The organism is Roseateles asaccharophilus, from assembly GCF_031458115.1.
GTDB classification, from domain to species: domain Bacteria; phylum Pseudomonadota; class Gammaproteobacteria; order Burkholderiales; family Burkholderiaceae_C; genus Pelomonas; species Pelomonas asaccharophilus_A.
In genome coordinates, this window is record NZ_JAVDXV010000011.1 from 164,943 (window position 1) to 209,031 (window position 44,089).

Sequence of the window (44,089 nt, forward strand, 5' to 3'; positions counted from 1 at the left end):
AGGGGCGGGGCGGCCGGGGGCGGTTTCTTTGCTTACTTTCTTGGGCGTCCAAGAAAGTGAGTCGCCCGCCGGGGAGAACTCCCGGCTGGGCCTTGCCACAAACACAAATCAACGAGAGGCCTGCCAATGACCGACCTCGTCAAAGTCCAATTCCACGTCAACGGACGACCCGTCGATACCAAGGTTCCTACCGACCTCCCCCTCGTCGACTTCCTCCGCGAGGAGCTGGGCCTCAGCGGCACGCGCCTGTGCTGCGGCATCGGCGTCTGCAAGGCCTGCACCGTGGCTGCCCGCCGCGCCCCAAGCAGCCAGGCCCAGCCCATGCTGGCTTGCTCCACGCCCGTGGCGCTGTTGCAAGGCCAATCCATCACGACGGTGGAGGGCACGGGCAGCATGGAGAAGCCGAGCGCCGTGCAGCAGGCCTTCCTGGATCACTTCGCGTTCCAGTGCGGCTATTGCACGCCGGGCTTCGTCATGGCCACCGAGATGCTGCTGGGCCGCTTGCGCGCGCAGCCCATCCGGCGCGACCAGCTCGACGCGGCCATCGAGGACGCCGTGGGCCAGCACATCTGCCGCTGCACCGGTTACGCCCGCTATCACCAGGCGATACGGGCCGTCGTGCTGGCGGAGAAAGGGCTGGTGACCGCATGAGAGCGTTCGTGCTGCTCCTGCTGCTGGCCGGCACCGCCCGGGCCGAGACGCTGTTCGAGTACGGCCGCCAGTGCGCCGCCCAGATCAGCGAGATCCCGGCCTTCAGCTGCATGGCCGGCGAGGAGATTCCCATCACCGTGGACGGCGGCAAGCCCGTGCCCGCCGAGCACGCGCCCGCGCGCTGCGACCGGCCATCGCTGCTGCCGCAGCACGACGAAGGCAGCCAGGGTCAGTGCGTGCCCGGCAGCCGGGCCCTCGTGCTGCGCGACGACAAGACCGCGCAGATCAGCGCCATCTGCCGCAAGCAGGTGGCGCGGGCCCAGGGCAGCCATCTGTTCGACGAGATCAACGTCATCTCGCACAGCCTGAAGGACGGCAAGACCTGCTGGTTCACCGCCAAGGCCAAGGCACCTCTGAGCAAGGACAAAGGCATCGATGGCCGCTGGGTGCCGTCGCCCAGCACGCTGACGCGCAAGCCCCAGCCGCCCAGCCCCGAGGGCGTGGCCGCGCTGCCGGCCGACAAGGTCTGGCAGACGCCGCACCAGGTCGCGTGGACGCAGCCCGCCTGCATCAATTGCCACGACAGCGGGCCGTTCATGTACTCGCCCTACATCGCGCAGACGACGCAGCTGCCGGGCGACCCGTTCGGCTTCTACCAGCCCAAGGCGATTGGCGAGGACTTCAAGAAGGCCTGGGCGCGCTTGAACGCCTTCGGCATCACGACGCGTGGCAATACCTGCACGGCCTGCCACCGCATGGGCAACATGAACTCCTGCAAAGTCGCGATGGACCAATCCACAGGGAGCGGCCATCAGCAGGGCGGGAATGAATGGTCCAAGAAGTTCCCGCAGTCGCACTGGATGAGCCCCGGCAACCTGCACAGTCAGGCGCAGTGGAACGAGCAGTTCGCCGACAGCCTGAAGAAGTTGGCGGCGTGCTGCGAGGATCCGAAAGGGCCGGGGTGTCGGGTGGTGGAGTACGGGCCCAAGCCTGCAAAGCGGTAAGCCATGCGAGCGTCCGGCATCCTGCGGTCCTGGAATGAAGAGCGAGGCTTCGGCTTCGTTGCGCCGGAGCGCGGCGGCCCGGCGCTGTTCGTGCACATCAGCGCGTTCCCCCGCGATGGCTCCAAGCCTGTGGTGGGCGAGACGGTCAGCTTCGAGCTGGGCCGTGGCCCCGATGGGCGCATGCAGGCGGTTAAGGTCGCGCGCAGTATGGTGGGCGGTGATGCAACCCCTCGTCGTTTGGCGTCGTCAGCGCCACGGCGAAGCGGATCCAGCTTGCTCGGAACGGTCGTGCTGATGTTGGCTGTGCTGGTGGCTGGCGGCTGGGGGTACAGGCACTACAAGGACAGCAACCGGCAGCAGCGGGCAGACGTGCCGGTCGCACCGCGGGAGCAGTCCGCAGCGCCCATCCAGAGCTTCCGGTGCGACGGTCGCGCGCACTGTTCGCAGATGACGTCCTGCGCCGAGGCGACCTGGTTCATCAACAACTGTCCGAACACCCAGATGGACGGAAACGGTGACGGCGTGCCCTGTGAACAGCAGTGGTGCATGGCACCCGGGGCACGCTGAGTCAACTCAACAAGTCGTACTTCCCACCCCGCTCCAGCGCTTGCTTGTACGCCGGCCGTGCATGAATTCGGTCAAGGAACGCCTTCAGCTTCGGATAGGCGCTCATGTCGGCCCCGCGTGACGCGGCAGCCTCGATGGGAAAGCTCATCTGTACGTCCGCCGCCGAGAACTCGGCGCCGGCAAACCAGGGCCGTGCGGCCAGCTCGCCTTCCAGGAATTTCAGCTGCCGATCAATGTTGGGCTGCACGAAGGTGCTGAGCACCTTGCCGGCAATGCTCTTCGCAATGGGCTTGATGAAGAACGGTGCGGGCGCGCGCTTGACCTTGTTGAACACCAGCTTCATGACCAGCGGCGGCATGGCCGAGCCTTCGGCGAAGTGCATGAAGTAGCGGTAGTGCAGCAGCGCCTGTTCGTCCGTGGGCTTGAGCCGGCCCTGGCCGTACTTGTCCACCAGGTACTCCAGGATGGCGCCGCTCTCGGCCACCGTCAGCGCGCCGTCGGTGATGACGGGGCTCTTGCCCAGCGGATGGACCTGCTTCAGCTCCGGCGGCGCCAGCGAGGTCTTGGCATCACGCTGGTAGTGCTTGATGTCGTAGGGCAGGCCCAGCTCTTCGAGCAGCCACAGCACGCGCTGCGAGCGGGAGTTGTTGAGGTGGTGGACGGTGATCATGCGAGCCAGTTTAGGCAGTGACGCTCGCGCTGTGCGTCACTGCGTTGACAGCTCGCTCAAGCCGCCTTGGCGGCCACGGCCTCGTCGTCCGGCGCCAGCAGCCGCCCGAACGCCAGCTTCACCATCAGCAGCCCCACGCCCGCGGCGGCCACCAGCGCGGCGTGCAGCAGCCAGAAGTTGGAGCCCTGCATCACCTCCAGCAGCCCGGCCAGCCAGCCGACGAAGATGTTGCCGATGAACAGGTGCAGGTAGTAGATGCCCAACATCACGCCCTGGTAGCCGCGCGGCGCCACGCGCGAGTACAGCGCCAGGCCCACCGGCATGATGTTGGCGAAGCCGATGTTGTTGACCGTCGAGTACGCGAACGACCACAGGATGCTGATGCGCCCGCTGCCTTCCTGCAGCGCCAGCGCCGGGATCATCAGCAGCGCCGGTGCGCAGGCGGCGACGAAGCAGCCCAGCGCCATCTTCGTGATCTCGTCGGGCTCGCGGCGGCCTGAGCTGGGTGTGGCCCACCAGCGCCAGAACCACAGAGATGCCAGCATGGTGCCCGTGCTGGTCAGCGCGTCCACGGCCTGCAGCCAGGTCACGGGCACCGTGAAGCCGGCCACCACCATGTCCATGTGCTGCTGCGACCACAGCGGAAAACCGTTGTGGTACTGCTGGTTGCCGACGATGGACAGCATCAGGATGGGCAGGATGGCCACCAGCAGCGCCACCTGCAGCAGGCCGCGCCTGCCGATGGGCGGGTGCTCCTCAGCCTGTGCCTTCGCGTTGCCGCGCGGTGCCTCGGGCGGCAGCCAGCGCCGGCCCGCCAGGTAGACGAACAGCCCGATCAGCATGCCCACGCCGGCGGAGCCGAAGCCCCAGTGCCAGCCCACCTTCTCGCCCAGCGTGCCGCAGACGATGGGGGCGGCGATGACGGCGATCTGCACCGCCAGCATGAAGATCTGGAAGGCGCTGGCGCGGCGCTTGTCGCCCGGCGCGTAGAGGTCGCCCACCTGCGCGGCGATGTTGCCCTTGAACGCGCCCACGCCCAGCAGCAGGCAGCCCAGCGCCGGCAGCAGCAGCATCTCGAACGCCATCAGGAAATGGCCGGCGGCCATCAGCAGCGCGCCGAGCACGACGGTCTTGGTGCGGCCCAGCCAGCGGTCGGCGATCAGCCCGCCGAAGATGGGCGTCAGGTAGACGAGGCCCACGTACAGCCCGAACACGGCCGACGCCAGCTGCTGCGGCGAACGCGGGCCGGTGACGTTCTCGATGGCGGCGCGCAAAGCATCCATGCCGGCCACGTTGCCGATGTTCTCGGGCATGAACAGGTAGTTGCTGAGGTACAGCACCAGCAGCGCCTGCATGCCGTAGTAGCTGAAGCGCTCCCACAGTTCGCAGAAGGACAGCCAGCCCAGGCCGGCGGGGTGGCCCAGGAAGGCGCGGTCGTGGCGGGCGCGCAGGTCGCTGGTGGCGGCCATGTCGCTCGCGGAAGAGGTGACGGTGGTCAAGACAGGTTCCAGGTCTTTTCAGGAAGCCGTGACTGTCCCTGCCCGCGCGCTTGCTGGCAATGCGCAATCGCCCCGGGTGGCGGCAGTCACGGGCGACGCGGGGTTCTGGTGCAATGCGGCGCTGAACAGGGGGATCGCATGGACATCGACGTCAACAGCAGCAACACCTCCGGCCAGGGCCTGGCCAGCCAGGTGCCGCCGGAGATCCGCCGCTGGAACTGGGGTGCCTTCCTCCTCAACTGGATCTGGGGCATAGGCAACAACGTGCTGCTGGCGCTGCTCGTGTTCGTGCCCTTCTTCGGCTTCATCTGGATGTTCGTCGTCGGCGCGCGTGGCAATGAATGGGCCTGGCGCAACAAGCGCTGGGACAGCGTGGCGCATTTCCAGGCCACGCAGCGCCGCTGGGCTCGCTGGGGTGTGGTCGTCTGCGTCGCGTTCATCGCGCTGGCCTGCCTGGGTGTGCTGGGCATCGGCCGGCTGCTGAAGGATTCCGAGGCCTACAAGCTTGCACAGCTGCGGCTGGACGCCGACACGCGCATCGCCGAGATCATCGGCCAGCCCATCTCCACCGGCTTCCCCATGGGCCAGATCCACATCTCCGGCCCGCGCGGCACGGCCAGCCTGTCGTTCAGCGCCGAAGGCCCCAAGGGCAGCGGTACGGTCTTCGTCGAGGCGACCAAGGACCTGGGCGTGTGGAAGATCAACCGCATGGCGTTCGAGGAAGACAGCACGGGGCGGCGCATCGACCTGTCGCCGGAGCCCTCCGACGATCGTGAGGACGGCACCGTATGAGCACGCGCATCCTCGTCACCGGCGGCACCGGCTACATCGCCGGCGTGCTGATCCGGCAGCTGCTGGCCAGCGGCTGGACGGTGCACACCACGATGCGCGACCGCAAGCGTGAGCCCGCACTGCGGCAGCTGCTGGGCTTGAAGGCGGGTGACGAGCGGCTGCGCTGCTTTGCGGCCGACCTGCTGCGCGACGCCGGCTGGGCCGAGGCAGCTACCGGCTGCAGCCACATGGCCCATGTCGCGTCGCCGCTGCCGGTGGGCGTGCCGCGCGATGCCAACGAGCTCATTGTTCCGGCCCGCGATGGCGCGCTGCGGGCGCTGAAGGCCGCGCGCGATGCGGGCGTGCAGCGGGTCGTGATGACCTCCTCCGTGGCCGCCATTGCCTACGGCCACGGCCCGGGCGAGCACCGCTTCACCGAGCGCGACTGGACGCGGCTGGAGACGCCCGGCATCCCGGCCTATGTGCAGTCCAAGACGATTGCCGAGCGTGCCGCGCGCGACTGGGTGGCGCGCGAGGGCGGCGGGCTGGAGTTCTGCACCGTGAACCCGTCCGTCGTGCTGGGGCCGGTGGCCAGCGCCGACTACTCGGCCAGTGTGGTCATCGTGCAGAGCCTGCTGCAAGGCAGGGTGCCCGCGCTGCCGCGCATCGGCTTCGGCATCGTCGACGTGCGCGACGTGGCCGAGCTGCACTGGCGCGCGCTGACCGCGCCGGGCATGGCGGGCGAGCGCTTCATCGCCTGCGGCGGCTTCACGTGGCTGCGCGACATCGCGGCCGTGTTGCGCGAGGAACTGGGCGCGGACGCGCGGCGCGTGCCCACGCTGCAGTTGCCGGACTGGAGCGTGCGGCTGCTGGCCAAGCTCAGCCCCACGGTGCGCGCTGCGGCAAGTGAGCTGGGCACGGTGCGGCACCAGGATTCAAGCCATGCGCGGGAGGTGCTGGGCTGGGTGCCGAGGACGCCGAGGGAGGGGATCCTCGCGACCGCGAAGGATTTGATCGCGCTGGGTGTCGTGGCGCGCTGAGCCGCCATTCGGGCCTCATTCGCAGCGCAGCTTTCGATACGCCGCACGCAGATCAAGCAGGCGCTGTTGCGCCGCTGCCAGCTCGGAATCGGCCTTGGCCGTGCTCTCCGCTGCCTCAGCCGCAGGAAGCTGTTGATCCAGGATTCGGCATTGCCTTTGTGCATCTGGGCTCAAGCGTTGTCGCCGTCCGGCCTGGTCGAGCTGCTTCGCATCCATGCCGGTCACGGGTTTGACCATCTCGGCAAAGCCCTCGCGCAGATGCTCTCTGCGCACGTCCTGCCCTTGCAACTGCTTCCCGGTGGACTTGTTCATTCCACGGGTTGGTTCGACCTCCAGCTTCTTCGCTCCCAGACAGGGCGAGTCGGAGTAGTTGACCTTGCCGCCATCCTCGCACCGGTAGACCGTGCGGCTGGGCGGTGGCAAGGTCTGCGCAACGACGGCCGAGCAGCCCAGCAACGCGAGGAAAGGCAGAAGTTTCATGGTCGACCCGAAGCAGCGACCGCGCAATGCTAGCCGGCGCTAACGACCCCGCCGCTGCCACAAAGGCCGCTTGCCCTTCAACTGCCGCTCGATGCCGTCGTTGAGCCGCCCGCGCAGGTCGATGACCGCCTCCACGTGGCCGTAAACGCCCGGGAAGCGCAGGTCCAGCCACAGCCACAGCGTGCAGATGCGCAGCGCCTGCTCCATGCGGTCCAGCCGGCCGTGCTGGTCGTACTCGTCGAGGAAGTGCGGGTCGCCGGCCTGGCCGGTGCGCGCATGGTTCGTCGCCCACCCGGCGAACTGGTCCACCAGCATGGGCAGGCGCGAGTCCACCGGCGCCTGTGCGTACTTGAAGCGCTCGTTCAGCGGCAGCGCGCTGGCGTTGCGGTCCAGCATCTCGGCCAGCTCCAGCATCTGCTCCAGCTCGGCGACGGCGAAGTGCGCGTCGTCCAGGCGCAGCTGCTGCATGAAGATGCTCAGCACCGCGTACAACTTGTTGACGCCCATGCGCTGCGAGATGGTCTGCACATGGCGCCAGTTGGGCGCCACCGGCGCCTTGAAGTCGCGCGGCGCGCGCGGCTCCTTGGGCAGCTGCTGGCGCAGGATCTTCATTGCCTCGGCCTCGGCCTCCTTCAGCACGCTGACGAAGCCCTCGTCGTGCATGCCGTAGCGGCCCGCGCGGCCGGCGATCTGGTGTACCTCGCTGACGCTGAGCTCGCGGTCGCCCACGCCATCGAACTTGGTCAGCGTGGAGAACAGCACGCGGCGGATGGGCAGGTTCAGGCCCATGCCGATGGCGTCGGTGGCCACCAGCACGTCGCTGGCGCCCACGGCAAAGCGCTCGGCCTCGCGGCGGCGCACCTCGGGCGGCAGCGCGCCGTAGATGACGCTGACGTTGTGCCCGCCCTGCGCGATCTGGTCGCGCAGCATCAGCACGTCGCGGCGGCTGAAGGCCACCACGGCGTCGCCTGCATGCAGGTGCGTCATCGGCACCGGCGCCGGCATCAGCTGCACCTGCTGCTTGCGCTCGAACACGCGGCGCTCGGGCTTCTCGCCGCACAGCTGCAGCAGCCGCTCGATGGCCGGCGCGGCATAGGCCGACGCGATGATGATGACCTCGCGCGCCGGCACGCCGACGATGGCCTGGGTCCATGCCCAGCCGCGCGAGTCGTCGAAGATCATCTGCGCCTCGTCGATGACGGCCACGTCGATGACATCGCGCGTGTTGACCATCTCGATGGTGCTGCTGACGACGCGGGCGTTTTCCGCCGGCACGCTCTCCTCGCCGGTCAGCAGCGAGCAGGGCACGCCGCGGCCTACCAGGCGGTCGCGGCCCTCCAGCGCCAGCAGCCGCAGCGGTGCGAGGTAGGCGCCGTCCAGCGCCTGCGCCAGCCGCTCGAAGGCCGAATAGGTCTTGCCGCTGTTGGGCGGGCCCAGGTACAGCGTCACCTTGCGGCCCAGCTTGCGGGCGGCGTCGAAGCTGTCCGGGTAGCCCTGAAAGGCCAGCTCGCGGCCCAGGCTGGCCAGCGTCGATTGCTCCTCGACCTGCTGCTCCCAGCGGTCCTGGGCGCGCGTCAACGCGGCCTTCAGGTCGGCGTACGGCATGGGCACGCCGCATTCGGCCTGCAGTCGCGGCAGCAGCGATGCGAGCTGGGCCGAGTCGCCCATGGCCTCGCTGCGCGCGACCAGGTGGTTCAGGTGCAGCGTCAGCTCGGCCTGGTACGAATACTCGGGTGCCTGGCCCAGCGCATGCCGCAGCGCGGCCGTATCGCCGTCGCGGAAGAAGGCCCACACGGGCTCCTCCGGCACCGGCACGCGGTGCGACAGGTCGATGCGCCAGCCCTCATGCGTCAGAGTGATCGGGTGGATGCACAGCCGCGTGAACACCAAACATTCGCGGCGCAGGCCCAGGCTTTCCAGCTGGTGCAGGCGCTGCTGCAGCTGCGAGCGCAGCATGTTGGCCAGCGGTGTGGCGGCCAGCTGGGCCAGCGCCACGGGGATGTGCGCCGGCAGGATCCAGCGGCTGGGCCGCGCGCCACCTGCGGCCTTGGACACCTGGATCGCGCCCAGGCGCTCCAGCGCGTCATCGGTGCCGTCGTCCAGGTCCGACGGCGTCAGCACCTGCGGCAGCGCATAGGCGGCCTGGCGGATGCGCGCCCAGTCTTCAGGCGCGAGGTCGGCCGGCAGTCGGCTGGCGTGGCGGGGCTGGGGGAGGGGAAAGGCCGGCGCGGGCGGCTTGGCGGGCTTGTTCTGAGGGACTTCTGCGTTCACGGGGGAAGTGGAACACAGCGGGCGCCTCTAGTAGCCCTTGGCCTTGAGCCGGAACGCCTTGCCGCCCACGTCGGGGTCGTCGCCGAACGAAGCGTCCACCCAGGCGCCGCGGTCGGGCGGGCCGACGTTGAAGGAGAACACGCCTTGCTGCAGCCTCAGGTCTGGTGCCAGGCGGGTTTGCGGAGAGAAGCACATCAGGGCGGACTTGACGGTCACGCCGGTGAACTCCGTGCTTCCGTGCTTCACCAGATAGCCGCACAGCCTCACGGACGGCTCGTCGTCGGGGTGGTGGCAGCGTTTCTCGAACAACTGCTCGGGCGAGTCGTTGAAGCCCCGCCCCCACGCCGTGCGGAAGACGATTTCCTTGACTTCGCCGGGCCGCACCGAGGTCACGAAGCTATGCAGCACGCGGCAGAAAGCCGGGTCGGTGGTTGTCTGCGCTGAAGCCGCCGACGCAGCAAGCATGGCCAGCACGGCCGCAAGCCAACGCCCGAACATGACCAGCCCGCTCGGGAGCCGTCAGGCTGCCTTGCGGTCTGTGCTGCGGCTCAGCAAGGCCTTCAGATGCCGGCAGACGTTCTCGCCCGTCGTCGTCAGGCGCAGCGAGCCACCGTGCCATTCCATCCAGTGCAGGGCGATGTAGTCGTCGACAAAGCCCTCCGCGATCTCGGCCGCGCGTCGCTGCTTGAGCAGGCTGACGGTGGCGAGCAATTCATCGCGAAGCACGTCGCGTCGCGTTGCTGCGGGGAGCGAAGCAGATAGAGCCATCGAGATCTCCGGAAGAAACCGTCATGCACAGACTTCGGGGCGAAGTGGAACACAGGCTGAGGGCATCCGCGTGTCAGCAGCGCGAAATCGTGCGGGCGCAGGCGCGTGGTTTGCCGGTCTTCACTTGCCCATGACAAGCTCCATCGCTTCGGAGGTCCGCATGCCACGAGACATCAAGGTCGTCAGCGAAACCGTCGTCGCCCCGGCACAGACGGTCTACGAGTTCGCCCGCCAGCGAGAGAACCTGCACCGCTGGGCGTCGGGCCTGGCGTCGGCCCACATCGAGCAGGCCGGCGACCACTGGGTGGCCGATTCGCCGATGGGCCGCATCCAGATCCGCATGGCACCGCGCAACGATTACGGCGTGCTGGACCACGACGTGACGACGCCGGACGGCACGACGACGCACAACGCGTTCCGCGTCACGCCGGTGGATGAGGGGTGTGCGTTGACGTTCGTGGTGTTGCGGGCGGCTGGGGCGGATGACGAGGCGTTCGAGCGGGACGCCGCGCAGGTGCTGACGGACCTGCGCGCCTTGAAAGCCTTGGTGGAGTGAGGCGCGCATGGCGCTGCTGACATCGGTTGTCCGCAGCCACCCACAGAATCCATCCCCCGAGTTCCGCCCCGCTCCACTCAATGCGCCTGCAAGCTCTGACCGTCGCCCTGATCCTGGGGTGCTTCTCCTTCGCTGAGACGCATGCCGCCACGCCCACCGAGCGCCTGGCCGACCTCGCCACCCGCTACTACGACGCCCGTGCCGGCTTCGAGCCGCTGGGGGCCACCGAGAACGGTGACAACCGCTTCGACGACCAGCTGGCCATCGACATCGCGCCGGCCGAGCGGGCCAAGCGCTTCGCCGCATGGCGTGGCTTTCTGAAGGAGTTGCAGGCGCTGCCCGCGGCCAGCCTGCCGCCGGAGCAGCGGCTCAACCGCGAGCTGCTGGAGCAGCAGCTGCTCGACCGGCTGGCCTTCGAGCGCTTTCCCGATCACCTGCTGCCGCTGCACCACATGGGCGCCACGCCGCTGCAGCTGGCCTTCTACGGCGGCGGCGAGGCCGGCCAGCCTTTGAAGACGGCCGCCCAGCTGGACGCCTATCTGAAGCGCGTGGCCCGGCTGCCGGCCTGGTGCGACCAGGCCATCGCCAACCTGCGCGAAGGCATGAGGCGCGGGGTCGTGCAGTCCGGGCCGGTGGTCGACGCGACGCTGCCGCTGCTGCGCAACCTGGCCAACGACGACGCCGACAAAAGCGCCTTCACGGCTCCCGTGCGGGCCATGCCAGCCGGCATCGCCCCCGACGACGCCGCGCGCCTGACCGTGGCCTATCGCCAGGAATGGACCGAGCGCGTCGCGCCCGCGCTGCGCCGGCTGGTCGCCTTCATCGAGGCCGACTATGTGAAGGCCGTTCGCCGCGACGCCATCGGCTGGGGCGCGCTGCCGGACGGCCGGGCCTGGTACCGCCAATGGGTGCGCGAGGCGACGACGACGGACATGACGCCGGAGCAGATCCACGCGCTGGGCCAGCAGGAAGTGGCGCGCATCCAGCGCGAGATCGCGCAGCTGGCGCCCAAGCTGGGCTTCACGGGTGATCCGCTGAAGAACGGTGGTCTGCTGGCCTGGGCGCGCAGCGACGCGCGCTTTCGGCCCTTCAAGACCGAGGCCGAGATCCTGGACCATTACCGCGCGCTGAACGCCCGTGTCGCGCCGCAGATGCCGAAGCTCTTCGGCCGCCAGCCGCGCATGGCGCTGGACATCCGGCCCGAGCCCGAGCTGACGCGGGCCACCGCGTCCGACCACTACACGGTGGGCCAGGCCGATGGCAGCGCGCCGGGCATCTTCTGGGCCGTCATCAATGATCCGGCGGCCTACAGCGTCACGACGATGACGGCGCTGTTCCTGCATGAAGGCCAGCCCGGCCATCACTTCCACCTGGGCCTGCAGCTGGAGATGCCGCTGCCGGACTTCCGCCGCCGTACGTGGATCAACGCCTATGGCGAGGGCTGGGCGCTGTACGCCGAGACACTGGGCCACGAGCTGGGCCTGTATGCCGACCCCGTGGCCTATGCCGGCGCGCTGCGTCTGGAGATCAGCCGTGCCGCGCGGCTGGTGGTGGACACCGGCCTGCACGCCAAGGGTTGGAGCCGTGGGCGGGCGTTGCAGTACTGGATGGACGTGACCGGCGCCAGTGAGCAGCAGGCCGCGGCGCAGATCGACCGCTACCTGGCCTGGCCGGGCCAGGCGCTGGGCTACAAGATCGGCTCGCTGAAGATCCAGGAACTGCGCCGCCGCGCGGAGCAGAAACTGGGCGCGAAGTTCAGCCTTGCGGCCTTCCACGACCAGGTGCTGGGTGAGGGTGCCATGCCGTTGGCGGTGCTGGAGAAGCGCATCGATGCGTGGATCGCCGCGCAGGCGCGCTGAGACAGGCATGAGCATGCGCCGCCTTCGCTACAACGTCGCCTGCAGCCTGGATGGCTTCATCGCCGACCCGGACGGTGGCTACGACTGGATCGTCGACGACAAGAGCATCGACTTCGACGCCCTCTACGCCCAGTTCGACACCTTCGTCATGGGCCGCAAGACCTGGGAGGTCATGCAGGCCATGGGTGATGCGAATCCGCTGCGCTGCAAGCGTGTCATCGTCGCGTCGCGCACGCTGGCCGAGGGCGACGGCCTGACCGTGGTGCGAGACGGCATCGAGCACGTCGTGGCCACCCTGAAGGCCGAGCGCTCGGACCGCGACATCTGGCTGTTCGGCGGCAGCCAGCTGGCCGGCGCGCTGTTCGCGGCAGGCCTGGTGGACCGCGTCGAGACCGCTGTGATGCCGGTGATGTTGACGCGCGGCATCCCGCTGCTGCCGGCCGGTGCGCAGTGCAGGCTCGCGCTTGTATCAGCGCAGAGTCTGACCAGCGGCATCCAGATGCTGGTCTACGACGTGCAGAGCTGACCCTGACCGGCTACAGGTCGGGGTTGCGCTTTACCCAACAGTTCGAGTATTCTAGAAATATGGATGAACAAGATGTCGTCAAAGCCCTCGCCGCGCTGGCCCAGCCGGTGCGTCTGAAGGTGTTCCGCGCGCTGGTGGTCACAGGCGAGGCAGGCCTGACGCCCGGCACGATGGCCGAAGGCTTGGGCATGCCGGCCAACACCCTGTCCTTCCACCTGAAGGAGCTGGTCAACGCCGGTCTGGTGACGCAGGAGCGTTCCAGCCGCAACCTCATCTACCGGGCGGCCTATGAGCGCATGGATGCCGTGCTGGGCTATCTCACCGAGAACTGCTGCCAGGGCGCCAGCTGCGCCGTGCCCGCCAAATCTTGCTGCTGAACCAGGAGACCTCATGAAGCGCTTCCATGTACACGCCCACGTCGAGAACCTGCAGGCCAGCATTGCCTTCTACGCCAAGCTCTTCGGCGCCGCGCCCACGCGGCAGGAGAGCGACTACGCCAAGTGGATGCTGGACGACCCGCGCATCAACTTCGCCATCTCGACGCGCGGCGGCAAGCCGGGAGTGGACCACCTCGGCATCCAGACCGACAGCGAGGAAGAACTCGCCGAGCTGAAGGCCCAGGCGCAAGCCGCCGACATGAGCCTGCAGGACGAAGGCGAAACGAGCTGCTGCTACGCCCGCAGCGACAAGTACTGGGTGACCGACCCGCAAGGCATCGCCTGGGAGCAGTTCCACACGCTCGGCGATATCCCCACCTTCGGCGGCGAAGCCCAGCCTGCCGCCTCCGCCTGCTGCCCCGGCGCCGCGCCGCGCGGCAAGCCCGTCGCCATCGCCGTCAAACCTGCAGGCAGCTGCTACTGACCCAACGAGGCCCCCATGCCAGGCAAGACCTTCAACGTCCTTTTCATCTGCACCGGCAATTCGGCCCGCTCCATCATGGCCGAGGGCCTGATGAACAGCCTGTCGCAAGGGCGCTTCAAGGCCTGGTCGGCGGGCAGCCACCCGGCGCCTGCCGTCAACCCGCTGGCGCTGCAGACGCTGGCCAACCTCCACGTCCCGACAGACGGCTTCCGCAGCAAGAACTGGGACGAATTCGCCGCGCCCGGCACGCCCATCATGGACTTCGTGTTCACCGTCTGCGACTCGGCCGCAGGCGAGATGTGCCCGGTCTGGCCCGGCCAGCCCATGACGGCGCACTGGGGCGTGCCCGACCCGGCGGCCCTGCAGGGCAGCGAGGAGGTCAGGCTGCAGGCCTTCCGCGACGTGTCCGTCACCCTCAAGCGCCGCATCGAGCTGCTGCTGGCGCTGCCCCTTCACAAGCTCGAACCGCTGGCCATCCAGCACGAAATCCAACAGATTGGCACTCGTTGACCATGACCACCCACGTCCTCATCCTCTGCACCCACAACTCCGCACGCAGCGTGCTCAGCGAAGGCATGCTCAACCACTGGGCCCAGAAGCTCGGCAAGGACGTGCAGGCCCACAGCGCGGGCAGCGCGCCGAGCGGGCGCATCAACCCCTTCGCCGTCGAGGCCCTGCAGAACGCGGGCGTGGACACCAGCGGCTACTACAGCAAGAGCTGGGACAAATTCAGCGCGGACGGCGCGCCGCCGCTGTCCATCGTTATCACCGTGTGCGACAGCGCCGCGGCGGAGCAGTGCCCGGTCTTCTTCGGTGGCAATGGCCAACCCGTGAAGGTGCACTGGGGCTACCCGGACCCCTCCAACGCCGAGGGCGGCGATGAAGGCAGGCGCCGCGCCTTCGAGCTGACGCGCCAGGCCATCGGCTACCGCATGCTGCAGTTGCTGCAACTGCCTTTTGAAGAACTGAGCCAAGCCGAGCTGCAGCAGGCGCTGGTCGAGATCTACAGGAACTGAGCATGCGCCTCACCCGCAAGCTCCTCGCCGAGGGCCTGGGCACGGCCCTGCTGCTGGCCGTCGTCATCGGCTCGGGCGTCATGGCCGAGCGGCTGTCGGGCGGCAATGTGGCGCTGGCGCTGCTGGCCAACACGCTGGCGACGGTGGGCGGCCTGTACGTGCTGATCGAGGTCTTCGGGCCCGTCAGCGGCGCCCACTTCAACCCCGCGGTCAGCGCCGTGATGGCCTGGCGCGGCGAGCTGCCCCGGGCGGTGCTGCTGCCCTACGTCGCGGCGCAACTCTTCGGCGCGATGCTGGGCGCCTGGCTGGCGCACGCGATGTTCGACATGAGCCTGCTGCAGTTCTCCACCAAGCTGCGCGCGGGCACGGGCCAGTGGATAGCCGAAGCGGTCGCCACCTTCGGCCTGCTGCTCGTCATCCTGCGTGCGCCGCAGACGCGCGTGGCGGCCATGGTGGCGGCCTATATCGGCGCGGCCTACTGGTTCACCGCGTCCACGTCCTTCGCCAACCCGGCCGCCGTGTTCGGCCGCATGTTCAGCGACAGCTTTGCCGGCATCGCCCCCGCCAGCGCGCCGGGCTTCGTGCTGGCCGAGCTGGCCGGCGCGGCGCTGGCCGTGGCGGTGAACCGGCTGCTCTCCACGGAGGCCGCGACAGCTCGCGCTGCCTGACGCCCTCACCCGTCACGGGGCCTCGGCCCCGTTTCTCAAACCCAGATAGTTGCTATTGACAACCAGAAGGCCAGACACCACCATGCGCCCAGATAGTTGCTATTCACACCCAAATGAGCGAATCCGCCCCCGGCAGCCTGTTGCGCGAAGTGGCGCGCCTGTACACCCGCGCCCAGCGCGTTGTGGCCGACTGCTGCCGCACCACCAGCACCCAGTGCCATCTGCTGACCGAGCTGGGCCGGTCCGGGCCGCTGCCGCTGTCGGAGCTGGGCACGCGGGTCAGTCTGGAGAAGAGTTGGGTGTCGCGTGCCGTGGAGGCCATGGCAGCCCGTGGCTTGGTGACCAAGGAGCCGAACCCGCTCGACGCAAGGAGCTGGCTCGTCACGCTCACCGCCGACGGCGAGCGCACCGTGCAAGAGCTCAACCGCACTCTCGATGACCACGCCGAATCGTTGCTGGCCACGCTGGGCCCGCGCGAACGAGCCGCCGTCGAGACCTCGTTGCTGACGCTCCTGAAGGCCTTGCGCGAAGACCCGGCCGCCACCTGCTGCCTGCCGCCCGAGCCGAAGGAGCCCACCCAGGATTCCAAATCATGTTGCTGAACACTTCCACCATCTCCCTGCGCCAAGCCGGCGCGTCCGACTGGCCCGCCGTCGAGGCGCTGCTGCTGGTCAACAAGCTGCCCACCGAGGGTGCCCAGGCCCATCTCTCCACCTATCTGCTGGCGACCAGCAACGGCGAAGTCGTCGGCTGCGCCGGCGCCGAGGTCTATGGCCAGGTGGCGCTGCTGCGTTCGGTGGCCGTGGCACCGGGCCTGCAGAAGCAGGGCATAGGCCGGCTGCTCGTCGAGCGGCTGCTGCTGGAGGCCCGCTCGCGCGACATCGCGGCCCTCTACCTGCTGACCGTCACCGCCCCCGAATACTTCGCGCAGTACGGCTTCAAGCGCATGAAGAACGAGGACACGCCGCAGGCGCTGAAAGCCTCGGCCGAGTTCCAGGGCGCCTGCCCGGCCTGCGCCGCGCTGATGGCGCTGACGTTGCGCGAGGCGCCGGTTGCGGATGCTGCGCTGCCGGTGGCCGTGCTCGGTGCCGGGCCCGTGGGCCTGGCGGCCGTGGCGCAGTTGGTGGAGCGCGGTCTGCCGTTCGTTGCGCTGGAAGCGGGAGGGCAGGTGGGCGCCAACCTGCTGGAATATGGACACGTCCAGCTCTTCTCGCCCTGGCAATTCAACGTGGACGTCGCGATGGCCCGCCTGCTCGCGCCCACCGGCTGGACCGCGCCGCCGGCCGCGGAACTGCCGCAGGCCGGCGACGTCGTGGAGCGTGTGCTGCAGCCCTTCGCCGCGCTGCCCCGAGTCGCCCCCTTCGTGAAGCTGGGTGCCCGGGTGCTGGCCGTCAGCCGTGAAGGCTTCGACAAGGTCAAGAGTGCCGGCCGCGACCAGGCCGCCTTCCTCGTCCGTTACGAGCAGCACGGTGAGGTGCACGAACTGCGCGCCCGCGCCGTCATCGACGCCACCGGCACCTGGAACCAGCCCAATCCCGTGGGCGCGAACGGACTGCACGCCATCGGTGAGGCCCAGGCACGCGACCGCATCTTCTACGGCATCCCCGACGTGGCCGGTGCGCTGCGCAGCCGCTACGAGGGCAGGCGCACGCTGGTGGTGGGCGCGGGCCACTCCGCCGCGAACGCGCTGCTGGTGCTGGCCGATCTCGCCAAGCAGTCCCCGGCTACCAGGCTCGCCTGGGCCGTGCGCTCGCCCGCGCTGCAGCGCGTGTTCGGCGGTGGCGATGCAGACGCCCTGCCGGCGCGCGGTGCGCTGGGCAGCTCGCTGCGGCGGCTGCGCGATGGCGGCGCGCTGGAGTTCTTCAGTGGCCTGCGCGTCACGCACATCGAGCGCATGGGAAGCCAGTTGCGCGTGCGGGGGGTGGACACGAAGCAGCAGCCCGTCGTCATCGATGGCATCGACGAAATCATCTGCGCCACCGGCCAGCGGCCCAACCTTGCCCTCAGCAGCGAACTGCGCCTGAAGCTGGACCCCTGGTTGGAATCCACCGAGGCGCTGGGCCCGCTGATCGACCCCAACCTGCACAGCTGCGGCACCGTGCGCCCGCACGGCCATCGCGAGCTGGCCCACCCGGAGCCGGGTTTCTACACCGTGGGTGTGAAGAGCTATGGACGCGCGCCGACCTTCCTGATGGCCACCGGCTTCGAGCAGGCGCGCTCGGTCGTCGCGGCCCTGGCGGGTGACCTGAGCGCGGCGGATCGCGTGGAGCTGGTGTTGCCGGAAACGGGCGTCTGTTCATCCGACCCCGCAGGTGGCGAGGCAGCCGGCGGCTGCTGCGGGCCGGCGCCCGCCGCAGAGCCGGTTGCGGTGGCCGTGGCCGCGCCCAAGCGTGGCTGCGGCCCGTCGAGCTGCGCACCGGCGCCACAGTCCGCCGCTACCCGCTGCTGCGGCTGACGATGCCGGCCAGCCGCCAGCGCGTCGTCGCCACGCTGGGCAGCGCCCAGACGCTGGCCTGGGCTTCGTCCTACTACCTGCCGGCAATGCTGGCCCGGCCCATGGCGGGCGAGCTGGGTGTGTCCCAGCCCACGGTGTTCGCGGCGTTCTCGTTGGCTCTGGTGGTGTCGGCCCTGGTGGGGCCGCACAGCGGCCGGCGCATCGACCGTTGGGGCGGGCGGCCGGTGCTGATGGCCACCAGCGTGCTGTTCGCGGCGGGCCTGGCGGCCATGGCGCTGGCCAATGGTCCGGTGGGGTTGTTCGCGGCCTGGCTGCTGATGGGCATTGCGATGGGCAGCGGCCTTTACGAGGCGGCTTTCGCGTCCCTGGTGCGCCTTTACGGTCACGACGCGCGCGGCGCCATCACCGGCATCACGTTGATCGCCGGCTTCGCCAGCACCGTGGGCTGGCCGCTGACGGCGGCGTTGGAGCACGCCTGGGGGTGGCGCGGTGCCTGCTGGGGCTGGGCCGCACTGCTTTTGTTCCTGGGCCTGCCGTTGAACGCGCTGTTGCCGCGCGCAGATGCAGCGCCATTGTCGGTATCAGCCATTGCACCGGAGGCCGCACCCGATGCCTCGCCACCCGTGTCCACGGTCGCGCTGCTGGCCTGGGTGTTCGCGGTGACCTGGTTCATCAGCACGGCGATGGCAGCCCACCTGCCCGGCCTGCTGGCCATCGTCGGCGCCACGCCGGCCGCCGTCATCGCCTTCAGCGCCCTCGTGGGACCGGCCCAGGTCGCGGGGCGTCTGCTGGAATTCGGCCTGCTGCGGCACTGGCATCCACTGCTGTCGGCGCGCCTGGCCGCGCTGCTGCATCCGCTCGGTGCGATCCTGCTGCTGGCGCTGGGGGCACCGGCTGTTGCAGCGTTCGCGCTGCTGCACGGTGCGGGTAACGGCATCCTCACGATCGCCAAGGGCACGCTGCCGCTGGCGCTGTTCGGCCCCGGCGGCTACGGCCACCGGCAAGGCCTGTTGATGCTGCCAGCGCGGCTGGGCCAGGCGCTGTCGCCCTGGCTGTTCGGCCTGTTGCTGGCCGAGCTGGGTACGCAGGTCCTGTGGTGCTCGGCCGGCCTCGCGCTGAGCGCGCTGGCGGCGTTGCTGCTGATCCGTCTTCCCTCCACGACAACCACTGTTCCATGAAGATCCGCATCGCCTTGCCCGAGGACGCCGCTGCCGTGGCCGCCATCTACGCGCCCATCGTGGCCCACACGGGCATCTCCTTCGAGACCGATCCGCCCGACGCTGCCGAGATGCGCGCCCGCATCGACAAGACGGCGCGGGCCGGCCTGCCCTGGCTGGTGGCCGATGACGAAGACGGCGCCGTCCGCGGCTACGCGTATGCCAGCCGCCACCGCGAGCGCGCGGCCTACCAGTGGTCGGTGGACGTCACGGTCTATGTTGCCGATGGCCGCCGTGGCCAGGGTGTGGGCCGGGCGCTGTACGGCCGGCTGCTGCCCCTGCTGACCGAGCTGGGGTATTGCCAGGCATTCGCCGGCATTGCGCTGCCCAATGCAGCCAGCGTGGGCCTGCACGAGGCCGTGGGCTTCATGCCGCTGGGCGTCTACCGCAACGTGGGCTTCAAGCTCGGACAGTGGCGCGACGTGGGCTGGTGGCAGCGCGAGTTGCGCGCGACGGATGCGGGGCCGCAGCCGCCGCGCGCATTCGCGCCGGCCTGAGCGGCGACGTCAAGACGCGTGCGCCTTCGGGAAATCCGTCGACGCCGCCAGCTCGCGCCAAGCCGCCGTCTCGGTCTCTACAAAGACATGCTTGGCGGCGATGGCCGCCAGCGTGTCGGTGCCCAGCGGCAGGCGCAGTGGCGGCGTGTCCGCATCCACCAAACGCAGCACCGCCTGCGCCAGGCGCTCGGGGTCGCCGGGCTGGTTCAGGCTGATCTGGCTGGCCAGCTCGCGGATGCGACCCGACGTGGCCGCGTAGTCCGCCAGCACGCGCGGCGACGTGGCCAGCGACTGGCCCTCCAGGAACTCGGTGCGGAAGTAGCCCGGCTCCACCGTCGTCGCATGGATGCCCAGCGGCGCCAGCTCGGCATGCAGTGCCTCGGTGATGCCTTCCACGGCGAACTTGGTCGAGCAGTACACGCCGAAGCCGGCGACGGACTGGTAGCCGCCCAGTGACGAGATGTTGATGACGTGGCCGCGACGGTGCTCGCGCATCTGGGGCAGCACGGCGCGCGTCACATGCAGCAGGCCGAACACATTGGTCTCGTACAGCCGGCGCACCTCGTCGGCGCTGGACTCCTCGACGGCGCCCATCAGGCCATAGCCGGCGTTGTTGACGAGGATGTCGATGCGGCCGAAGTGCGCCAGCGCGGCGGCCACGGCGTGGCCGGCCTGGGCTTCGTCGGTGACGTCCAGGTCCACGGCCAGCAGGCCGGACTGAGCGCCCAGGCGTTGCGTGACGGTGGCGGCGTCGCGCGCCGTGGCGACGACGGCATCGCCGCGGCCCAGTGCGGCGGCTGCGATGCGCGCGCCGATGCCGCGCGAGGCGCCGGTGATGAACCAGACGCGGGGGAAGTTTGAGGAGCTGTTCATGGTGAGGGTTCCTGCGTGTTGTTGAAGGGAGGACGGTCGGCCGATGGGGTCAATGTAGGTATCGCATTGCCATCGAAATAGCCCAGAATCGCTTCATTGATTCGCAAGCAAATCGACACAATGGCCTTCAACGAGCTGCGCGCCATCGCCGTCTTCACCAAGGCCGCCGAGCTGGGCAGCCTGCGCCAGGCCGGCGTGTCCCAGGGCATCACGCCGCAGGCGGCCAGCCAGGCGCTGACGCAGCTGGAGGCGCATCTGGGCGTGCGGCTGTTCCACCGCACGACGCGCCGGCTCAGCCTCACCGAGGAGGGCGGGCGCTTTCTCAGCGCGGCGACACCCGGGCTGCAGGCGCTGCAGCGCGCGCTGCACGGCGCCCGCCTGGGCCGCGACGCCATCGCCGGCCCGCTGCGCATCGCGGCGCCGCGTTCCATCATGCTGCCGGTGCTGTGGCCGGTGCTGGAAGCCTTCTGTGCCCGCCACCCCGACGTCGAGCCCGATGTGCAGCTGGACGACCGCATCGGCGACTGGGTGGCGGAGCGTGTGGACGTCGGCTTTCGCGCCGGCAGCCCGCCCGGCGATGGCGTCATCGCCCGCCACCTGCTGCCGTTGCAGCTCATCGTCTGTGCGTCGCCGGGCTACATCGCGCGGCACGGCGCGCCGCGATCCATCGACGAGCTGGCCAGTCACCGCTGCAGCGGTTTCCGCCACCCCAGCACCGGCAAGGTCATGCCCTGGGAGTTCGCCGTCGACGGCGAGATCGTCGCCCGCGACATTGCATCGGTCGTGCTGACCAACGATGTGGAGCTGGAGGCCAACGCCGTGGTGGCCGGCCAATGCATAGGCCAGCTGGTGGGCGTGACCGCCGCGCCGCTGATCCGCGCTGGCCGCCTGGTGCCGCTGCTGACGGCACACGTGACCCAGCATCTGGGCCTCTACCTCTACTACGGCAGCCGTGTCGCCCAGCCGGCGCGGGTGCGCGCTTTCATCGACCTGGCGGTACAGCAGGTGGCGGGCAGCACCGAGTGGGTGCTGAGCGCGCAGGAGCTGGCGGCGGCGACGAAGCGCAGGACGCGGCGTGGGTGAGAACATCCCACGTGTCGCCTTTCAGAGGAGCAGCATTCTGAAACGTCGCCTTGTCGTCATCGCCCTGTTGCTGGTGTTGGCCATTCCTGCCGCGTGGTGGGCCGTCGTGACCTTCAGTCCCGAGCTGTCCATCGAGTTGACGCGGGCTGAGCTCCAGGCCCAGCTGAACGCCAAGTTCCCTGCCGAGAGGTGCCTGCTGGGCGCTTGTTTGGAGTTGCGAGATCCCGAATTGCGACTTGATGAAGGGGCCGATCGGGTCAGCTTCAATGCTCAGTTCGTGGCTACGCTGGGCAAGCGAAAGATGCCCGGCACGGCCGCCTTCAGCGGCAAGCCGCGCTATGAGCAGCGGAACCACAGCTTCTACCTGGACGATGTGCAGGTGACGGAGTTTCAGATGTCCGGCAATGCGCCAGACTTCGACGAGGTGGTCAAGGTGCGAGGGCCCAAGGCGGCGGAGGCCATCCTGAGGACCGTGCCGCTCTACACGCTGAGTTCCGACACGCGGCACGGCCAGTTGGCCAAGCTGGCCTTGCGTTCAGTGCAAGTGTTGGGTGGCAAGCTGCGCATCACCTTCCTGAATCCGCTCGGCTGGTTCGGGCGGACTGGATAGCCGCTTGCCGATGCGAACATCACGCTCTTCCCCATTCACCCGCTCACCATGCTGAAGCGCCGCCTGCTCGCCCTTTTGCCGATGCTGGCCGCCACACGGCCCGGCCAGGCGACCACCACAGGGCCCAAGCGCCCGCTGCTCGTCATTCATGAGAACGAAGTCAAGCGCGACGAGCCGCCGCCGCACGGCGCCATCGGCATGTCCACGGCCTACCGCATCAGCGACGCGGTGCCGGCACCACGGCAGATGGAGTTCCGCAAGCGCGTGCTGCATGTGGGTGCGGCCATCGGCCTGCATCCGATCGGCCACGACGAGGTGTACTACGTGCTGGCCGGCGAGGGCGACGTCACGTCGGACGGGCAGACCCAGCGCATGGCGGCTGGCATGACGGCCTACCTGTACGAAGGCGCGGTGGTGGGCATACGCCAGCTGGGCCACGAGCCGCTGGCGATCATCGTCAGCTACCCGAACCCGCGCTGACCGCCAGCCCCAGCCGCTCGCGGGCGCGCAGGCATTGCGCATCGCCCGGCTGCACGCTGCGGCAGGTGCTGGAGCGCTGTTCATAGATGCCGCAGGCGACCGAGCGACCCACCTCGCCTTGCAGCGCGATGCAGCGCACCGGCGCCACCTCGGTGCCCGCCATGCAGCGCAGCTGTGGGCTGATCTGCCGCGTCAGCGCCGCAGGCACGGTGCCGCCCGGCGCGTCGTCGGCCTCGGCCCAGTAGAAGGACACGCGGAACACGGCGCAGCACGCGCCGCAGCTTTGGCAGTCCAGCGCCACCGTCATGCCGGCCGGTGCTCGGTGCCGGCGCCCAGCGTGATGAAGAACATGCGGCTGGGTAGGAACACCTTGGCCGTGTGCCAAGTGCCGCGCGGCACGACCACCGCGCCGCGGCCGCTGATACGCTGGGTCACGACGCCCTCGGCCGTCTCCAGCAGGAACTCGATGTCACCTTCCAGCAGGTAGACGAACTCGTCGCCGTTGGGGTGCATCTCCCAGCTGCCCCAGTCGGCGTCGCAGGTGAACTCCGACATCAGCCAGTCACGGCCCAGCGCGTTAAGCCGCTCCTCGGGCTGGCTCCAGAACTCGCCACCGCCGGCCAGCTGGCGGATGCCGCCACGGGGGTCGAACAGGGCGTAGACGTCTTCGGGCAGGAACTTCATGGCGTGCATCCTCGGTGGCACGCCTTCCGCAATGGGTGGGCGCGCGGCGCACAGTGTGCACCGCGTCGCGGTTCAGCGCGCCCCGTTGGCGAGCTGGAACACGCGCACGGTATCGGTCAGGCGCACGGCCTGCTGCTGCAGCGCGTCAGCCGCGGCGGCGCTCTCTTCCACCAGGGCGGCGTTCTGCTGCGTCATCAGGTCCAGCGCGGCCACGGCGGTGCCGACCTGGCCGATGCCCGTGGTCTGCTCCTGCGTGGCGGAGCTGATCTCGCCGATCAGGTCGGTCACGCGCCTGACCTGCGACACGATGTCGCGCATGGCGTCGCCCGCCGTGACGACCAGCGTAGCGCCGGCATCCACACGTTCGGCGCTGGTGGCGATCAGGGACTTGATCTCCCGCGCGGCGTCGGCGCTGCGCTGGGCCAGCAGGCGCACCTCGCCGGCCACGACGGCGAAGCCGCGGCCCTGCTCGCCGGCGCGTGCCGCCTCGACGGCCGCGTTCAACGCCAGGATGTTGGTCTGGAACGCGATGCCGTCGATGGTGCCGATGATGTCGGTGATGCGGCGCGAGCTGTCGGTGATCTCGCCCATGGTGGTCACCACGCGGCCCACCACCTCACCGCCGTTCTGGGCAGCGGCACTGGCCGCGGCGGCGAGCTGGCTGGCCTGCATGGCGGTGTCGGCGTTGTGCTGCACGGTGGTGGTCATCTGTTCCATGGACGCCGCCGTCTGCTGCAGGTTGGAGGACTGCTCCTCCGTGCGCTGCGACAGGTCCGCGTTGCCGCTGGCGATCTGCGCGGTGCCCGTGGCGATGGAGTCCGACGCCTCGCGCACCTGGCTGACGATGCCGGCCAGTGCGGCCTGCATGGTGCCCAGGCTGGCCAGCACGCTGCCGGGGCCGGCACGATCAGTGCCGTCGACGCGGCGCAGGTCGCCTGCAGCGATGCGCTGCGCGGCCGCGTTGAGTGCGGCAGGCTCGGCGCCCAGCACCTGCATCAGGTGGCGCGTCAGCAGGAAGCCTGCGGCCGCGGCGAACAGCACGCTGAGGAGGCAGGCGCTGGCCAGCATCAGGCGCTGGGCGTGGTAGTTCGCCTCGGCTTCGGCGATCTGCTGGGCCTCGCGCTCGCGGGTGTAGTGCAGGTAGTTGTTGGACGCTGCCACCAGCGCCGCGAGGTTGGGGCGGCAGTCCTTGATGAGCATGGCGAGTGCCTGCTCGCGCTCGCCGTCGTTGGCCAGCTTGAAGATCTGCCGTGCGATCGGGCCGTAGACGCCTTCGATGCGCGCCATGGCCTGGATGCGCTCGCGGGCGCCGGCGCTGACGTCAGGCGCCTGGGCCATCTTCTGCAGCTCCGCCAGGCGCTCGCGCACGTCCTGGTCGGCCTGGGCCACGTTGGCTTTCTCGGCGGCGATGTCGCCCTCGTCGGTGGACAGCAGCAGGTTGCGGATGGCGATGGCGCGGCGGTCAACCGCGGCGTGCACCGAGTTCGCGACCGTGGCGCGGGCGTTCACGCCGTGCAGATAGCCTTCGAAGTCGTCGTTGGCGTCGCCGAGCGAATACCAGGCCAGCCCCGATACCGTCATCACCAGCAGCGAGAGCACCGCGAAAGCGGCGAACAAGCGGCCCCGTATCGTCAACCGACCCAACATGCTGTGTTCCTTCTCTTGTTTGAAAGGGAAGGAAAGTTCCTTGCTTGCGCAAGCGCCCTCCTGGCGCGCCGTTGCGTGGAGGTTCCCTTCATTGCGGAGCGCGATGCTGGCAGCGGCAAGGGGGTGGGGCAAGTGCGAATCGTTCCTGTTTGGCCCGTATGCGTGAAGGAATAAACAAGACTTTATTTCTCGCTGGTCGGAAATTCGCGCGATCAGGCCTTGAACTGCGCGCATTCGCCGGCAGCTGATGCCTACTGCCGCCACGGAGAACGCTGTGCAACCCGTCGTCAAGCTCGCCGTCCCCAACGAACTGCTGCCGCTGGTCCGTTTTGCGCAGTTGCTGCAGGGGCTGGAAGGGCGCCTGGTGGATGCGCACCAGTACCGCGTGCTGGTGCAGCGGCTGACGGCCCAGCTGGACGAGCACCAGGCCCACGAGGCGCTGCCGGGGCTGCTGGACCACTTCCCCGCCGCGGCCGAGGTCTACGAGAACCTGCAGTACGGCCACGCCGGGCTGGTGCGCGTGCCGCTGGAGATGTCGCTGACGTCGGAGCTGGCGGTGCGGGAGCTGCTGGACCGCGTGCGCAAGCCCTAGCGGGTCCGCAGCCCGATCTCGAACACCACGCCGTCGTCCGCATTGCGCGCCGCGATGCGGCCGCCCATCTTGGCGAGGTAGGTCTTGGCGACGAACAGGCCCTGGCCGCGCCGCTGGCCGTCCTGGGGCTCGGCATCGCTGACGCCGTAGTCGAAGATGCGCGCGAGCTGGTCATCGGCGATGCGCGGACCCTGGTTGTGGATGTCCACCGTGGCCAGCTCGCCGTCGACGCGCAGCGTCAGCGTGACGGGCGTGCCCGGGGCACGGTAGCGGTCCGCGTTGGTCAGCACATGCGTGATCGCGTCTTCCAGCGGGTACTCGTCGGCCTGCACCCACACGGGCTCGGCCGCCGGCGCATAGGCCACATCCGCAATGCCCGCATAGGCCGCGTTCTCGGCCACGCCGCGCAGGAAGGCGTTCAGGTCCAGCCGGTTCACGGCCAGCGTCGCGGCGGCCAGCGCCTCGCTGGGTGAGGCCTGGCCGTACAACACCTTCACGGCCTGCTGCATGCGCTGCACATAGCGGCGGCTGGGGTCGTCGTGCGCCGCGTGCAGCAGCATCAGCGACTGCAGCGGCGACATGATCTCGTGGCCCACCGCATGCCACTGGTCGTGCTCGCGCTCGGCGCGCAGCTGCTCGCGCCGCAGGCTGTCGCGCACCTGCTGGAGCAGGTCTGCCAGGCTGCCGGCCAGGATGCCCAGCTCGTCGCGGCCGCGCAGGTCGGCCACGTCCAGCGTGCCCAGCTCGGGCGTCTTCTGCAGCTGATGCGACAGCGCCGCCGCGCGCTTCGTCAGCGTAGCGACGCGGCGGATCAGCCCCATCTCGATGATGAGCCATGCGAGCGCGATGGCAGCCAGCATCGCGCCCACGGGCCAGGCCAGGCGGGCGGCGCTGGCGCTGAGCGTCCGGTCCAGCCCTTGCAGGTCGCCGGTCAGCGTGATGTCGAAGCGGCCGGCCGGTGTCGTCACGCCGTCCTTCGCCGCCAGCGTGCGCGGCGTGGCCGGCGCGGGCAGGTGCTGGATCAGCGCCGTCAGCCAGGGCGACGGCGGCGCGCTGGTGTCGTCGGCCCCCTGCAGCAGCGCAACCACGGCGGTGCCGCGCGTGATGCTCAGCGTCTCGCCCGGCGCCAGCGCGGTGGACAGCCGCGCCAGCGTCAGAGGCGGCTGCGCGCCCGGCGTGGCGCTGTCGAACAGCGTCGCGTCACCCGGCCCCAGCAGCGCGAGGCGCAGGCCCGTGCGCGCCAGGTCGGCCGGCGGCCACTGCGGCCCGCCGGGGCGGAACAGCGCCTCGCGGAAGGCCTCCACGGGCAGGCGGATGGAGATCGTCGTGCGGCGCGGGCAGGCGTCGCCGGCGGCCAGGCAGGGCCCTTCTCGCCACACCCAGCCGCGGAAGTCGCGCTGCGGACGCGCCTTGCGCGGCAGCGTGTCGGCGGCGGCCGCCTCGACAGCAAAGCCCGGCAGCTGGCCGCGCTGCGCGTCCAGCATCTCGACCGGCGCCAGCCAATGCTGCTCGGCGCCACCGTGCCGCAGGCTCACGCGCACGCGGTGCGCGCCCGACAGGTCCAGTGCGCCGCGCTCGCGGCTTGCCAGCGGCGGCGCGTCCAGCGTGGCCACCAGGTAGACAAAACCGCCCGCATAGGCATTGCTGCCCACGGCCGCGCACAGGGTGGCACCGCCCGGGTACTGCAGCGCGCAGCCTGCCATGTCCACGACACGCTGCGCCTTGGTCGCGTCGTCGAAGTCGATGGCGCCGAAGGGCAGCACCAGCGGCGCTATCCAGCCGGGCTCGACCTGGGCTGGTTCCGGGTTCAGCAGCGCGAGTTGGCCGGACGGGTGGCGCAGCTGCGCGACGACCTCGCCCAGCGATTTGCGAAAGCCCTGCTCGTAGCGCTGCGCGTTGCGCTGGCGCTCCTCGTTCAGCAGTGCCAGCGCCAGGGCCAGCGTGGCCAGCGCCAACGCGATGAAGACGAGGTGGAAGACGATGCGGTTGCGAAAGGCCGCGACGCCGAGGCGCGGCATGTCGGGCAGCGGGAAGTCGACGCGGCCGAGCTTCATCCGTGGTGCTGTCAGGCGCCGGTCCAGCGGAACCCGCGCATCGGCACGTTCTCGATGCCATCGAAGTCCGGGTCCACGTCGCGGAAGGCGTCGCGGATGGTGGCCACATGCTTGCGCACGTTGTCGCGGTTGCGGCCGCTCTTCACCACGTCGAACAGCTCCTCGTAGCTGACCACCTCGCCGGCGCGCGCATGCAGCGTCGCCAGGATGCGCTGCGCCGTCAGCGGCAGGTTGATGCGCTGCTGCCGCCACATGGGCGTGCGCTGCTTCAGCGGGTCCAGCTGCAGGCTGTCGTCGGCGGGCTTTGCAACGGGCTTGCTGGTGGGTTCGCGCAGCCGAGCGGTGCGCAGGATGTCGAGAAACGTCTCGACGAACTCGGCCTCGTCGAAGGTGGTCTTCTGCAGGTAGTCCCAGGCGTCCAGCGCCTTCATGATGCTGCGGTAGATGGCCGCTGGCATGGCCGACACCACCAGCACCGGCGTGCCCAGGCCCTGCTTGTTGATCTCGTTGATCAGCGCCACGCCGGCATTGCGCTCGCGGCCCAGTTCGATGTCCAGCACGACCAGGTCGTAGCGCTCGCGCACCAGCGCGGCCTCGGCGGCGTCGCGGTCGAAATGCTGGTCGACCACCAGCTCCGGACGGGCGGCGCGTATCCAGCCGGTGAGCTGCGCGCTGGTGGTGGGGTCGTCCTCGATGACGGCGATGCGGGGCATGGCGGCGATTATGGGGAGCCGTGCAGGCCCGGTCGCGGAAGGATTCTTCCGTCCTGCCGCGATGGCATCATGGGCCGGCCCGCCCACCCTTCTTGCGCAGCGACACCATGACCCTGCTCCAAGGCTCCTGCCAATGCGGCCACGTCCGCTTCACGCTGTCCGAGCGCCCGGTGGACGCCACGGCCTGCCATTGCGTGATGTGCCGCAAGCAGTCGGGCCACCATTTCGCATCGGCCAATGTGTCCAAGAGCGCCGTCGTCGTCACGGGCGCCGAGCACATCACCTGGTTCCAGTCCTCCGAGAAAGTTCGACGGGGTTTCTGCTCGCGCTGCGGGTCGTGGCTGTTCTGGGAACCGGTGTTCAGGGACTGGACCTCTGTGGCGCTGGGCGCCATCGACGGTGCCACCGGTGTCCGCCTGGAGCGGCACATCTTCGTCGCGTCCAAGGGCGACTACTACGACATCGCGGACGGTTTGCCGCAGAACGAGCGCTAGCGTAGGCAAACAGGAGCACGCATGCCGTTCTATCCACCGGATCAGCTGCCACCCATGAAACGCCGCCCAGTGGTACCGAGCCGCAGGCTCAAGGCCGTATTCGTTGTTGGCGGCACCCTGCTGGGTACGGTCTCGGCGGTGCTGCTGGTCTGGCAATTTGGCAGTGCGCTGGCTTGGCTGGCGATCCCTTGCGCGGCCGGCATGGGGTGGGGTCTTGCTTCCCTGCCTTGTCATTTTCCTGGACGCGGCGGCCGCGTGCTGTGGTGAACCAGGCTGGCGCTATACAAGCTGCGAGATAGGCCGCTCTTTCTGGCGGCATAGTTCCGGGCCAGCCCTTCAAGGCAGCACAGCTTCAACAGACCGCCCATGATCGTCAGGCAGCAACACGTCACCCCGAACATCAACGACAAGCCCGGCTGGGGGCGCGTGGAAACCTTCCCGCTGTCGGATGCGGGCGCCATCACGCAGTTCGGCGCGTCGCTGCAGGTGCTGCTGCCAGGCGCCAAGGCATCCATCCGCCATTGGCACGAGCATGTCGACGAGTTCCTGTTCGTCGTCAGCGGCGAGGTGACGGTCACGGAGGACGACGGCCCTCATGTGCTGCGCCCGGGCGACAGCGCCTGTTGGCCCGCGGGCGTGCCCAACGGGCACACGGTGGCCAACCGCTCGCAGGCGCCCTGCTCCTATGTCATCGTCGGCACGCGGGGCCTGGACCAGGCCGGGCACTATGTCAGCGATGCTGACGTGCCGGGCGCCTAGCCTCCAGTCGCCCAGCGGGTTGGCGTACGGCGACCCCTCCTCGTAGCCCGGGCCGGCATCGGCCAGCAGCCGGCAGACCGGCGCATCCTCCTCCACGCCAAAGGTCTGGCCCGCGCGAATGGTCGGAGACTCGGTGAACAGGTAGCGCGTGAACTGGCGCCCTCCTGTTGTGCATGCCGCAGGAGTTGACCTGAGATGCACAGGACGGTGAGCGTGCTGGCGGCGTTCGGGCCGGTCACGGGGTCAGACGTGGGTGATCCATTGCTTGATGACGGCCTGCAGCGCCGGCAGCTTGGCGGCGAAGTCGGCGCTGGAGGCGAACTCGACCTGGGCGCGGTCGCGGCCCAGCCATTTCAGCAGGCCCGCCGGGTCGGCCTGCGCCAGGCCGCCAGCGGGCAGGTCGCGGGCCTTGGCGCCCAGATGCAGGATGAGGCTGAAGCCGGTCTTGCCGCGCAGGTGCGTGGTGGCGAAGTACTCCGTCGTGCGCCAGCTGGGCGCGTTCCACTTGATGCCTTCGGCGATGGCGGTGTCCACCGCGCAGAGAGCGCGGCGCAGTGCCTCGATGTCGGCCTTGTGCGGGTGCGCCAGTGTGGCCATGAACTGGTCGACGGCTGCGGGCGTGTCGGCGGCGGTCAGCTTGGGCATGGTTCAATGATCCTGCGGCGAAGAACAGGGAGGACGGGCATGAGGATCGTAGGGGTAGCGACGTTGGCCTTGCTTTCGGCGCATGCCGCGACGGCCAAGGAGTCGGTGGAGGGGATGGCGATCAACAGCCCCAAGGACGCTCTGCTGCTGGTGTCCACCGACAGCTTCGGCCCGGTATCACTGGCCGCGCTGGCCAAGGACATCAACGGAAATGTGGTCTACCGGGGGCGGGCGAAGTACTCGACGGGCGAGGTGACCATCCAATCGCAGAACGACGTTGGCCACTATGGAGAAGTGGGGTTTGAGTTCAAGCCGCCGCACAACCTCTCGAAAGAGGACGTGATCGCCCAGGGTCGCAAGATCAAGGACGCCAAGGTCTCGGAGCGCGACACGCGCGTCTACCTGCGCTGGCAATCGGGCATCTTCAGTTGCATGCTGGACTTCGATGCGGACCCGAAGTTCCCGCTGTTCCAGTACATCTGCCACTACGCCGGAAAGTAGTGGCCACGGTTTGACTCAGCAGATGAAACCGCTACTCGATTCATACCTGCAAGGCGAAGTCAATGAGCGCGGCCTTGGGCGTATTGAGGCTACGGTCTACGAGGCGAGTCTCAACAGGAAGATCGCTGTTCGTGAGTTCGGGGGCAACGCCATCACGCTCGTTCTGGACTTCGAGCGGCAGGTCGCTGTTCTTGAGAGCGTTCTAGACGCGAGCGAAGCCGGCACGCTCGTGCTGCCGATCGATGAGTTTCTCCGCGTCGTTGGAGCCAGGGCAGCTGGCTGTAGCGGGGGAAGCATCGCCGGCTAGTCAGCCCGGAAGATTTCTTCCGCCCCCTCGGAAGACTCCCACCCCGCGCCGCTCTCGTCCCTTCCCGCGTGACCGGGAACCATGGCCGTCATGCATCAAGCCGATGCAAGACCACCGGCCAAGGAGCCCGTCACCATGCTGCACCGCCTCAAGTCCCTCGCCGCCTCGCTGCGCAATGCCTTCGGCCGCGGGGCCGAGCGCAGCCTTGAAGCCGTTCCCACCGCTGCCCGCTCGGTGCGCCGCGCGCTGCTGCCGCTGCTCATCGTCACGGCGGTGACCGCCGCCGGCTATGCGGTCGTCGCGCACCCGCCCATCCAGCCGGTGCCGCAGGGCCAGGCCGCGCTGCGCACCAACCAGTTCAGCGGCGGCACCACTGAGTTCCGCAGCGGCAGCTTCATCCGCATCCCGGGCCTGCACGAGGTGCGCCACTTCCCGCTGCGCGACCAGAGCTACCGCCCCGCCGCGATCGCCAAGGCCGATGGCCCCGCGCCGCTGCAGTCTGTCGAAGGTCTGTCGCTGGGCCTGGACATGAACCTGCGCTGGGCCGTGGACGCCAGCAAGCTCGCCGAGCTGTCGCGCAAGCTGCCCGACGACATCGAGGCCGACGTCATCGCGCCGGCCGTGCAAGCCGTGGTCTACAAGCAGATCGCCCGCCACACGGTGCGCGAGATCTTCTCCAGCCAGCGCGCCGAGATCGCCGCCGCGCTGGAGGCCGAGTTGCGCGCCAGGCTGGCGGCGGACGGCATCCAGCTCAAGGGCGTGCAGATCGGCTCGGTGGACCTGCCCGCCGACTACCGCAAGGGCATGGACCGCCTGCTGGCCGACAGCCTGGCCAGCGAGCGCATGCGCTACACGCTGGAGATCAGCGAGAAGCGGGTCAAGGAGACCGAGCTGCAGGCGGCGGCCGACAAGGTGCGCCGCGAGACCGCCGCCGAGGCCGCCGGCCGCGAGCAGGTCATCGCCGCCAAGGCCCAGGAGGAGGCCATGAAGCATGTGCTGCCCTTCAAGCAGAAGCAGATCGAACAGCGCGCGCTGGAAGCCCAGGCCGACAGCGCCGCGCGCATCAAGCAGGCCGAGGGCTCGGCGCAGGCGCGCCGCATCGAGATCGCGGCGGAGTCCGAAGCGCGCCAGAAGCTGGCCGACGCCGAGGCCTACCGCGTCGCGCAGATCGGCAAGGCCAACGCGGGCCAGATGGCGGCCGAGGGGGCGCTGCTGACCAAGCACCCGCTGCTGGTGCAGAAGGCCATGGCCGACAAGCTGTCGGACAAGGTGCAGGTCATCATCGCGCCGCCCGGCTCGGGCGGCTTCATCGGCAGCGCGCTGCTGGGCGGTACCACGCCGTCCAAGGCAGAGCCTGCGGGCCAACAGGAGCAGGAGTAAGCCACCATGCGCCGCTTTGTGCTGATCGTCGTTGCGGCCGCTGCTGCGGCCATCGTCATGACCAAGGTCGAGGCCGCCGAGCTGCCCGCCTTCCCGCGCGCCGGCCTCGTCGTGCAGGACTCGCCGCTGCGCGGCGCGCCGCGCGACACGGCGTCGCTGCAGGCCCAGATGGGCCGCGGCGAGGCGCTGGAGATCCGCGGTGAACGCGGTGACCACTGGCAGGTGTGGGACTACCGCCGCGAGCGTGGTGGGTGGCTGCGCAAGGGCCAGGTCTTGCTGGTGCCGCGCGGCGAGGGCGCCACCGCCGAACTGATGTCTCAGCTGCGCCTGGCGCGCCAGCAGTGGGGCACCGAGGGCCTGGGGCTGGGCCTGGCCGCGGCCTATGTGCAGGCGGCCACCAAGGACGAGATGGCCGGCCCCGGCGGCGCCGAGGCACTGGATGCGATGGGCACGTTCGCCGAGCGCATCGCCGACCGCGCATCGTTGCGCGATGCCAAGCCCACCGAGGGCCAGCTCGCCGCGCAGATGGACGTGGCGGCGCGCTACGGCCTGAAGTTCGAGCAGTTCGAGGTGGACGAGGGCCGCGTGCAGGTCTGCTACGACGGCGACGTGTTCCGCCGCCTGCTGGCCACCGCCGCCACGCCCGAGCAGCGCGTGCGTGCCGCGTTGGCGCTGACGCGGCCTGATTGCCTGAACCCGCGCGCCACCGTTCGCGAGGCCGAGGCGCGCGACCAGTGGCGCCAGCAGGTGCTGGCCCAGGTGGACGGGGCTTCGCTGCCCGTGCACTGGAAGAACCGGCTGCTGATGCGCCGCGCGTCGGTCAGCGCCAGCCTGGCGTTTGCGCAGGCAAGGCGAAATCCAGGGGGGGCGGGTGGCGAGGCGACACCGGCGCTGGTGGAGTTCGCCGGGATCACGCCCACCGAGCTGACCGAGGACGACCAGCCCGCCTACAACGATGCCGCCATGCGCGTGAATGCCGCGCGCTGGCTGGGCACCTCGGCCGCCGCGCGCGACTTCGGCGCGGTGCAGCTGTCGCTGCAGGCTGGCACCGATGGCGAGCGCTGCGTGGTGTTGAGCGAGGCCGGCAAGCCGGTGGCGCGCCGTTGCAGCTGGGGCCAGGTGGCGCTGGCATCGGCCTCGCTGAACCGCGAGGGGCGCGCGCTGGCGCTGGCCGTGCAGCCGCTGGATGGCTGGCGCGAGCTGTGGCTGTTCATCAGGGAGCCGGGCAAGGGCGGCGGCTGGCGCATCGAGGTCATGCCGCCGGCGCCGGCCCAGCCGGGCCTGGGCGTGGCCGAGTTCGCCGGCTGGGTGCCGGGCGGCCAGCAGCTGCTGGTGGCGCGCGAGTTCCGCGCCGAGGGCAAGTACCGCCGCAGCTTCGAGGTGGTGTCACTCGCGGGCCTGGCCACCGAGCGGCAGTCGCCGGAGCCGGCGCTGCTGGGCGCCTTCCAGCGCTGGAGCGACCCGGCTTGGCGGGGTAGTTCGCCGATACGGCGCTAGGCAGGTGGCCGGCCGTAGTCGACGGCCGCGCGCACCTCGGTCGGCGCGGCGGCGGCCAGCTGGGCGTCGGGCGCGACGCCCAGCGCCGCGTTGACGGTGGAGAACGCCTGGCGGAACGCGACCCACACCGTGGCTTCGAAGATCTCGCGGCCGCCGAGGCCGGCATCGCGCAGCGCCTGCACGTCTGCTGCCGTCGTCGCGTTGGGATCCGCCACCACGCGCCTCGCCCAGCGGGCCAGCGCCAGCTCGCGCGGTGTCGCATCGGCCTCGACGTTGCCCTGCAGGATGGCCGCTGCGAGCGGCGCACCGCCGTCTTTGGCCAGCGTGCGGCCCCAGGCCAGCGAGCAGTAAGCGTCGCGCAGCTCCGATGCACCGGCGCAGACCATGACGGCCAGCTCGCGCTTGCTCAGGGCGGACGCGCCGCTGAGTTGGGTCCGCAGCGCCGCGAAGTCGTCGTAGATGTCGGGACGCCAGGCCCAGGCCTGCGTGAGGTTCATCGAGAAGCCGGCGATGCGACGGTGGACTCGCGCACGGCGGTGGCTTCGGGGGCGGGTCGGATGAACAAGGCGCTCTCCACGGTTCAGCGAGACTCGTTTTTACCGCGACCCGTTTGGCTCAGGCCGCCATTGCCAGCTTGGCGTCGGCTTTCAGCGGCAGCTCCAGCCGCAGTGTGGTGCCCTGGCCGGGTTCGCTCTCCAGCTGCAGGCTGCCGCCCAGCAGGCCGGTGACGAAGCTGTGCGCGACAAAGAGGCCCAGGCCGCTGTCGCCCTGGCCGAACGAAGTCGTGAAGAAGGGCTCGAAGGCGCGTGCCACGTCGGCGGCCGGCATGCCCACGCCGTCGTCGCGCAGTTCCAGCACCAGCCGCGCCTCGGCGCTGCGGCGCGCGCTGACGCGGATCTGCCCGGCGTGGCGGCCATGGAAGGCATGCAGGCAGGCGTTCTCCATCAGCTGCTCCAGCACCTGCTGCAACACCTCGGCATAGCCGTCCAGCAGGAAGCCGTCGGGCAGTTCGCAGCTCAGCTCGACGTGGTCCACGCTGAGCCGAGCCTGCACACGGGCCCAGGCCACCAGCACCGCCTTGCGCAGGTCGAAGCGGCTGCGCGCGTCGCGGCCGCTGCCCTCGGTCAACTGCTTGAAGCGGTTGATGAGGCGCAGTGCCCGCTCCACGTTCTGCTCCACCAGCTCGGTGCCGGTGCTTGCCTGCGCCACCCAGTCGGCAAGTTCCTGGCGCTTCAGCGGCGTGCCGCTGGCCATTCGATCGGCAAAGGCCGCGCTGCCCGCGCGCAGCGCGGTGGCGCTGAGCAGCGCATTGCCCAGCGGCGTGTTCATCTGGTGCGCAATGCCGGCCAGCAACTGGCCCAGGGCGGCCAGCTTGCGGCTGTTGACCAGCTCGTCCTGCGTGGCCAGCAACTCGGCCGTCCGGGCGTGGACCTGCTCCTCCAGCCACTGTGCAGAGCGGCGGCGCTCCTCGGCGCGGCGCTCCTGATCGATGGCGATGCCGGCCAGGTGGCTGGCGGTGCTCAGCGCTTCCAGCTCCTCGGGGCTGGGCCGGCGCACCTCGCGGTAGTACATCGCGAAGCTGCCGATGACATTCTGGCTGGGTCCGTGGATGGGCGAGGACCAGCAGGCCTTGAATCCATAGGGCAGGGCCAGTTCGCGGTAGGCGGCCCACAGCGGGTGCGTGGCGATGTCGTCGACGATGACCAGCCGGTCGTCGTGCATGGCCGTGCCGCAGGAGCCCGCCGTCGGGCCGATGGGAGCGCCTTCCAGCGCCTGCATGTAGGCCGTGGGCATGCGCGGCCCGGCGCCCACGTGCACGTGGCGGCCGTCCAGGTCCAGCAGCAGCACCGTGCAGTACAGGCCTACGAACTGCGACTCGATGAGCGCGGTCAGCCGGTTCAGCACCGGCGTCAGCGGCTGACCGGTGGCCACCATCTCCAGCAGCTCGTTCTTGGCCTGGTTCAAGACCTCGGCGAACTGCATGCGGCTGACGTCCACCAGGCAAACGGCGACCTGTGTCTCGCCGTCCCGTTCGGTCACCGTCAGGTGCAGCTCGTGGGGGCGGGCCTGACCGTCGCGGGTCTGGAAGGTCCAGGGCAGGCTCATGGAGCCGGTGCGCAGCAACTGCGCCAGCACGCCATCCAGCGTCTCGGCCGAGGGCCGGCCGTCGGGCTGGCGCAGCGGGCACAGCAGCGACAGCGGCATACCGGCCAGCGCCTGAGGGTCATAGCCCAGCACCTTGGCGCGGCCCGAGGCCGTGCCGACGATGGGCAGGTCGGACGTGGCCTTCACGAGCAATATCGCGACATGGGTCATGTCGTCCATCCCGGCCTCCGCTGAGTGGCGTGCTTAGCGAGGGTACACCCATACTGCTGCCAAAACCCGGATGCCGGCGGGGCCAGAATCGCCGCCTTGACACCTGTTGCGGATGCTCACCATGCCCCAGATGCTGTTCATCGTCGAACCCATTGGCCAGCGCGCCGAACGCGGCCTGGTGGCCGGAGAAGCGGCCTACCAGCGCATGCTGGACTTCGCGGCCGAGCTGCAGGCCGAGGGGCTGCTGCTGAGCGTCAATTCGCTGGGCAGCGCCGCGCGGCGCACGACCAAGCGCGAAGGCGGCGCCCAGGTGTGGGACGGCCCCTTCGCCGAAGCCAAGGAGATGGTGGGCGGCTACTTCCTGCTGGACACCGAGGACCCCGACGTGGCGATGGCCTGGGCCCAGCGCTGCCCGGCGGCCGAGTGGGCCACGGTCGAGATCCGCGGCGTGGGCCCCTGCTATCTGTAAGCCCCTCGCCCAGCCCGCCGCGCTGAACGCGGGCGGGTCTGGTCGGTCTTGCAGACCGCGCTGCGGCAGTGCCGCAGCCCTTCGGCAGGCACAGGCCGTCCACTGGACGCCCTGTGTCCGGCCTCAGCCCCCGATGGAACGGCTTGGGAGCGGCCCGGCGCTCGGCCCGCACCCCCACGTTTGTAAATCTCCGTAGTTACCCGAGGCGTGTCGAAATCGGGTCGCATGGATCGTCGTGTTCATGAAGGCAGCGACATCGAGCTGCTTCCAACTCAATCAGGAGAGACGACATGCGATTCATCATTCAAGTCCGCGCCACCGACGTCAGCGAGCGTGGCGACAAGCCCGGTCCCGAGTACGCGAAGCTGTTCGAGGAGATGGGTGCCTTCCATGAAGAGATGGCGCGTGCCGGCGTGCTGCTGGACGGCGCGGGCCTGCGCCCCAGCCGCAACGGCTGGCGCCAGCGCTATCACGCCGATGGCCGCCGCGAAATCATCGACGGCCCGTTCGCCGAGGCCAAGGAGCTGATCGCCGGCTACACCATCATCCAGGTGCGTGACGCCGAAGAGGCCCGGGCCTGGGCCAGCCGCTTCCCGGCGCCGTTCGTCGGCATGACCTGCGAGATCGAGGTTCGCCCGCTGTACGAGGAGGCCGACTTCGGCCCCGGCGGCGACATGGAAATCGGCGCCGCCTGAGGAGAGCGACATGAGCAACTTCTCCCTCATCCTCATCTGCCTGGGCGTCGCGCTGCTGATGCTGCTGGCCTATGCCGCGACCAGGCCCAACGAGTTCGCCGTCGAGCGCCGCCTGCGCATCGCCGCGTCCGCCGACAAGCTATGGCCGCTGATCAGCGAGCTGCGTGCCTTCAACCGCTGGAACCCCTACGAGCGCAAGGACCCGCTGATCAAGGGCAACTACACCGGCGCGGCCGGCGGCGTGGGCTCCCGCTACGAGTGGGAAAGCAAGGAGGTGGGCATAGGCAGCATGGAGATCACCCACCAGCAGCCCGGCCGCGCCGTGCAGATGAGCCTGAACTTCGTGACGCCCTTCAAGGCCCACAACCAGGTCGAGTTCGCGCTGAAGCCCACCGCCGACGGCGCGACCGAAGTCAGCTGGCGCATGCACGGCCCGGCCAACTTCATCAGCAAGCTGATGGGCGTCTTCATCAACATGGACAAGATGTGCGGCCGTGACTTCGAGGCCGGCCTGCAGAACCTGCGTCAACTGGCGGAGGTGAAGTGATGAGCCCCGCACGGCCGCCCGAAGGGGCTCAACTCCCGCTCGGCGGGACAGCGCGAAGCGCGAAGGGTGCACGATGAAAGACCTGCAATACGCCATCGACATCGCCGCCCCCGCCGCCCGCGTGTGGGACTGCATGTTCGACCCCATCGCCTACCGCGACTGGACCACCGCCTTCTGCGAGGGCTCCTACTACGAGGGCTCGTGGGAAGCCGGCCGCCGGCTGCGCTTCCTGGACCCGAAGGGCTTCGGCATGGAAGCCGTCGTCGACGAGAGCCAGCCGCACGAGAAGCTGTCGCTGCGCCTGGTGGGCGAGATCAAGGACGGCCGGCCCGTGGCCGACAGCCCGCTGTCGCAGACGCCTGCATTCGAGCGCTACGTGTTCACGGCGCGCCCCGACGGCGGCACCCAGCTCACCGTGCACCTGCAGAGCTGGAACGACGGCTTCACCGACTTCCTCGCCGACAGCTGGCCCAAGGCCTTGCAGCGCCTGAAGACCCTGTCCGAATCTGTTCACTGACCTGCGGAGACAACGATGCACAAGCAGATCTTCATCAACCTGCCCGTCAAGAACCTGCCCGCCAGCAAGGCCTTCTTCGAAGCGATGGGCTACTCGTTCAACCCGCAGTTCACCGACGACAACGCCGCCTGCCTGGTGCTGGGCGAAACGCTGTACGCGATGCTGCTGACCGAACCCTTCTTCAAGGGCTTCACCGCCAAGGCCATCGTGGACGCCAAGGCCGGCACCGAGGTGCTGGTGTGCCTGAGCTGCGAAAGCCGTGACGAGGTGGACAGCCTGGTTGCCAAGGCGAAGAAGGCCGGCGCCGCCGTACCGCGCGAGCCGCAGGACCACGGCTTCATGTACGCCCACGGCTTCGAGGACCTGGATGGCCACATCTGGGAACTGGCCTACATGGCCGGTGAACCACCGCAGGAATGACCCACCCCCTACCGGCTTCGCCGGCCCCCGCAAGGGGGCGCTCCCGACCGGCTGGCAAAGCCAGATCGGTGGGAGCCGCTGGATGAGGTCCGGCGCTTGCGCGCCGAACCGCAAGACGAGGAGATAGCGATGCAGATTCAGAAAGTCACTCCGTTCATCTGGTACGAGCGCGGCGCCGAAGACGCCGTGGCGCATTACGTGAAGGTCTTCGGCGCGGACAAGGCCCGCGTGCTGGACACCCAGCGCTGGGGCGAGAACTCGCCCGGCGCGGCGGGCACGGTGATGCTGGTGCAGTTCGAGCTGTTTGGCGCGCAGATGTCGGCCTTCAATGGCGGCCCCCACTTCAAGCTCACCGAAGCCTTCTCGCTGACCGCCGCCTGCGACGACCAGGCCGAGGTCGACCGCCTGTGGGAGCAGCTGCCCGCCGGCGGAGGCAAGGCGCTGGAATGCGGCTGGGTCAAGGACGCCTGGGGCCTGTGCTGGCAGGTCATCCCCAAGGCCTGGTTCGACATGGTCCGCGATCCCGACCCGGCCCGCGTGCAGCGCGTGTTCCAGGCGGTCTGGACAATGCAGAAGATCGACATCGCCGCGCTCGAGCGCGCCTACCAAGGATGAAGCCCCTCGTCCAAGGAGTAGCTTGGCCGGTCCCCCGCGGGGACGGCGATGCTTGCGGCATTGAGCCGCAAGCACATCGCCAGGACGGGCCGGCTTGGGAGCGGCCCGGCGCTCGGCCCGTGTTCATGGCTCGCCGGGTCGAGGCGCCGTGAGCCATGCGGACATCGCCGCCGGCGTCTGGCGCATCGAGCGCAGTCGCCTCGTGGGCGCGGCAGCCAAGCTGCTGCGCGATCTCGACGAAGCCGAGGACTGCGCGCAGGACGCGCTCATCTCGGCGATGGACACCTGGCCGCGCGACGGCCAGCCCGTCAACCCCGCCGCCTGGCTGATGACCACCACCCGCAACAAGGCGATGGACCGACTGCGCCGCCGCGCGATGCTGGAGCGCGAGCACGAACACCTGGCCGCCGACGACGAGGCCGCCGGCACGCATGTGGTGCCCGATTTCAGCGACGGCCTGGACGCCGCGCGCGACCAGGCCGCCATCGGCGACGAGCAGCTGCGCCTGATCTTCATCGCCTGCCACCCGGTGCTGCCGCGCGAGGCGCAGGTGGCGCTGACGCTGCGCCTGCTCGGCGGGCTGGAGACGGCCGAGATCGCCCGCGCCTTCCTGCAGCCCGAGCCCACCGTGGCCCAGCGCATCGTGCGCGCCAAGAAGGCGCTCAACGGCCAGGCCTACGAGCTGCCCGGGCCGGCCGAGCGCGAGCAGCGCCTGGGCGCGGTGCTGGCCGTCGTCTACCTGATCTTCAACGAGGGTCACAGCGCCGGCAGCGGCGCCAGCCTGTTGCGCCCCGCGCTGTGCGACGAGGCGCTGCGGTTGATCCGCCAGCTGCAGCATTTGCTGCCCGACGACTCGGAAGTGCACGGTCTGGCCGCGCTGCTGGAGATCCAGGCTTCGCGCCTGCCCGCGCGGCTGGATGCGCAGGGCCGCCCCGTGCTGCTGCCCGACCAGGACCGCCGCAAGTGGGACCGCCTGCTGATCCAGCGCGGCCTCGCGGCGCTGGAGCGCGCGCTGCAACTGGGCGAGCCCGGCCCCTACACGCTGCAAGCGGCAATCGCGGCCTGCCATGCGCGCGCCGCGCGCCCGGAGGACACCGACTGGCACGCCATCGTGGGCGGCTACGACCGGCTGCTGGCGCTGAACCCGTCACCCGTCATCGCGCTGAACCGCGCGGTGGCCGTCAGCTTCGCCGACGGCCCGGCCGCCGCGCTGCCGCTGCTGGAGCAGCTAGCCGCCGAACCGCAGCTCAAGCGCTACCCCTTCCTGGCCGGCGCGCAGGCCGACGTGCTGGAACGCCTGGGCCGCATCGGCGAGGCGCGCGACGCCTATCTGCGCGCCGCGGAGTTGCAGGACAACGAGGTGCAGCGGGCGTTGCTGATGGAGAGGGCGAAGCGGTTGGCGAGTTGAGTTGGCGGTGGGCGGGATATGGCTGCATCAGGCTGACAGCGGTCAGTTAGAACCAAGCATCTGCATGACCACTTATGCCGCATTTGCAGACCTCAGTTCGATGGACTTGGCGCCTGTACACGGGCCTGGCACTTGGAAGTACGAGGCAATTGCTCCGACAAACATCGCTAACCGCGCTTGTCACTAGTCAGCCACTCGCTGGAAAGCTGCAAAATCCGCACGTCGCAGGATAGTGACGCGGAACGAGGGGGATGCGGGATGGCTGAAGAAGAAGAGATTAAAAAGCTGATCGGAGTAATCCGGAAATTTAAGCCGGGTGCGAAACTCAAACACTACATCGGCTATGCGCAGTTCCCTAGTTTCAAAAGCCTTGAACCGAGTACGAGGATCGACTTTGATTTTCCTCTAACAGCTTTGGTCGGACCGAACGGCGTCGGAAAAAGCTCGGTCTTGCATGCCTTGTGGGGGATGCCCTATGGTCAATCGACCTCCAAATTTTGGTTTGAGACCGAACTTGATCCAATCGTTGGTACTCAGCGATATTTCTACTCTTACTGGCATGAGCCCTTCGACGGCTTTGTGGAAAGTCGCAAGGCACGGGTTGGCACAAAGAAGGCGGACTATTGGGAGCCGGCTCGCCTAAGTATTCCAGACGGAATGAAACCGTTGCCGGCGGGGGAGTTTGTCGGCAAAGCCAAGGACAGATGGAATCCTGTTCGCCGCGACGTTGTGTACATCAATTTGAAGACGTCTTTTGGGTCTTTCGATAGGTTTTTCTATTTCGATGATGACGTTAAGGCAGATGCGCGTAGGGAGGTGATGCTGCAGGAGGCGCGAAGGCTTCGGTCTGTCGTTGAACAGGATAAGCAAAGCTACATTCTCGGAAATCGGGAACGCATCTTTGTCAATCGGGAATTGACTCAGGACGAGGTTGCTGCCGTTTCGGCGATTTTGGGGCGGACCTACGATTCGGCCAGATATATCGAGCATGCGCTTTATCCGGGTCGCAGGGGCAAGGATATTAGCGTTATCTTTAGGCGCGGAGCATCATATTCAGAAGCATTTGCCGGCAGCGGTGAGTTGACAGCTGTTAACGCAGTTGTCCAGATTTTAGGTGCTCCTGAATATTCCCTAATTCTCTTGGATGAGCCGGAAACTTCTTTGCACCCGGGAGCTCAGCGTGCTTTATTGAAGTTTCTACTTGAGCAAATCAAGCTGAAGGGCCATCAGGTGGTCATTTCAACCCACTCGATGGACTTTCTCGAAGGCTTGCCTCACTCAGCCATAAAGGTATTCGAAAGCAACGGCGCTGGTCAGACAAGAGTTTTGCCGTCTAGTTCGCCCAACTCTGCTTTAGTCAGACTCGGGAAACCGCCGATTAACAAGAAGCGCGTACTCGTTGAAGACCCGATGGCGGCGCTATTAATTGAGCGCGCTATCGACTCACTTGATCCAGGCGACGTTCAATCGCTCGAGATAAAGGTCGCGCCCGGGGGCGCAGACGCGATCCTGCGCTACTTAGGGCCAGCTGCGATGACATCAGGCGACGATGTCTACGTGTTCCTTGATGGTGACCAACGCAAAGTTGGTGACTTCACCGACCCGCACACCATCGCTCCGGTGGCGCACGCCCAGCTGGGTGCATTGCTGAAAGGGGAGACGGGTGTTGACCCGATGTTTCACATTCCCGGGGGACAAGGGGGGGCCGCGCATGAAGCTGCCAAAGTGCAAGCACAGCTCAACTATCTGACGTGGCTGCGGGCTCGAGTCGCCTATCTACCAGGCGTTGTTCCAGAGGAGACTTTTCTCAAGGCCTTGAACCCGGCGGGCGCATACGACAACTTGACGGCCGCAAAGGCCAAGGCGGCCCTTAGGGAGATGCTTGCGAAAAATGTCGATGTGACCGCCAGCGAACTGGTAACGCTCGCCAAAGTGGCCGTTGCGGGCATCCCTCAGGGCCATGAGAATCTCGCCGCAATTCGCCAGCGTATTGGCCTTTGGCTGCACGGAGCGCCTGTCTGACGAAGCCTATCGCCGCGGCGACAATCGGCAGCATGACTGCGAGCAACAGCCACCATCCGATGAGCGAGGGCGCGCCCCCGACCGCAGTAGACCTGTTCAGCGGTTGCGGCGGCTTGAGCCTCGGACTTTTGCGGGCAGGATTTTCGGTGCTGGCAGCCGTCGAGATAGATCCTAAGGCGCAGGAGACCTACCGGCTCAACCACAGGGACGTAGCGCTCTACACGAGCGACATCCGAGCGCTCGATGCCTCCAAAGTCCTTGATGACGTCGGGCTGGGACCGGGGGAGCTTGATCTGCTCGCGGGCTGCCCGCCTTGCCAAGGATTTTCTCGTCTTCGGACGAAGAATCAGCAACCTTCGGTGGACGACGAACGGAACAACCTCGTTGGCGACTTCATGCGCTTCGTGAGGGTGATGTTGCCGAAGACGGTCATGCTCGAGAACGTTCCAGCGCTGGAGAAAGACGAGCGTTTTTTGGCGATGCAGGAGGAGCTGACGAGCCTCGGCTACCGCCTAGTCGTCCATGTACTCAACGCCGCAGAGTATTCGGTTCCCCAGCGGCGTAAACGTCTAATCATGCTTGCGTCTCGTGTACACGACCCAGCAGTCGCGGAAGTTTCTCAGGCTCGAATCACGGTAAGGGATGTGCTGGCGTCTCTAGAAGCACCGTCACGTAGCAGGGACAGGCTTCACTCCTTGCCCGAACGTCGGTCGCAGGCTGTGAAGGATCTGATAAAGCTGATCCCGAAGAACGGTGGTAGCCGGCGGGATCTGAGCGCTGAGCATCAACTCGCGTGTCATCGTCGGACCGATGGGTTCTATGACGTGTATGGGCGTATGGCGTGGGACGAGGTTGCACCGACGATCACCAGTGGCTGTCACAACCCTTCCAAGGGCCGGTTCTTGCATCCTTCTCGGAATCGAACCATCACTCTAAGAGAAGCGGCGATGCTGCAGGGGTTTCCGCGTGACTACCGGTTCGACGTGCGGCACGGTAAGGAGTCGATAGCGCTAATGATCGGCAATGCTCTGCCACCACCGTTCATTGAAGCTCATGCATCGTCGCTTTTGAACGGGCTCCGAGAAGCGATGGATGGAATGCTGGGTGCATTACCCGGCGGCGTGCCGGCTGAATCGCGGCGTTGGTGAGAGTAGCTGGCGAGCAATAGCACGCACTTATCGATACCGAAGCAATGCAGAAATTGGGGAGTGGCACTGGATACGGGCAGTCATGAGCCACCGTCCTCTTTCCTATACCCGACGTTCGCACTTGTATCGTCGCAGGACCTCAGTAAGCAGCCAGCGAACACATGTTGACCGCTGCAGAGCGTTCGGTCAGATGGCTGGCACCCAGTGATGAGGCAGCAACTCGTCGATTGCGCAGGC

The 44,089-nt window shown here is 68.5% G+C and carries 52 protein-coding genes; 37 read left to right on the forward strand and 15 right to left on the reverse strand.

Annotated elements, in window-relative coordinates:
• Positions 1-126: 126 nt before the first annotated feature.
• From J2X21_RS24680 to J2X21_RS24690, 3 genes are read left to right on the forward strand one after another with little or no spacing between them, the layout of a single operon-like run.
• A complete protein-coding gene (locus J2X21_RS24680; protein ID WP_310332794.1) occupies positions 127-651 on the forward strand; it encodes a (2Fe-2S)-binding protein in 525 nt (174 codons plus the stop codon).
• Between the two features lie 8 nt (positions 652-659).
• A complete protein-coding gene (locus J2X21_RS24685) occupies positions 660-1,655 on the forward strand; it encodes a hypothetical protein (protein ID WP_310332795.1) in 996 nt (331 codons plus the stop codon).
• Positions 1,656-1,658: 3 nt separating this feature from the next.
• The gene (locus tag J2X21_RS24690) at positions 1,659-2,222 is read left to right on the forward strand and encodes a cold shock domain-containing protein (protein ID WP_310332796.1); all 564 of its coding nucleotides are present in this window, start codon (positions 1,659-1,661) and stop codon (positions 2,220-2,222) included.
• Position 2,223: 1 nt separating this feature from the next.
• On the opposite strand, the gene J2X21_RS24695 is transcribed toward J2X21_RS24690, so the two are convergent.
• Together J2X21_RS24695 and J2X21_RS24700 are read right to left on the reverse strand one after the other, a co-directional pair.
• Positions 2,224-2,892 carry a glutathione S-transferase family protein gene (locus J2X21_RS24695; RefSeq protein ID WP_310332797.1) on the reverse strand — a complete coding sequence of 223 codons (669 nt, stop codon included), beginning with the start codon at positions 2,890-2,892 and terminating at the stop codon, positions 2,224-2,226.
• Positions 2,893-2,948: 56 nt separating this feature from the next.
• On the reverse strand, positions 2,949-4,391 hold the full coding sequence (locus J2X21_RS24700) for a peptide MFS transporter (RefSeq protein WP_310332798.1): 1,443 nt from the start codon (positions 4,389-4,391) through the stop codon (positions 2,949-2,951).
• 138 nt (positions 4,392-4,529) lie between these two features.
• Here J2X21_RS24700 and J2X21_RS24705 point away from each other — a divergent pair, with 138 nt between their 5' ends.
• Positions 4,530-5,183 (forward strand): cytochrome c oxidase assembly factor Coa1 family protein, encoded by a 654-nt coding sequence (locus tag J2X21_RS24705; RefSeq protein ID WP_310332799.1) that lies wholly within the window; start codon positions 4,530-4,532, stop codon positions 5,181-5,183.
• Positions 5,180-6,202: an NAD-dependent epimerase/dehydratase family protein gene (locus J2X21_RS24710; protein WP_310332800.1), complete on the forward strand. Its 1,023-nt coding sequence runs from the start codon at positions 5,180-5,182 to the stop codon at positions 6,200-6,202. The genes J2X21_RS24705 and J2X21_RS24710 overlap by 4 nt, the downstream gene beginning before the upstream one ends.
• A 15-nt stretch (positions 6,203-6,217) precedes the next feature.
• Here the strand turns inward: J2X21_RS24710 and J2X21_RS24715 are convergent, their stop codons facing one another.
• Genes J2X21_RS24715 through J2X21_RS24730 form a run of 4 tightly spaced genes read right to left on the reverse strand, consistent with a single transcriptional unit; the run spans position 6,218 to position 9,679 of the window.
• Entirely contained in the window at positions 6,218-6,682 is a 465-nt protein-coding gene (locus tag J2X21_RS24715; protein WP_310332801.1) for a DUF4124 domain-containing protein, read from the reverse strand.
• 39 nt (positions 6,683-6,721) lie between these two features.
• A complete protein-coding gene (locus J2X21_RS24720; RefSeq protein ID WP_310332802.1) occupies positions 6,722-8,953 on the reverse strand; it encodes a helicase-related protein in 2,232 nt (743 codons plus the stop codon).
• Positions 8,954-8,980: 27 nt separating this feature from the next.
• Positions 8,981-9,451, reverse strand: a complete 471-nt coding sequence (locus tag J2X21_RS24725; RefSeq protein ID WP_310332803.1) for a hypothetical protein — start codon at positions 9,449-9,451, stop codon at positions 8,981-8,983.
• A gap of 21 nt (positions 9,452-9,472) precedes the next feature.
• Positions 9,473-9,679, reverse strand: a complete 207-nt coding sequence (locus J2X21_RS24730) for a hypothetical protein (protein WP_310332804.1) — start codon at positions 9,677-9,679, stop codon at positions 9,473-9,475.
• Positions 9,680-9,881: 202 nt separating this feature from the next.
• Here J2X21_RS24730 and J2X21_RS24735 point away from each other — a divergent pair, with 202 nt between their 5' ends.
• From J2X21_RS24735 to J2X21_RS24790, 12 genes are all read left to right on the forward strand, one after another.
• Positions 9,882-10,277 (forward strand): SRPBCC family protein, encoded by a 396-nt coding sequence (locus tag J2X21_RS24735; RefSeq protein WP_310332805.1) that lies wholly within the window; start codon positions 9,882-9,884, stop codon positions 10,275-10,277.
• An 80-nt stretch (positions 10,278-10,357) separates the two neighbouring features.
• Positions 10,358-12,136 (forward strand): DUF885 domain-containing protein, encoded by a 1,779-nt coding sequence (locus tag J2X21_RS24740; RefSeq protein WP_310332806.1) that lies wholly within the window; start codon positions 10,358-10,360, stop codon positions 12,134-12,136.
• Between the two features lie 13 nt (positions 12,137-12,149).
• Positions 12,150-12,662: a dihydrofolate reductase family protein gene (locus J2X21_RS24745; RefSeq protein ID WP_310332807.1), complete on the forward strand. Its 513-nt coding sequence runs from the start codon at positions 12,150-12,152 to the stop codon at positions 12,660-12,662.
• Between the two features lie 59 nt (positions 12,663-12,721).
• On the forward strand, positions 12,722-13,039 hold the full coding sequence (locus J2X21_RS24750; RefSeq protein ID WP_310332808.1) for an ArsR/SmtB family transcription factor: 318 nt from the start codon (positions 12,722-12,724) through the stop codon (positions 13,037-13,039).
• Between the two features lie 13 nt (positions 13,040-13,052).
• Complete coding sequence (locus tag J2X21_RS24755; RefSeq protein WP_310332809.1) at positions 13,053-13,523, forward strand: ArsI/CadI family heavy metal resistance metalloenzyme; 471 nt, start codon at positions 13,053-13,055, stop codon at positions 13,521-13,523.
• Between the two features lie 15 nt (positions 13,524-13,538).
• Complete coding sequence (locus J2X21_RS24760) at positions 13,539-14,033, forward strand: arsenate reductase ArsC (protein WP_310332810.1); 495 nt, start codon at positions 13,539-13,541, stop codon at positions 14,031-14,033.
• A gap of 2 nt (positions 14,034-14,035) precedes the next feature.
• Positions 14,036-14,539 (forward strand): arsenate reductase ArsC, encoded by a 504-nt coding sequence (locus tag J2X21_RS24765; RefSeq protein WP_310332811.1) that lies wholly within the window; start codon positions 14,036-14,038, stop codon positions 14,537-14,539.
• 2 nt (positions 14,540-14,541) lie between these two features.
• Positions 14,542-15,207 (forward strand): aquaporin, encoded by a 666-nt coding sequence (locus J2X21_RS24770; RefSeq protein ID WP_310332812.1) that lies wholly within the window; start codon positions 14,542-14,544, stop codon positions 15,205-15,207.
• A 113-nt stretch (positions 15,208-15,320) separates the two neighbouring features.
• The gene (locus tag J2X21_RS24775) at positions 15,321-15,809 is read left to right on the forward strand and encodes a MarR family winged helix-turn-helix transcriptional regulator (RefSeq protein WP_310332813.1); all 489 of its coding nucleotides are present in this window, start codon (positions 15,321-15,323) and stop codon (positions 15,807-15,809) included.
• Positions 15,800-17,662 carry an arsenic resistance N-acetyltransferase ArsN2 gene (gene arsN2 / locus J2X21_RS24780; RefSeq protein WP_310332814.1) on the forward strand — a complete coding sequence of 621 codons (1,863 nt, stop codon included), beginning with the start codon at positions 15,800-15,802 and terminating at the stop codon, positions 17,660-17,662. The genes J2X21_RS24775 and arsN2 overlap by 10 nt, the downstream gene beginning before the upstream one ends.
• A gap of 2 nt (positions 17,663-17,664) precedes the next feature.
• Positions 17,665-18,840: an MFS transporter gene (locus J2X21_RS24785; protein ID WP_310332815.1), complete on the forward strand. Its 1,176-nt coding sequence runs from the start codon at positions 17,665-17,667 to the stop codon at positions 18,838-18,840.
• Positions 18,837-19,376 carry an arsinothricin resistance N-acetyltransferase ArsN1 family B gene (locus J2X21_RS24790; RefSeq protein ID WP_310332816.1) on the forward strand — a complete coding sequence of 180 codons (540 nt, stop codon included), beginning with the start codon at positions 18,837-18,839 and terminating at the stop codon, positions 19,374-19,376. Before J2X21_RS24785 ends, J2X21_RS24790 begins: the two co-directional genes overlap by 4 nt.
• Before the next feature lie 9 nt (positions 19,377-19,385).
• On the opposite strand, the gene J2X21_RS24795 is transcribed toward J2X21_RS24790, so the two are convergent.
• Entirely contained in the window at positions 19,386-20,249 is an 864-nt protein-coding gene (locus J2X21_RS24795) for an oxidoreductase (RefSeq protein ID WP_310332817.1), read from the reverse strand.
• A gap of 120 nt (positions 20,250-20,369) precedes the next feature.
• On the opposite strand from J2X21_RS24795, the gene J2X21_RS24800 reads away from it, so the two are divergent.
• The 3 genes from J2X21_RS24800 to J2X21_RS24810 are packed head-to-tail and all read left to right on the forward strand — an operon-like array spanning position 20,370 to position 22,422.
• Complete coding sequence (locus J2X21_RS24800) at positions 20,370-21,332, forward strand: LysR family transcriptional regulator (protein WP_310332848.1); 963 nt, start codon at positions 20,370-20,372, stop codon at positions 21,330-21,332.
• The gene (locus J2X21_RS24805) at positions 21,325-21,942 is read left to right on the forward strand and encodes a DUF1439 domain-containing protein (RefSeq protein WP_310332818.1); all 618 of its coding nucleotides are present in this window, start codon (positions 21,325-21,327) and stop codon (positions 21,940-21,942) included. Before J2X21_RS24800 ends, J2X21_RS24805 begins: the two co-directional genes overlap by 8 nt.
• Before the next feature lie 48 nt (positions 21,943-21,990).
• Entirely contained in the window at positions 21,991-22,422 is a 432-nt protein-coding gene (locus J2X21_RS24810) for a cupin domain-containing protein (protein ID WP_310332819.1), read from the forward strand.
• Here the strand turns inward: J2X21_RS24810 and J2X21_RS24815 are convergent.
• The 3 genes from J2X21_RS24815 to J2X21_RS24825 form a co-directional block, all read right to left on the reverse strand.
• Positions 22,400-22,729, reverse strand: coding sequence for a YkgJ family cysteine cluster protein (locus J2X21_RS24815; protein WP_310332820.1), 330 nt, complete (start codon positions 22,727-22,729; stop codon positions 22,400-22,402). The genes J2X21_RS24810 and J2X21_RS24815 overlap by 23 nt on opposite strands.
• On the reverse strand, positions 22,726-23,106 hold the full coding sequence (locus J2X21_RS24820; protein ID WP_310332821.1) for a cupin domain-containing protein: 381 nt from the start codon (positions 23,104-23,106) through the stop codon (positions 22,726-22,728). Before J2X21_RS24820 ends, J2X21_RS24815 begins: the two co-directional genes overlap by 4 nt.
• A 72-nt stretch (positions 23,107-23,178) precedes the next feature.
• Positions 23,179-24,753: a methyl-accepting chemotaxis protein gene (locus tag J2X21_RS24825; protein WP_310332822.1), complete on the reverse strand. Its 1,575-nt coding sequence runs from the start codon at positions 24,751-24,753 to the stop codon at positions 23,179-23,181.
• Between the two features lie 274 nt (positions 24,754-25,027).
• On the opposite strand from J2X21_RS24825, the gene J2X21_RS24830 reads away from it, so the two are divergent.
• Entirely contained in the window at positions 25,028-25,345 is a 318-nt protein-coding gene (locus J2X21_RS24830) for a hypothetical protein (protein WP_310332823.1), read from the forward strand.
• Here J2X21_RS24830 and J2X21_RS24835 read toward each other — a convergent pair.
• Together J2X21_RS24835 and J2X21_RS24840 are read right to left on the reverse strand one after the other, a co-directional pair.
• Positions 25,342-27,399 (reverse strand): sensor histidine kinase, encoded by a 2,058-nt coding sequence (locus J2X21_RS24835; RefSeq protein ID WP_310332824.1) that lies wholly within the window; start codon positions 27,397-27,399, stop codon positions 25,342-25,344. The genes J2X21_RS24830 and J2X21_RS24835 overlap by 4 nt on opposite strands.
• A gap of 11 nt (positions 27,400-27,410) precedes the next feature.
• Positions 27,411-28,112, reverse strand: coding sequence for a response regulator transcription factor (locus J2X21_RS24840; protein ID WP_310332825.1), 702 nt, complete (start codon positions 28,110-28,112; stop codon positions 27,411-27,413).
• A 107-nt stretch (positions 28,113-28,219) separates the two neighbouring features.
• Between J2X21_RS24840 and J2X21_RS24845 the strand changes: the two genes are divergently transcribed.
• The 3 genes from J2X21_RS24845 to J2X21_RS24855 all read left to right on the forward strand — a co-directional run bounded on the left by J2X21_RS24845 (position 28,220) and on the right by J2X21_RS24855 (position 29,365).
• A complete protein-coding gene (locus J2X21_RS24845; RefSeq protein WP_310332826.1) occupies positions 28,220-28,606 on the forward strand; it encodes a GFA family protein in 387 nt (128 codons plus the stop codon).
• Between the two features lie 21 nt (positions 28,607-28,627).
• Positions 28,628-28,873 carry a hypothetical protein gene (locus J2X21_RS24850; RefSeq protein WP_310332827.1) on the forward strand — a complete coding sequence of 82 codons (246 nt, stop codon included), beginning with the start codon at positions 28,628-28,630 and terminating at the stop codon, positions 28,871-28,873.
• 99 nt (positions 28,874-28,972) lie between these two features.
• The gene (locus J2X21_RS24855; protein WP_310332828.1) at positions 28,973-29,365 is read left to right on the forward strand and encodes a cupin domain-containing protein; all 393 of its coding nucleotides are present in this window, start codon (positions 28,973-28,975) and stop codon (positions 29,363-29,365) included.
• A 243-nt stretch (positions 29,366-29,608) separates the two neighbouring features.
• On the opposite strand, the gene J2X21_RS24860 is transcribed toward J2X21_RS24855, so the two are convergent.
• Positions 29,609-30,010 carry a DUF1801 domain-containing protein gene (locus J2X21_RS24860; protein WP_310332829.1) on the reverse strand — a complete coding sequence of 134 codons (402 nt, stop codon included), beginning with the start codon at positions 30,008-30,010 and terminating at the stop codon, positions 29,609-29,611.
• 39 nt (positions 30,011-30,049) lie between these two features.
• Between J2X21_RS24860 and J2X21_RS24865 the strand changes: the two genes are divergently transcribed.
• The 4 genes from J2X21_RS24865 (at position 30,050) to J2X21_RS24880 (ending at position 33,695) form a co-directional block, all read left to right on the forward strand.
• Positions 30,050-30,511: a hypothetical protein gene (locus J2X21_RS24865; RefSeq protein ID WP_310332830.1), complete on the forward strand. Its 462-nt coding sequence runs from the start codon at positions 30,050-30,052 to the stop codon at positions 30,509-30,511.
• A gap of 22 nt (positions 30,512-30,533) precedes the next feature.
• A complete protein-coding gene (locus J2X21_RS24870) occupies positions 30,534-30,818 on the forward strand; it encodes a hypothetical protein (RefSeq protein WP_310332831.1) in 285 nt (94 codons plus the stop codon).
• Positions 30,819-30,908: 90 nt separating this feature from the next.
• A complete protein-coding gene (locus tag J2X21_RS24875) occupies positions 30,909-32,198 on the forward strand; it encodes an SPFH domain-containing protein (RefSeq protein ID WP_310332832.1) in 1,290 nt (429 codons plus the stop codon).
• Positions 32,199-32,204: 6 nt separating this feature from the next.
• Entirely contained in the window at positions 32,205-33,695 is a 1,491-nt protein-coding gene (locus J2X21_RS24880; protein WP_310332833.1) for a hypothetical protein, read from the forward strand.
• Here J2X21_RS24880 and J2X21_RS24885 read toward each other — a convergent pair.
• Together J2X21_RS24885 and J2X21_RS24890 are read right to left on the reverse strand one after the other, a co-directional pair.
• Positions 33,692-34,192, reverse strand: coding sequence for a carboxymuconolactone decarboxylase family protein (locus tag J2X21_RS24885; protein ID WP_310332834.1), 501 nt, complete (start codon positions 34,190-34,192; stop codon positions 33,692-33,694). The genes J2X21_RS24880 and J2X21_RS24885 overlap by 4 nt on opposite strands.
• A 118-nt stretch (positions 34,193-34,310) precedes the next feature.
• Positions 34,311-36,020 carry a sensor histidine kinase gene (locus J2X21_RS24890; protein WP_310332835.1) on the reverse strand — a complete coding sequence of 570 codons (1,710 nt, stop codon included), beginning with the start codon at positions 36,018-36,020 and terminating at the stop codon, positions 34,311-34,313.
• A gap of 112 nt (positions 36,021-36,132) precedes the next feature.
• On the opposite strand from J2X21_RS24890, the gene J2X21_RS24895 reads away from it, so the two are divergent.
• The 9 genes from J2X21_RS24895 to J2X21_RS24935 all read left to right on the forward strand — a co-directional run bounded on the left by J2X21_RS24895 (position 36,133) and on the right by J2X21_RS24935 (position 43,852).
• The gene (locus J2X21_RS24895; protein WP_310332836.1) at positions 36,133-36,480 is read left to right on the forward strand and encodes a YciI family protein; all 348 of its coding nucleotides are present in this window, start codon (positions 36,133-36,135) and stop codon (positions 36,478-36,480) included.
• A gap of 290 nt (positions 36,481-36,770) precedes the next feature.
• A complete protein-coding gene (locus tag J2X21_RS24900; RefSeq protein WP_310332837.1) occupies positions 36,771-37,175 on the forward strand; it encodes a YciI family protein in 405 nt (134 codons plus the stop codon).
• A gap of 10 nt (positions 37,176-37,185) precedes the next feature.
• Positions 37,186-37,722, forward strand: coding sequence for an SRPBCC family protein (locus J2X21_RS24905; RefSeq protein WP_310332838.1), 537 nt, complete (start codon positions 37,186-37,188; stop codon positions 37,720-37,722).
• Positions 37,723-37,795: 73 nt separating this feature from the next.
• A complete protein-coding gene (locus tag J2X21_RS24910; RefSeq protein ID WP_310332839.1) occupies positions 37,796-38,239 on the forward strand; it encodes an SRPBCC family protein in 444 nt (147 codons plus the stop codon).
• A gap of 15 nt (positions 38,240-38,254) precedes the next feature.
• Positions 38,255-38,659 carry a VOC family protein gene (locus J2X21_RS24915; protein ID WP_310332840.1) on the forward strand — a complete coding sequence of 135 codons (405 nt, stop codon included), beginning with the start codon at positions 38,255-38,257 and terminating at the stop codon, positions 38,657-38,659.
• A 129-nt stretch (positions 38,660-38,788) separates the two neighbouring features.
• Positions 38,789-39,274 (forward strand): VOC family protein, encoded by a 486-nt coding sequence (locus J2X21_RS24920; RefSeq protein WP_310332841.1) that lies wholly within the window; start codon positions 38,789-38,791, stop codon positions 39,272-39,274.
• A gap of 148 nt (positions 39,275-39,422) precedes the next feature.
• Positions 39,423-40,682, forward strand: a complete 1,260-nt coding sequence (locus J2X21_RS24925) for an RNA polymerase sigma factor (RefSeq protein ID WP_310332842.1) — start codon at positions 39,423-39,425, stop codon at positions 40,680-40,682.
• 258 nt (positions 40,683-40,940) lie between these two features.
• Positions 40,941-42,704: an ATP-dependent nuclease gene (locus tag J2X21_RS24930; RefSeq protein WP_310332843.1), complete on the forward strand. Its 1,764-nt coding sequence runs from the start codon at positions 40,941-40,943 to the stop codon at positions 42,702-42,704.
• 32 nt (positions 42,705-42,736) lie between these two features.
• Positions 42,737-43,852, forward strand: coding sequence for a DNA cytosine methyltransferase (locus J2X21_RS24935; RefSeq protein WP_310332844.1), 1,116 nt, complete (start codon positions 42,737-42,739; stop codon positions 43,850-43,852).
• Positions 43,853-44,089: the final 237 nt, after the last annotated feature.

Bases quoted from the DNA above. Each gene is read 5' to 3' on its own strand.
- J2X21_RS24750 (WP_310332808.1), top strand. From the start codon at position 12,722: ATGGATGAACAAGATGTCGTCAAAGCCCTCGCCGCGCTGGCCCAGCCG.
- J2X21_RS24795 (WP_310332817.1), bottom strand. From the start codon at position 20,249: ATGAACAGCTCCTCAAACTTCCCCCGCGTCTGGTTCATCACCGGCGCC.
- J2X21_RS24930 (WP_310332843.1), top strand. From the start codon at position 40,941: ATGGCTGAAGAAGAAGAGATTAAAAAGCTGATCGGAGTAATCCGGAAA.
- J2X21_RS24800 (WP_310332848.1), top strand. From the start codon at position 20,370: ATGGCCTTCAACGAGCTGCGCGCCATCGCCGTCTTCACCAAGGCCGCC.
- J2X21_RS24860 (WP_310332829.1), bottom strand. From the start codon at position 30,010: ATGCCCAAGCTGACCGCCGCCGACACGCCCGCAGCCGTCGACCAGTTC.
- J2X21_RS24690 (WP_310332796.1), top strand. From the start codon at position 1,659: ATGCGAGCGTCCGGCATCCTGCGGTCCTGGAATGAAGAGCGAGGCTTC.
- J2X21_RS24870 (WP_310332831.1), top strand. From the start codon at position 30,534: ATGAAACCGCTACTCGATTCATACCTGCAAGGCGAAGTCAATGAGCGC.
- J2X21_RS24935 (WP_310332844.1), top strand. From the start codon at position 42,737: ATGACTGCGAGCAACAGCCACCATCCGATGAGCGAGGGCGCGCCCCCG.
- J2X21_RS24835 (WP_310332824.1), bottom strand. From the start codon at position 27,399: ATGAAGCTCGGCCGCGTCGACTTCCCGCTGCCCGACATGCCGCGCCTC.
- J2X21_RS24850 (WP_310332827.1), top strand. From the start codon at position 28,628: ATGCCGTTCTATCCACCGGATCAGCTGCCACCCATGAAACGCCGCCCA.
- J2X21_RS24815 (WP_310332820.1), bottom strand. From the start codon at position 22,729: ATGACGGTGGCGCTGGACTGCCAAAGCTGCGGCGCGTGCTGCGCCGTG.
- J2X21_RS24910 (WP_310332839.1), top strand. From the start codon at position 37,796: ATGAAAGACCTGCAATACGCCATCGACATCGCCGCCCCCGCCGCCCGC.
- J2X21_RS24895 (WP_310332836.1), top strand. From the start codon at position 36,133: ATGCCCCAGATGCTGTTCATCGTCGAACCCATTGGCCAGCGCGCCGAA.
- J2X21_RS24710 (WP_310332800.1), top strand. From the start codon at position 5,180: ATGAGCACGCGCATCCTCGTCACCGGCGGCACCGGCTACATCGCCGGC.
- J2X21_RS24905 (WP_310332838.1), top strand. From the start codon at position 37,186: ATGAGCAACTTCTCCCTCATCCTCATCTGCCTGGGCGTCGCGCTGCTG.
- J2X21_RS24695 (WP_310332797.1), bottom strand. From the start codon at position 2,892: ATGATCACCGTCCACCACCTCAACAACTCCCGCTCGCAGCGCGTGCTG.
- J2X21_RS24865 (WP_310332830.1), top strand. From the start codon at position 30,050: ATGAGGATCGTAGGGGTAGCGACGTTGGCCTTGCTTTCGGCGCATGCC.
- J2X21_RS24825 (WP_310332822.1), bottom strand. From the start codon at position 24,753: ATGTTGGGTCGGTTGACGATACGGGGCCGCTTGTTCGCCGCTTTCGCG.
- J2X21_RS24880 (WP_310332833.1), top strand. From the start codon at position 32,205: ATGCGCCGCTTTGTGCTGATCGTCGTTGCGGCCGCTGCTGCGGCCATC.
- J2X21_RS24680 (WP_310332794.1), top strand. From the start codon at position 127: ATGACCGACCTCGTCAAAGTCCAATTCCACGTCAACGGACGACCCGTC.
- J2X21_RS24810 (WP_310332819.1), top strand. From the start codon at position 21,991: ATGCTGAAGCGCCGCCTGCTCGCCCTTTTGCCGATGCTGGCCGCCACA.
- J2X21_RS24735 (WP_310332805.1), top strand. From the start codon at position 9,882: ATGCCACGAGACATCAAGGTCGTCAGCGAAACCGTCGTCGCCCCGGCA.
- J2X21_RS24725 (WP_310332803.1), bottom strand. From the start codon at position 9,451: ATGTTCGGGCGTTGGCTTGCGGCCGTGCTGGCCATGCTTGCTGCGTCG.
- J2X21_RS24715 (WP_310332801.1), bottom strand. From the start codon at position 6,682: ATGAAACTTCTGCCTTTCCTCGCGTTGCTGGGCTGCTCGGCCGTCGTT.
- J2X21_RS24890 (WP_310332835.1), bottom strand. From the start codon at position 36,020: ATGGACGACATGACCCATGTCGCGATATTGCTCGTGAAGGCCACGTCC.
- J2X21_RS24765 (WP_310332811.1), top strand. From the start codon at position 14,036: ATGACCACCCACGTCCTCATCCTCTGCACCCACAACTCCGCACGCAGC.
- J2X21_RS24755 (WP_310332809.1), top strand. From the start codon at position 13,053: ATGAAGCGCTTCCATGTACACGCCCACGTCGAGAACCTGCAGGCCAGC.
- J2X21_RS24915 (WP_310332840.1), top strand. From the start codon at position 38,255: ATGCACAAGCAGATCTTCATCAACCTGCCCGTCAAGAACCTGCCCGCC.
- J2X21_RS24845 (WP_310332826.1), top strand. From the start codon at position 28,220: ATGACCCTGCTCCAAGGCTCCTGCCAATGCGGCCACGTCCGCTTCACG.
- J2X21_RS24760 (WP_310332810.1), top strand. From the start codon at position 13,539: ATGCCAGGCAAGACCTTCAACGTCCTTTTCATCTGCACCGGCAATTCG.
- J2X21_RS24900 (WP_310332837.1), top strand. From the start codon at position 36,771: ATGCGATTCATCATTCAAGTCCGCGCCACCGACGTCAGCGAGCGTGGC.
- arsN2 (WP_310332814.1), top strand. From the start codon at position 15,800: ATGTTGCTGAACACTTCCACCATCTCCCTGCGCCAAGCCGGCGCGTCC.
- J2X21_RS24820 (WP_310332821.1), bottom strand. From the start codon at position 23,106: ATGAAGTTCCTGCCCGAAGACGTCTACGCCCTGTTCGACCCCCGTGGC.
- J2X21_RS24745 (WP_310332807.1), top strand. From the start codon at position 12,150: ATGCGCCGCCTTCGCTACAACGTCGCCTGCAGCCTGGATGGCTTCATC.
- J2X21_RS24855 (WP_310332828.1), top strand. From the start codon at position 28,973: ATGATCGTCAGGCAGCAACACGTCACCCCGAACATCAACGACAAGCCC.
- J2X21_RS24790 (WP_310332816.1), top strand. From the start codon at position 18,837: ATGAAGATCCGCATCGCCTTGCCCGAGGACGCCGCTGCCGTGGCCGCC.
- J2X21_RS24705 (WP_310332799.1), top strand. From the start codon at position 4,530: ATGGACATCGACGTCAACAGCAGCAACACCTCCGGCCAGGGCCTGGCC.
- J2X21_RS24920 (WP_310332841.1), top strand. From the start codon at position 38,789: ATGCAGATTCAGAAAGTCACTCCGTTCATCTGGTACGAGCGCGGCGCC.
- J2X21_RS24785 (WP_310332815.1), top strand. From the start codon at position 17,665: ATGCCGGCCAGCCGCCAGCGCGTCGTCGCCACGCTGGGCAGCGCCCAG.
- J2X21_RS24875 (WP_310332832.1), top strand. From the start codon at position 30,909: ATGCATCAAGCCGATGCAAGACCACCGGCCAAGGAGCCCGTCACCATG.
- J2X21_RS24740 (WP_310332806.1), top strand. From the start codon at position 10,358: ATGCGCCTGCAAGCTCTGACCGTCGCCCTGATCCTGGGGTGCTTCTCC.
- J2X21_RS24775 (WP_310332813.1), top strand. From the start codon at position 15,321: ATGAGCGAATCCGCCCCCGGCAGCCTGTTGCGCGAAGTGGCGCGCCTG.
- J2X21_RS24885 (WP_310332834.1), bottom strand. From the start codon at position 34,192: ATGAACCTCACGCAGGCCTGGGCCTGGCGTCCCGACATCTACGACGAC.
- J2X21_RS24840 (WP_310332825.1), bottom strand. From the start codon at position 28,112: ATGCCCCGCATCGCCGTCATCGAGGACGACCCCACCACCAGCGCGCAG.
- J2X21_RS24770 (WP_310332812.1), top strand. From the start codon at position 14,542: ATGCGCCTCACCCGCAAGCTCCTCGCCGAGGGCCTGGGCACGGCCCTG.